The organism is Legionella birminghamensis (assembly GCF_900452515.1).
Lineage (GTDB): Bacteria > Pseudomonadota > Gammaproteobacteria > Legionellales > Legionellaceae > Legionella_C > Legionella_C birminghamensis.
In genome coordinates this window covers 1,903,155-1,960,825 of record NZ_UGNW01000001.1, presented here as the reverse complement: position 1 = coordinate 1,960,825, position 57,671 = coordinate 1,903,155, and the positions used below count along the sequence as shown (strand labels likewise).

Below are 57,671 nucleotides of genomic sequence, written 5' to 3'. Positions count from 1 at the left end.
GTTAAAGGCGACCAGGGTGTTCCCTATGGAAAAGTGGTGTCGGCAATGGGATTCCTGAAACAGGCGGGAGCTGAGAAAGTCGGGTTGATGACGGACTCTACTCAGGAAACGGAGATGCAGGGATGATGAATGATATGAGTTATCGCAAAGCGTTTATCGCAGCGCTCGTCATGCATTTCTGCCTGATGCTTTTCCTGTTGCAGGACTCCTCTAGCAATGAGCGGCCTGTATTGGTTGCTGATAACAAGGACGCGCCAGGGCCGATGATGCCTATGGAACAGACAGAACAGCCCAGGCAGGAAATTGTAAAAGCGGTGAGTGTGGACAGTCAGGAAGTGATGGAGACGATTAACCGGCTCAAACAGGAAAAAATACAGCAGCAGAGAGCTGAACAGGCTCGGCAGCAGGCTTTAGCGAAGCAAGCGGAAGATGCACGCAAGGAGCGCTTACGTGAGCAGCAGCGTTTGGCTAAATTGAAAGATGAGGCGGCAAAACTGGCGATTGCCCGTAAGAAGCAGATTGAAGAAGAACAAAAACACTTGAAACAATTGGCTTTGCAAAAAGAGCAGGAAGCCAAACGTTTAGAGGAGTTAAAACGTAAACAGCAACAGCTTGAGAAGCAGCAGCAGGAAGTAGCAAAGCAAGCGGAACTTAAAAAAAAACAGGATGAACAGAAAGCCAAAGAAGCTCAGCAGTTAGCAGAGAAGCAAGCCGCAGAAAAAGCTGCAGCCGATAAACTGGCCGCAGAAAAAGCGCTCGCAGAAAAGGCTGCTGCCGAAGCCAGGGCTGCACAGCAAAAATTGGCTGCCCAGCAGGCGGCCGCTGAGGCAGCTGCACAACAGGCCAGAATGGCTGGTGAAGTTGACAAATACAAGGCTATGATTGTGAATGCCATCGGCAGGCACTGGATCTTACCTGAAAATATTGACAATGGTTTATCCAGCCAGTTTCGGATTCGTTTAGCGCCAGATGGTGCCGTAATTGATGTTACCTTAACACGCAGCAGCGGCGACCCCATTCTGGATCGTTCTGCGCAAACAGCTATTTTTAAAGCATCGCCATTGCCGGTGCCAAGTGATCCCGAAACCTTCAATTTATTTCGGGATATCAGTTTAACAGTCCGACCTGAGAATGTTAGGGGGTAATTTATTGTGTTTATGAGGAAACTTTTCAGCAGTTTTTTGATGCTGGCATCGAGTCAGCTTTTTGCACTTGATCTGGAACTGACGCAGGGAATTAATTCCGCCTTGCCCATTGGAATTAATTCCTTTGGGGAAAATAGCAGCGCCCAGGAGCTCACTGCTGTTATTAATAATGATTTGCGCTTATCCGGCCAGTTCAAAATTATCAGTTTGTCGCCAATGGAAATGAATGGTGCAGGCGCGTGGAAACAGGCAGGCGCTGATAGTGTATTGACCGGTAGAGTCAATCCTATTGGTTCAAATCGCTATGACATCAGCTTTGAATTACTGGACACAGTCAGCCAGAACAAGCTGTTGCTGTCTAAAAGCTTTCAGGTGAGTGCAAATGATATTCGCCCTCTGGCGCATCATATCAGCGATATGGTTTATGAAAAACTGACGGGCGAACGAGGCATATTCTCCACTCGAATTGCCTATATTCTTGTCCAAAGGGCAGGAGGACGTGCCCGTTATTCTTTAGAGGTGGCTGACGCTGACGGCTTTAATCCACAAAGTTTGCTGGTTTCACCTGAGCCAATTATGTCGCCTTCCTGGTCGCCAGACGGTAGAAAAATCGCCTATGTGTCGTTCGAGAAACGAAAAGCACAGATTTTTATTGTTTCGGTAGATTCTGGTAAACGCCAATTGGTTACTGATTTTACTGGAATTAATGGTGCACCTACCTGGTCGCCAGACGGTCGTCAATTGGCTGTTGTTTTATCCAAGAGTGGAAGCCCCAAAATTTATGCGATTGATCTTGCTTCCGGAGGCATGAAGCAGCTCACTTTCGGAGATTCTATCGATACAGAGCCACGCTATTCACCTGATGGCCGTTCCTTATTATTCACTTCTGGACGAGGCGGTTCACCGCAGGTGTATAAATTGTCGTTGGCCGATGGCAGTATTAGCCGTATGACCTATGACGGTAATTATAATGCGCGTGCAACCTACACGCCCGACCAGAAGCATTTAGTAATGCTGCACCGGGAGAGCAGTAAATTCAATATTGGTGTCCAGGATACCAATAACGGTCAATTGAATTTGTTAACCTTTGCACCACTCGATGAATCGCCTTCGGTATCGCCTAACGGCCGATTGGTGCTTTACGCAACCCGCTATCAGGATAAAGGGGTTTTAGGGGTGGTTTCAATTGACGGGCGGATCAGGTTACGCCTGCCTGCACGGCAAGGGGATGTACAGGAGCCTGCGTGGTCACCTTATTTAGGATAAATGACAAATGCTAAATCAGGTAAGGACACTTGTCTGTTTATGTCTTCTGTTGTTCATGGGGGAAGCCTGCAGCTGGAATGCTGCAGGACATCGCCTGATAGCGCAGATTGCCTATGATCAACTAACTGATGAGGCACGTAAGGCTGTTAATCATTATAATCACCAACTGGATAGAGTGTATAAACCGATGTCCTTTGTCGATGCAGCTCCCTGGATGGACACGCTGCGATTTCGCGAGAATTTATGGCTAGAGCATTATCATTATATCGATAATCCTTTTACTCGTGACGGCACTCCGCTATCTCCGCCCGATAAGGTCAATGCTGTAACTGCCTTGAATAAAGCCATTGCCGTTCTTAAAAATAGTCAATCTTATCCCTATGATAAAGGATTTAGTTTACGAATTTTATTGCATGTTACAGGCGATATTCATCAGCCCATGCATGCAGTCAGCGAGTTTAGCCGACGTTTTCCAGAAGGGGATGCCGGGGGAAACTTTCTGGTTCTGGGGCAAAATACAATCGCTAAAAATCTGCATTCCTACTGGGATAATGGCGGCGGCCTGTTAAAAATACGCTACTCCAAGGCTGCACAGCTTAAGCGAAAAGCAAAATATGTCGAAAAAAAATGGCCCTGTGATAGTGCTTCCCAAATTTTAAATCCCGAAGTCTGGGCTGAAGAATCCTATGACATGGCTGTCAATTTAGCCTATCAGATTCATTACGGCGAAAAGCCTACTGAAGCCTATCAAAAACAGGTTAGAGCTGCTGCGGAAAAACGAATCGCTCTCGCAGGCTGCCGCCTTGCGGTTGTGCTTAATGATATATTTGGCCATGGTTAAATGATTACTGTTCAACCACCCCCAGAATTTCCGCGGCTTAGACCATAGCTATCAACACAAATGCAGTCGAATCCCCGCGGCTGCGACCGCGGGGCCCATGTCTGAGTGATCCTCAGCTTATCTCAATCCGTTCGGCCTGAGATGCCGCTTTAGCGGTGTCTCGAAGGCTTCGCTAGGTGCCAAGCCTTCGAGACGGAGCTTTGCTCCTCCTCAGGCCGGACGGTGTTAATACAATTTGGGTTAGACTGACTGATACCCTGAATAGGCATCACGTGGACCCCGCGGTCGTTTGCCGCGGGGATTCGTAGGTCTATGCCGCGGGGAATCCTAAGGTATCCATGGGTACTCTTATAAACCTTTCAGAGTGTATTTAAACTTCAATTTAATACTTACTTAATCTTTCTGTTATATGATTAATCCACTTTATCCAAGAAGTAGATATCATGAGCGGATTTACCACAATAGCAGAAAGTCCATTAGGCCGTCTTATTGCCGAGTTCAGGGAACGTCGGCAGGCGATATTGACTAAGAATAGGAACGATGAGATAAGCCTGGTGGATTCGTCTTTGAAAAAAGAGTTTTCAGAAGCGCAGGTGAAGCTTATTAACCAGGCTTTTGACTGGATGACAGAAACTGTATTGCCTGCTTTCGACAATGGTGTAGATCCAGGGGGGTTCAAACTCTACTCTTTTAAAAATCAATGCGAGAAATTATTAGAAAATACTGAGTATCTTATTTCTGATCCAGATCAACTTTTGGTACACGGGATCAGTGAAAATCTGGCCTCGTGGCTAACATCGCAAAAATTTAATGACAAGAATATTGATAATATAAAAATATTCCTGAAGGAAAAAATCAAGAATTCTGCTGGGGATTTGGTTCCCGGTTGGGAAAAAATACCCGAGTTTAGCCTGAATGATTCACTGGTTAAAATTGATGCGGCAATTGATAATTTTGATTTCAGGGCCTATTTGGTTGAAGGCCAATTTGATGCGGAAGCCTTGATTACAAATGGTAATTTTCTATGGCATTTAAAAGAAAAAATCGAAGTCAAAAATACTTATCAGCTTAGAATTTATGATCCTGTGGTCTATGATTTATTCGTAGTTTTTCAGGATTTACTTAACGGTCTACCCAATTTGATGGATGATCTGGTTCCCTTTCTCAATCCAAAGGCATTTCAATTTACTATCTTAGGCATTGGATCTACTCTGATTAGCGAGCCAGTCCGAAAAGATGTCGGAAAATTTAATTATAAAATTACAGGAATCAATGAGCCTGTTTATGCGAGTACAATTTACCTAAGGGTTCTCAACAATATCAGGTTCCTGCTGTCTAACGCAATCAAAAGTTATGAGCAAGCGCATGCACAGAAAGTGCATCAACGCGAGACGATTAATAATGCAAATCAGCAGTTCCAGCTCATTAATGATGCTATCAATACGCTTCAATCTTATAAAATTCCACAAATTGAGCCTTCGAAAAGTTCGGCGGAAGTTGTTGCTATTTATGAAGAAGAACTTTTACGGGTTGACGAGCATCAGGAAAAAGTTCAGGAGTTACATCGCTTACTGGAAGAAGTTAAAGAAACTTTGGATGAGAATATTGTTTACTCTGCTGTGCGCGAAAATGCTCGAGCATTAGGTAACAAGCTTGGCGAGGTTCAGAAAGCCTTAATACAAAGAAAACCTCAATTGTCAGAGCTTCTGGAAAAAGCCAAACTTAAAAAGCTGGCCGATGATCGCCTCGCACAAGCGAATGTTGATGATCTCTATAAATTACTCGAAGATAATTTTAAAAAAATTGAAGAAGTATCTACTGCCAAGGCAGAGACTGAGCACCTCATACAAGAAATAGATGAGGGTGCAGAAAAGTTATCAGAGCAATTTTTTAAACTGCGGAGTCAATTTATTGAGTATTTGCCAAAAATCATCGCAAACAGTACCCAACCCCCAAAACATCCGGTAAAGATACAACACCAGGATCTGAATCAGCTCATCCAGGTATTTGCTGAATGGAAAACCATTCTTGCCACCGAAAAAGTTCAGACAGAGCATGCTATTGAGCTTAGGATCCCTCTTTTGGATGCTGTAGAAAAGTGTCTAAATGAAAGTGAAAAGGACAGTTTCCCGCTTAAAGCAATTAACAAACTAGAGGTTTTACAAGGTAAATCAAAATCCGGTCTTGATTATTTTCTGACGGCAATTGGCGATGCAAGTTTTGATATTATTCGTATTGCATTTATCTCTAGCGATTATCAGATAGACAAAAAAGCAGAGTTGTACGCCCTTATTGACAAAAAAAGGAAAGAATATGCCGCTGTAATGGAGAAACAGGGTGGTATTGACGCGTTGCTAAGTGAAGCGGAGGATATCTTATGCCAGATTACGGAAATTGAAGATAATCGTACTTTCCATGAGGAACAATACGGGAAACAAAAGGCCAGTTTGGTCGAACACCAACAACAGTTAGATGACTTGCAAATAGAACAAAACAGGTTACAAGCTGTCATAAGCTTCTTTGATAGTGCAAAAAACCTACCGGATAAGGTGAATGAGCTAGATGCTGTTGAAGGTTTCCAAGAAGAAGGCGTTAAAGAATATTATAAGCAATCTGCTTTCCTAATTGAGAAAATGAATGGCTTTAAAACCAAAATTGAAATACATTCGCCATATCATGCCAATCTGAAATCCATTTTAAGCCTGAAGGAAGCAGCTGACCAGCAAATGGATACTTATTTAAAGCACGAGTTAAAGAGACAGGGCGCTACTCAGGATTTAATCTCAACCCAATTAGAAGAGATGAATCAATGCCTCAGCGCTAATCTTCATCTCGATGCATTCAATGGGCATTTGGAGCAGTTTTGCAGGCTTCGCAATCAGTTAAATGATTGCAGGAAAACAATTGAATTTATTGCAAAACTAAACCCGGCAGTAGCAGAAGAATCGGTTCAATCCCTGGCATCGGCCACTGCAGAATTTGAGAAAACCGCCAGAAAACTGGAACAAAGAGCAAATCATGTAATCGATTCTATGAGAATGAGATTTACTCCACGTGCGATGGGCGAATTAAAAAACTTAAGTTTTAACGCCGATGATGAAGGAGTTCAGAATTTTGTCATTAAACAAAATAGTTTAGATCGTGCCTATACTCAAATCGATGAGTTCTCTGTGGAAGGCATTCAATGCTTACAATCGCTTTTGAAGCAATTTGAGCCTGAAACTGCAGGAATTCATGAGAGACTCGCTGCATGTCTGGAGTATCAGCAAGAGTTTGCAGCAATCTACTCAGAGAAGGCTGCAGTTTCAGAAAATATTCAGGATAGAATAAAACGTCGCAACCAAATTCTTATAAGCTTTTCGAATGATTTAGAAATATACTTTCAGAAGCGAGCCGTCAGGCATCATCACAAGGACTTTTTCAGTAGCGCCGATAAAGATCACCGCCGCGGGTTTATTGAATCCCTGGAACTTAAATTGGCAAAGTTTAAAGCAACAGGTCAGACCAACGAGATTCTCGATTTAGTCGAGAATGAAGGAAAAGAATATCGCGGTGTTTATTTACAACCCTTATTAAATCGTTTGACACTTGCAATTAAGAACTATAACAAACAAGTACCCTCTACTTATGAAGCGCCTTTTCATTATGAAGAAAAGCATTTTTCTGAACAGCAACGCGAAGAACTGCTTAAAAAAATTCAGGTCAAGAATGTTGAAACGGCAGAAAGGATGTATTCTCTGTATAAGTCAATTCAAGCGATGAAAGTTTACGGTGAAACACTTAAAGTCGAACATGAGAAAGAAGGTACTACGGCTGTTCAATTATCTGAACAACTGTCTCGGCGGGTAGATGCGTTTTTAATGGAAAATGAGGTTTCGCTCTCCGAAAACGGCACCGTAAGTGAGGAAAAATTCCAGGATTTTGATACTGATTTTCGTGTCCACCTGCACAGCCAGGATGACGTGATGAGTAAGCAACGTAAAACCTGGCTGCCTATAGTTGGGAATATTCTTATTAGTTTATGTTCTGCTGGTTTAGCGCTGGTTGCCAAGCTGGCATACACAAAGCTCAAAGAAGGCCATGCAAGTGGGTTTTTTACCAAGACAGCCAGGATGGGATTGGTAGACGACATCGAAGAGAGTATGAAGAAATTCGCTGTGGCAAGCTGCGCTTAATTAATACCCAACATTGTTCTGGGTTGCTTGGCTTCACTTTTTCGCGAAACAAGCGTCCGTCATTGCGAGCCTTGGCGAAGCAATCCAGATCGGCTCTCCATCCGCGCATAGATCTGGTATGTGCGCAATGGTGGTTATCAGAATGCAGTGCTAGTATCTGAAATTGCTCTAACTGTTCAAATATTGAATTATCGTAACCTCTCATATACACTTAAGCTAGCAAACGGAAAAAAACAATGGAGTCCAACATGAAAGGAATATTACTATTGCCTGTCGCCTTCAGTTTAACCGCCTGCGGCTATATTCCCAGCTCAGATTATGTAAATACCGTCTACACACCCTCTTCCTGTTGTAACGCTGTAGTCGTTAAACCAGCTCCTGTTGTACGTACCAGTTGCTGTAAACAAGTCGTTCGACCAGTTGTCGTTCGACGCCCGGTAGTCACCAATACTTGCTGCACCCCTGTGCAAACCACTAATTATGAAGAAGTGACTGTTATTAATGAGCAACCCGTTGAAGTGACTCCCACTGTGTATGAAATGTATTGATAAACAAGTTAGCCCGGTGTTTTTGCTATCGAATCCACAAGTGCATGAGAATTAAAAGCTATTGAATCCCCGCGGCTGCGACCGCGGGGCCCAGACGAAGCCAATTTAATTAAGTCCACTTGTTTATGACTACCCGTTAAATCTTATTTTGGCAACATTGAAAACTTGTTTGAGTACCATGCTACTCCAACAGGCATGGGCCCCGCGGTCGGTGCCGCGGGGTTTCGGTGGTCGGTGTCACGGGGATACGGCGGTCGGTGCCGTGGGGACTCGGTGGTCGGCGCCGCGGGGATTCGGCGGTCGGTGCCGCGGGGTTTCGGTGGTCGGTGTCACGGGGATTCGGCGGTCGGTGCCGCGGGGTTTCGGTGGTCGGTGCCGCAGGGTTTCGGTGGTCGGTGTCACGGGGATACGGCGGTCGGTGCCGTGGGGATTCGGTGGTCGGCGCCGCGGGGATTCGGACGGGGAAAACATTTGTGTAGAGACTTGGGTTTTCAGCCGGGTTATCGTTGCCGGCTGAATAGTTGAAAGCTGTCATACACGATCTTGTCAATGATCTCCGTATCAAAAAAATTAGTCAGCACAACAATAATTAGTTTCTCTCTTGGAAAGTAATAATACTCGCCCTGAAATCCCGAGGTTGCTCCATTGTGCGTCCATGCCCACTCATCGCCAATTTGCTCACGGTAAATGCCAAGGCCATAATCATCCTTGGTACTGAGCATTTCTTTCAAGGAGGCAGATGACAGCAGCGTTTTTTCCTGCAAAAGGGCAGCCACAAACCGGTGTAAATCAGTTACAGTACTGATCATGCCGCTATCTCCCAAGCCAAAACCGTCATTAAGGTAGGTTACATCGATAAGCTGTTTTTCTGCGAGTGTATACCCTCGGGTTGATAAACCCAGTGTATCGGCATCATTCTGCTCTACATAGGTACCCTTCATTTCCAAGGGTATAAGGATTCGTTCTTTGATCACATCGGCATAAGAATGTCCAGTTAATTTTTCAACAATCAGTTGGAGTAATAGATAGTTAGTATTGCTGTATTCGTAAGAGCTGTCTGGGGGAAATTTCGGTTTTTTGTCGTAGACAAGCTCAATTAGCATCTCGGGCTTCCATTGATGGCCGACCATGTTCTCAATTAATCGATAATAGCTCTCGTATTCTACATAATTGGGAATTCCGCTGCGCATCTGTAATAAATTTCTGACGGTTAGCTGTTGACCATTAGGAATGCGATTAATATCCACGGTATTCGGTAGAAGGGTAGATATTTTGCTGTCGAGACTTAATTTGTTTTCTTCAATTAATTTCAATACGACCACAGCAAGAAAGGTTTTGCTGATACTACCAATACGAAAATTATTATCGGTATGCATACTTTGCCGAGTTTGCTGATTGGATTGACCCGCTGCGACAATCATTAAGCCTGTTTCCGGGCTCGAAACCAGCAAAACCGCTCCTGGCGTTGAAGCATCAAGATCCTTGTTGAGAATGGCTTGAAGCTGAGATTCAATTGTTCCTCTGGAAAAAACAGTGAAAGCCAGAAAGAAGCTAAAGAAGAAAATAATCTGCTGTTTTTTTAGCATGTATTTCCCTGTTAAAAGTAAAAAATAATTGCAAATATTTTTTTGCTGCTATCATTATAACATTATCACATTATTTCAGAGCCTTGATATTTTTAAAGAAATCTATAAAAACTTAATAGATGTGATAATGCCGTGTTGATTTTTTAATAATACATGTTGGTTCATCATCGACCATGTAGTCATGACTAACTTTAAGGGTTTGTCACTATGAAACGACTAAAGAAAATCAATGTGCTGGTCAATTTTAATATCCGCGAGAAACTCCAATTATTAATAAAGCCAATCAGTGATTTAAGAGAGAAACGTCTCACCCATAAACCTGTCGAGAAATGGCTGCAGAATCTCGATGCTTTATCCCAACAGGATGAGAAGCAGTTTAATAAAGCATTCAGATACTTTTTTAGTACGACAAGAAAAAACAAGGCAGATAACTATAAATTAGAGCTCAAAATTTTCTTAAAGAAAATGTCGAGAAATAAACATCCCGAGATGTACTACCAGGATCTTTTGGAATTAAAAATAATACTGCAACGAATTATGCAGGAGCAGCATCTTAGCGTGTCCAGGGCAAAGTCAATTAGGAAATTGATCCTGGCGATTGATTGTAAAACAAAACAGTTAAAGGATAACCACCCTCCATATAAGGCTAACATCGAACCTGTAATGAATAACAAGAAGGAACCAGCAAAAAAGATTTTCTCGCAGGCTGTTACCATGGTGCAAGGTCTGAAAAAAAAGCTGTTGATGAATAAAGATACCCGACAGGAATCTATATCGAAAATAACTGGAGAAAGTCTCGAACAGGAATTCCAGCAGCTGCAATCAGAATGCCGCAGTCTTATTCATTCAATTCAGAAAGAGAGAGTGGGGGGCGATAAGGATAAGCTGATGACTCAGTTTATTGTTAAGCAGCAGCAATTGATCAATGAGGCAAAAGCAATCGCAGGTTTGCAAGAGTGTAAAAATCGGTTGGAATCTGTTTTAAAAAGCTTAAACTCTGCGGAATATAAAGCCATTTCGATGGCCATTTCTAATTTACGCAAAGGGGCAGGCAGCTGGTTTGCTATTGGAAAGAATGCCAAAGCGGAACGAATCGAAGAAGCGGTTCGTAATGTATCAGTTGAGCAAAGAGGGCAAATGTTTATCAATAATCTGGACGTAAGAAAAGCCTTGGCTTCGCATCGCCATTTGGGTAAACGGGGTAAAATTTACCTGGATAAAAACACTCAGGATGTTGATCTTAAAAGAGCTGCGCGAACCTTTATTGAAATCAATAATTATCTCAAAAGCGAGGAGTTGCCGCTTTATTGCAGTGTGGTCAAACAATAAGTCACCTAATTAAATTTTGAATTCTTCTATTTTATATTTTTGTCACGGGCTGTTTGTTTTTCAGCTGTTAAGTTAAGCTATGCAGCGGTAAATTCTTCACGGATATTTAAGGATAAATGCATGAATAAAAAGAAGCTGTGTAGTGCTGTTATCGGCATTGCTCCTTCCCAGTATGCGTTTGCAGCGATTCCCAAGTTTGGCTTTTCCCCTCTTACCCCAACGACCGTCCAGATTCCTGTTAACAGTTCTGCTTCAATCAGTTATTTGGTCAGAAATAACACCAGTGTTCCCCGGCTATTAACGATGCAGCCAATCAACGGTGTTCAGCAAGTGGTTAATGGGGGCACTTGCGGCACCCCATTTTTTTTGAATCCCGGACAGAGCTGTGTATTAAGTTTAATAGTTAATGGCAGCCAGGTTATTCCAGCAGGGGTGCATGACGGTCCAGTGGTCTGTAAAACCATGGGGCCAGGCAATAATACGCCAGATCCGTTTCTGTGCTCACGACCAAGTCAGCTTGACATGCTGAATGTGTCTGTTTCATCTGTGCCAGGGCAGGGCAATTTCCGCTGGACACAGAATGGCGTCGCCGTAAGCAGCCTGGAGTTTTATCCGGGAAATAGCGGGGCGATTACCTTACAGAATACCGGCAATGGTCCTATTTCTAATCTGCAAGTCACTATTCCAGCTCCTTATAGCAGCTATTTTATTAATGGTTGCGTGGGCTCCCTTGCTGCTGCCAGTAGTTGTAATGTGAGCTATTCGATTCCTGTATCACCCATAAGCGCATCTTTTAATATTGCAGCAAGCGGTACTAATGCTGTAAATAGCCCCTTGCCGCTTTCAATTGAAATCAGCCCTTCCGGACGTGTTCAATGCTGGGGATTAAATAGTTCCGGCCAGCTAGGGGATGGAAGCACCACCTCTTCTAATATGCCGAGTACCTTTGCCGTGGGTATAACCGATGCCGAGGAAATCAGCGGCGGCTCTTCCTATACTTGCGCTCTTTTAAGGACTGGCGCCATTCAATGCTGGGGTAGTAATTTCTCAGGTGACTTGGGTTGGGGACAGCCAGGCGGATCACTGGTACCTGTTTTTGTTTCAGGGATTTCCACCGCCACGACATTCAGTGCCGGCGAATCACATGCCTGTGCGGTTTTATCCAATGGGACCATTCAATGCTGGGGTGCAAATGGTGCGGGTCAGCTGGGAGATGGAACCACAACGAATCGTTTTACACCAGTGACGGTGCTGGGCATAACGAATGCTGTCGCTGTCAGCGCAGGTTTAGATCATACCTGTGCCGTTCTGGCAACCGGTCAAGTCGCTTGCTGGGGAAGCAATGCATTCGGGCAACTAGGGGATGGTACAACCAATCCTCATATAACGCCCGGATTGGTTCCCGGTATTACCACGGCTAGCCGGGTTTCTTTAGCGTCCCTAACGAGTTGTGTGCTTTTAACCAATGGAACCGTACAGTGTTGGGGAACCAATGGCAATGGCGAAGTGGGCAATGGTTCGATAGGAGGAAATGTTTTATCGCCCTCTACTGTTGTGAATTTGTCCAATGTCATTGAAATTTCCGCCCGCGGAGCGCATGTTTCCTCTTTGCTAAGCGATGGAACGGTTCATTGCTGGGGATTGAATAACGTGGGCCAGTTAGGTGATGGGAACTCACCAATTAGCAGTGGAACACCTACGCAGGTTCAGGGTCTGACTGCACCAGCTGTGGATATCAGTAGTGATTTGGCTCATGCCTGCGCTGTTCTTTCTACCGGCGAAATGATGTGCTGGGGGATTAATTCTGTAGGTCAGTTAGGAATTGGCGTTACACCAGTACCGCCTACCGTTCCGCCTCCGGCTGGCCTGAATCTGCCCTGGGCTTCACCCATAGCAGTTCCGGTTGTTAATATGACACAGGCGATGGCTTCTTTAAACCATGGCTCTGGCTCCATTAGTTGTGCTATTGTTCCATAGAGGATATGAAGTAAAGGCAGCGATGCCCTTTACTTCGACTCGCGAATGACCACTATTAACAAGGATATTTTATGGCGACAGGGAAAGAGGAAATCAGGGAAGTGAACGAAATAAGCCGAAGTTGGAGATGGCTTTTGGCTTTGGGTATTTTGTTTGTCCTGCTGGGTGCAATAGGCTGGGGCATGGTAATTGGGCTGACTTTAGCCAGCATGCTATTTCTGGGCATTATTTTAATCATTGCCGGCTGCTCCCAGATTGTCGATGTTTTCAAATCAAAGCATTGGCGGGCAGTGGTATGGCATGCCTTTATTGCTGTTCTCTATATTGTTGGCGGGAGCCTGGTAATCTATGATCCTCTCCTGGCTTCCAGCCTGATTACGCTGATGCTAGCCAGTGTATTAATTGTCATAGGGTTTAGCCGCTTCATCATGGCTTCAACTCTCAGGGGGGCTTCATTCTGGATCATGATTCTTGCTGGAATTATTGCTGTCGCCCTGGGAACGATGATTATTATGCAATGGCCAATCAGCGGTTTATGGGTCATTGGTCTTTTTATTTCGGTTGAGCTCATGGTCGATGGCTGGGCTTATATATTCATGGCCATGGCTATGCGAAAAAGCCGTAGCTAGCGCTATTACGCCTTGATGCGTTGCCCATTGTCCGGCAGCGTATCAAGGTGTTTATTAAACCAATTTATAGAGTTTAACGGGCGCTTCGCGGTGTTTAAGTGTCGCATTGCCAATAAATTCAGCCTGGATTGAACTGAGGTTTTTTAGAACATCTTCAGATATCAGCGCGGTGGTATTATATATTTTATTCAATTGTTCAATATGCGCTGCTGAGTTAACTACATCTCCCATAATAGTATATTCCAGGCGCCTTTCGGTACCAATTGTGCCTGTTACGGCATAGCCAAAATGCAAGCCTATTCCCAGTCTGAAATTTGGAATATTACCCTGTTCTATCTCTTCTGATGTTCGCTCAATTATTTGTCGTGCTGCCTGAATTGCATTGGCCGTATCGTTCCCGCTTGAAAGGGGGGCTCCAAATACAGCCATGAAACCATCACCTAAAAATTTATTAATGATACCCTTATTATCATGGATAATTTCAACCATGTATTTAAAGAGCTGATTTAAATAACCTACCACAACAGCGGGCTCGTGCTGCTCCGTGAAATGGGTAAAATTCCTGATATCCAGAAACATGACGCAAACAGGAATATATTCACTGGCGTTGGCATTTTTGGACAGCAGCTTTGCCACCACTTCAGGGGAGACATGCTGGCCAAAAATACTTTCAATTCTCTCGCGCTCTTGCTGCGCTTCAAATGCTCTGCCTAATTGTTTCCTGATTTGAGACGTAATAAAGCCGGTAGCTATTCCACTGATAAATAAAAGAGCTCCCCGCGCGACGAAGGTATACCAGCTGGTAAGAAGCGGATCGATATGTTCAAGATTAGTGGAAAACAGTGTGTATTGGGAAAGGGCTACGTATTCAATCGCCGCAACGAGTCCGGCAAACCGGCATATCCATTCATTTAATGTTAATGAAGAAAGAATGATGAATATGAAATAGACCAGAACAGGGGGCATTAAGAGTATATAAACCGGAGTTTGGAAATGGGACATGATTAACATTGCGACAGTAGGAATACTGACTTCAAAAAAAGCGGTAAAGTAGCGGAATACAGGGGACAAGGGTTTTTGTTGTCTGATATGACCGGAAATAATTTGTCGGATAAAAATAAAATAGCAGGCGACTATGGCTAAAGCACCCGGTAGTGAAATTGCCGGGAGTTTAAACATAATTCTGTCATATTCCTGGGGATAAAAAATAATAAATATGGCCCACATTAAGGAGAGGCTGGCAAAAACCGCTATCAAGATGGTGGTTCTCAACTTGTCACTTTTTAATATTTCCAGTTCCAACAAAGCTTGCTTCATTTTATTTGCTTTTATGATTTCCCTCTTAAAGTTTAGACTGAATATTTACGGGAATAGGAACAGTCATTCATCGCAGCCACTGTATCATTCAATTTGTGTGATTGAACAAAAAATCCGCATAAATTATAATGTTCATTCTTTGTGAATTATGGATGGCTGCAATGCTAAAAAAAGTACAGATCAGTGACACTGAATTAATAACAATGGAGAAACAATTAAAGGCATTGGCTAGTAGTAATTTCCCTTTGCATCTGACTGTACAAAAAATAATGAATGATCTTGATTTGAGTCAGCTCCAGGAATTCATCAAACAGGAAAAGCCATTTCCTTTTGCAAAATTATCTCTGCAAATCAATCCGCAAATGCTTGATAACCCTCATTTTCTGGATTGTCTTAGCCGGTTAAATGATGTCCAATCTTTTAGTCTGGAACTCGTGTTTCCAGAAAGGATTGCTGATGCAGCTGCGGTGACACGGCAATTGAACCAGCAGATAGCTCCTGCTGTAAAGTATCCCATTCACATTAGCCCTGCAGACACATTCTCTCTGATAACTTTTCAGTCTATCATTATTGCCAATATCCAGGAAAAAAATCGTCATTTTGTTGCGCCTCTTCCACGGAATCCAGGCAGCCGAAGAAGCCTGGATGCCGATGATCCTATCGCCAGGGAAATTAAACTTAAGCAATTAATCAGACAAAATAAGCTGCAAGCAGAAAATCGCTCCCGATATATCCATGCTGAAATCCAGCATGTAGAAACGACAGAGCAACAAACTGTTTATGAAGAAGTCGCTGAAGCACAAATAGATGCCCAGGAGATACAGGCTTATTCAGGAAGATTAATTGGATTTGATGAGTTCAAAGAGCCCCAGTATTCCAATATTGTAAGGGAAGTAACTGGCAGTGCCCAGATAAGCAATCATCTTTATAACTTATTACGCACCGAATTATTTGCCAATCTGCCTCATGCAATCAAATTTGTGAGCCCGCTTGCAGCTGAGCAACTGGCTGAAAATCTACCTGCTTTGGCGAGTTTAAATAAAGAAAATTTACCCCATGGTTTTTTATTAAAAAAAACTCAATTTGGTGAATTGGTTCTGGATTTTGATCCTTTGCTTGAAAAGGAAGAGGTCAATAGCTGGACCCCTCCTGGTACAAGCGCTGAGTTAAGTATAAAAGCTGTTTATGATCTGCAATTGAATGAAGAAGACGTCAGGGCATGGATTAATGATCCTGAGATTTCTGAAATGCTTTGCCCCCAGGGAAAACCTTATTCAACACCTGGGCATTTGATTAATTTATGGATTTATCATGGCGAAACGGGGGTAAGTTCTTTTTTTAACGATCTAAGGGGAAGTACTTCCAAATCCCCGGGCTTGCTGAAATTTATTATTCAGAATTATTTAACTCATTTCCCGCAATGGGAGCATTTATATAATAAAAAGTGCTTCTTTCAAAGTCTTGAGAAAATGAGTCATTATGATAAAACGAAATTGAATTGTTTTAAAAAATTCCTCGAAAATACCGGCTCATCCCGACATGATTTGAGTGAAACGCTGACTGCCTTTGAAATGTTCTGGAGTTCCTTACAAATTCTTTGCCTGGAGAAAAAAGTAAGTATTGAAGGCATTAATGCTGACTGGAGTACTCCCAACGGGGGGCATCCACGTGTTTATATGGAGAGATTATTGTTCATTCTCAAGAATGCCCGTGATTTGGACGATCAGTTCAAAGGTTTGGAGGGACTTTGTTTAACAAATTATGAGGCCTATTACGCTGCCCGATATGAGGGCTTTAAATCAGTCCACCGCGCTATGCGTTTTCATTATGATCCAGAACAGCGCGATGCCAGGCCTTTCAATCCTAATTTTTCGTTCTATCCAGTTGATTTTAAATCACTGCTAGATAAGTACATTCTTAGCAAGGAATATGATATTGGGTTTTACCCGAAATCCTCCAAAAATTTGTGGCTGATTAATTGTGAAAATGAGTTGCCCCAACCGCTTGATTTAAACGCTCTAAGGGCCAGTGGTCTTGCCATCCCTTACTGCGGAAATGATTTCATTCCTCCTTATAAGCTCTATCATGCAGAAGGCGAGCACCTAAATCTTGTCTGTGAGGAAAAACCCGTCCGCTTCTCAAAAGAACAGATTTATGCTTTGGCACTTCGCTGGATAGGAATGCAGTCATCAGGGATTACCGTTCATTCATTGAAAGCGCAATTTGATGACTTCTCCAGTAATTATTGGGAGGAAATCAGTTTATCATCCGAACTGTTAACGACATTATTTCTGGTTTCCCATGAAAGGTTTAAGGGAGATACTCCATTAAAAAAACTATTGACGACCCTAAATCGTGCGGTCATACATCCTGAAGTGATTATCCAGGGAATGAAGTTGTTAAATGAGCTTTATCATTTGGACGTTAAGCTTAATGAAGCAGAAGGGGCGATGCTTTTTGAGTCTATATCAGGAATGAATTCCGCAGAATTTGAAGGCCTGAGAATAAGTAAAACGGAGTGTATTACCAAGCTGCTTCATCAGTTAAAACTAAATAAATTTGCTGTTTTCAAGCTTTTTGAATATCGCATGAAGCATACTAACCCTAAATGGCCATTTCTTTACGCGCTGGATACAGCAGAACTTCTTGCAGAGGATCCATTGGTTGCTGCAGTTTATCGTGATGATCTGCTGTTATTTTCAGGATTGGTTAATAGCAGCACACAATCTCATTATTTCCATGCCAGGAAAGATAGGAACGCGAAAGAAAAAGTTGAGAAAGTCAGGGAATATTTTCATAAAGCAGCCGAACAACCACAGCCCAATAATTTTGAGTACGCAATAAAAATGATTTTACAGGCGCGCTCATGGTTTAGCTACGATAAGTTTCTTTCTGCCTTTGCTGAAATCGATAAGCTCCAATCTTTTGATAATCAGCAGGTCAAATCCATTTTACAGAAATATGAATTTTCATTGGGTGTAGAGCTCCCCGCCGTACTCACTAAGGATAATGCTGATCTTAAAGCAATAATGATTGATCTTATCCTGGCATTACAGCAGGTGAAAAATGCTGCACCGGCTCTTCGAGATCCTGAATATTACAGTGCGCGTTCGATATCCGAATTGCAGCAGATTTTAAATCCTTTATGGAGTGAAGTCGGTGTTTTGCTTGCAGTAGCGGGAAAAGTCCTGTTCCAAAAAGTGCTTAAAGACACTGTAGAACTAATCATCAAAAATGCATTTGCCAGTTCTGACGAAGAACGGTTGCTAAACACAATTGGACAGAAAATAAGTCAAACGCCTGATTTCAGTGAGTACTCTAATTTTGAAAAAGTAAATAAAATTGATAACGAAGCGAACAGGCTCGCTGGGCTCTTCCGCCAAATAGCTAAAAATCCCTTTGTAAACGAGTGCCAACAGGAATTTGCAGCATTATTTGAAAAGATTGATTATTCAAAAATTGATTATGAAACCTGGTTTGTATTGTTAAATCTGCTGATAACAATGCCGCAGAGAAATTTTTTATCTTTGCTTGAGCTTTTGTTTATCGATAATCAGTTGCTGGGGAATAAAGCAAAGACCTTGGCGCTACTTAATCATTTAGGGGTGCTCAATCGGCATTGTGTACCTTCTCAGTACCTTGATGCATTTACCCGATTATTCATCGCCAATCCTGATATCAATTTTGATCAATTGCTTACCAGCCTTACCGGCGCCTATGAAAAAAATAACCGGGATCCCGTTCTGGAGCTTGTTTTAAGCCAATCAATACCTTATCAATCGATCATTGAAATCCTTCAGTTCAGCGAAAACATTATAGAGCCGCGTGAGAAATTAAGCCTGTTGCTGAAAGAATTAATCAGTGTAAACAAACTGGATGGTTTACTAGAGGAGTTAAGGGCCATTGAACCTGAAACTCGAACCCGGGTGTTGGCCCTTATCAGTTGGGGACATGCGCTTTGCCGTTTGCCGGCTAGTGGTCAGAAAAGAGTAGATTACAGCCGACTGGTCACAATACTCGCCCAGTTACCGGCAGAACACGTGCAGAGCCTTCATCGCCTTTACCAGTCGTCTCCCGTGTCCGCAGATTGTTTGCTCAATGCCCTCGAAGTTTACGATAAAAGCCAGCCTTTTGAGCAATTCCTTCTGGCGTTTGAACGGGCACCTTTCGGGAAGCGCGATTTGTCAGCGCAATTTTCAATCTCAGAGGTAGAGCGGGTTATTAATAAATCCAAAGATCTAGGGAATGGCAGTTTATATCGTTACCAATACCGCAAGCAGTTAATGGAGTCCTTCCTGTTTGTTAACGCAATTGGTAAGGAGCTGCCGGTTTATAATAACAAGGCGGCGAAAGAATTAAGTAATAAAGAATTGCAGCATTGTTTTCTTGATTTAAAGCGAGGCGCTATTGCTTCGGTTAGTCCCTTCCAGAAGCGCTTATTGGCCTTGGGATTAATGCGTGAAGCCATGTACCGTGCAACAGGGGAGTTCCCTTATTCGACGCAGATTATCGCCCTAATCGATGCGATGATGCATGAGGGGGATTTTATCTCCAATATTGATACCGGACAAGGAAAAAGCCTTTCCGACTCAATGAAGGCCGCTCTGTTATGGCTAGATTCTGACCGGGTTGATGTTACAACTTCTTCGTTGGTGGATGCCCAACGAGATATTGTGAATTATGGTCCATTCTTTCAACTGCTCGGCATTCCCTGTTCGGAAACTGCAATTAGTTCTATATCTTCGACCACTTCATTTCAAACTGCCGGAGTGAACTTCAGCACCGTTGCCCAACTTTCATTATTCTTTGCAAAGTGCAAGGTGCAGGGGCTTGAAATCGAGTCAGAAGATACGCGTGTTTCACTGGTAGTGAATGAATCGGATGATTCCATACTAAATAACCGCGTAATTAATCGTCTTGCTACCCCAGATGGGAGCGGCATAAGTTATGGACAGGAATGGATTTACTATGCCATTAATGAATTTGTAACCCAAAGCGGTTTTCTGGACAACTCAAAAACTACTGCCGCAGAAGATATTGATAACCTCAAAGTGTATCTGAAAGCGAAAGGCATGGAGTTAAAGAAACCAGTCAGGTTTGTGGATAAATTAAATGATTATCAATATTTGTCCTGGCTGGAATCAGCGCTTAGCGTTAATTTTTTATTAAAAGAAAATTTTGACTATGTGATCCCGGAAGGATATGAGAAGAAACTGATTAATGGGGTTGAGTTTCGCTCCCGGGTTACTAAAATTCTGATGAAGGATGGTAAAACCAGTCCAGACTCCGTTTTTGGTAATGGAATGCAGCAACTTTTGTACGCGCGCCTAAATAAGGAGCGTAACAGCGAAGAGTTCGTCATCGAACCGCTTCATAAAACCATTATCTCGTCCAATAATAAGAATTTTATCGATAGGTATCGGCGCAAGAAGGGGTATATCTGGGGGTCTTCAGGAACAGTGGGATCAACAACTGAAGTGGAAGAGCAAACCTCAAAGTATGGCTTCGAATTTGGAAAAGCAGTTCCTCATCAAAAACAGCAACTGAGCTGGTTTTCTCCCCGGTTTTACGAAAATGAGCAAACACAATTTGCTCAGTTAATGCAGGATTTAACTGCCAGGGACTTGAATGAAAATACAGCCCCTAGCCTTGTTTTCTTTAAAGATATTGAAACCGCTACAAGGTTTTTCAATGCCTTGCAGGCAAAAAATCCTAAAGCGTTTCCCCTTCAGTTATATACCGGTATTGGAAGGGAGGAAGATTTTATTAAAAATGCCGGGCTTCCTGGAATGATTACCATTTCAACTTCTGCCCTGGGTAGGAACACTGATATTCACTACAACAAAAACATTGGTCTGAATGTCTGGCATACCTACGTCGACTCAGTTCGGGGGATGGGACAAAAGAGCGGACGAACAGGGCGGCAGGGCTCAGCTGGCGAAGTGCATTTTTATTTCAATAGAAGCGAGTTAGGCGGAAAATCTATTGAAGCGATTCAGGCTGAGCTTGATGCAACTGCTGCTGTGGAAAGAAATGTTAATGAAGAGCTATATGATATTATTGGTTATTTTTTTAGCAGGATTGAAGCGCTTTCTGATAAGCAATTTACGCATGGGAAGACTCGCTTCTATAGAGAGGCATGGGCTGATTTCAGCTCGATGACCGAGTTTCGTTTCAGAGAAATTAGGCACACTTCCTCCTACAATAAAGAGGTATTTCTGAATGAGGTTTTAGTTGCGTTTCAGCAAATGATGGGAAGAGAGGTAATAGAATCAGTACCGGTAGTTACGATTGATGGGTTAAAAACACATTTGGATAGTCGTTATCCTATCAGGGAAAGTTATTATGTTTATGAGAAACCCCTTGAACTGAAAGAGTGTACACCTCCGGTTGATATTGCCTATCAAATGCTTCAATTCACTTCAGAAAATGAAAATCCTGAGGAAACCAGGGCGCAAGTGAAGAAAAAGCTCGCTTTACTTTTTTCTAATTTACAAAAAAATAATTATTTTGAACTTACCCAGGAGTATGCGAAGTATCTGGTAACTTGCAAACTTACAAAGGAAGTCATTGTAGAGGCTCATAAAGAATTCATCAGTGAGTTTTTACAAAATCACACGAAAGAGACCAGCTTTGCACAACGCTGGTTTGGCTTTGAAAGCCAATTAAGCAAAATCGCGTGCAATGAGGGGTATTTATTAACATTTCATGCGCTTGCCAACATTTCTTGTCAGCAGGAAACCGAGCAGGTGAGGGCAGCTACTCTGAGTCTTTTAAATGAGTATCTTGAATGCAGCTGGTTTATTAATGCTAGCCGGAAATCCTGGGTAAAAACCATTAAAGAGGAGATTAATAGAGCTGAAAATACAGATGCCATTGTTAAGTGTTTATCTGAAATCCAGATTGAAATTGCCGAGCAGGATGTTGCAACTAACCGACAGGCTTTCAAACCATTACACTTTTTTGGCAATAGCCGCTTGCAGAATACAATCAGCAAGTCGATTCAATTAGCTACTGCGGTTTCAGGCAAGCCAACTGCAGACGAGCTAATCGAAGGCTTAAGTCCTGTAATGGCCAAGACAGTGGATATGGCAAAAGACGATTTGACCATTGATCAATTGAAGAAAATTTCCTCATCTAAAAAGAAGGACAAAGCGAATGCTTCTGTTTTGAATACTTGCCTTGAATCGGCATTGGCGATAAAAAATCGGCAAAGCCCTGGTGGAATGACGGGGCGCTGTGCTTTTTTTGATGCAAGGCGTGGGTCAGATAATCCCCGCGGTGCATCCCATCCCGAATCTCCGCGGCGAATACCGCGGGTTCCATAGATATCTACACAAATGTTCCCCGCTCCGAATCCCCGCGGCTGCGACCGCGGGGCCCACACCAAGCTTATTTAGAATATCAGTCTTGCATATTAAGGATAATGTTTACAAACTTGTTTGTGATCTGAGGAGAGTGTTCGGCCACCAGATATGGGCCCCGCGGTCGCAGCCGCGGGGATTCGGGAGAGTTTGCCGCGGGGGTTCGGAGGCTATCAACGCTTCCCTATCCTAATGCGGCATGCTAAGTTGAACAGGTTAATTTGATAAGGAACATCTATGGACATTTTTATATCTCTGAAAAGATCGGCGCTTTGTTTAACTTCCCTTGCATTAACTTTTCCCCTTTATGCGGGCAACCCTTTAGCGACTGAGGATCAGAGACTGCTGGATGAGAAAGCTATCAGCATCTACCAGAATCATTCTTTTGGCTTGCTCCGTATAAAAGCCAAAGCCGTATACACTCTTGCCTATGGCTTATTTGTCAGCGCTGAGGCCACACCCCTTTTGAAGTCAATGATTGATGAGCTGGTATTCAGTTCCATACAAAAAGCGGTAAACAGCGATCCCTATTTTCCGAAAGTCTATTGGGTGGATACCGGGCCGCGGCAATGGTTCGGCATGAATGTTCCAGGCGGCAGATACAGTTATGATAACCCTGACGTTATTTACCGTATTATACCAATTGATGGTTCTCTGCATTATAAAATTCACGGACACCGAGCGCCGGAGGGGTTGGCCGATGCCACCTTTTCTTTAATCAGCAATCCAAACTCCCAGGGGACAGTTGCCCTGCTTAAGAATAGCGAGTTGCAGATTGATGCGGATGGAGAGTATGAAATCACCGTTGACAGTGATCCGGCGAATGGCCGTATTAACCACATTCAATCCAGTAATGACGCGGTTCAACTTTTTGTGCGCAATACCCTGGGTGATTGGCAAGTTCAGAAGCCGGACAGCTTATCTGTTGAAGTCCTTGATGATATCTCGGGTAAAGCACCCCAGTCGGATACCAAAATATATTTGTCAGCGATCAAAAATTTAGGCGAGTCCATTTTTTTCTATGGAGTGGGCGCCTTGGGGATTAAAACCAAATTAAACGCAGTGAATACCTTTAAGCAACCTGAACAGTCAGATGATCTGGGGACATTGGTTAGCCAGGCGAGTTCATTCGGGCATTTTAAAATTGAAGACGATGAAGCGCTGCTGTTAACTGTGGATATGGGGGGAGCAGATTATTTTATTGCGCCTGCAACAGGACCATGGACAATCACCATTGATCCACAAAATAACCTCTGCAGCCTTGACAATCACCAAGCAATGGCTGACACCGATGGCCGGTACCGTTTCGTGGTTTCATTGCAGGATCCCGGCGTATATAACTGGATAAGTACTACCGGCTTGCATGAAGGTACAATGATGCTGCGTTGGCAAAATCTGCCTGGAAACCAGGAAGGGCAAGGTCCTGCAATTTCAACCGAACTGGTAAAAATAGCCGATCTGCCCTCCATGCTGCCGCCTGAAACACATTGGGTGAGTGTGACTGAGCGCCAAGGCCAAATGGTCGCCCGTCAAGAAGGATATCAGTTCCGAAGTGAGGTGCATTGAGATCACGCGTTTGCCTTCACAGAATTATACATTCCTCTTATAAGGGCCTACGTACCGCGCTTTATGCGCGGTAACCAAAATAGGATGGTGATTGTATTACTTTTATTCATCAGAAAAATTGCTCTGTCTCAAGGGGACATTTGGCTGCCAGTTTCGTCCATTTTACATGCCGGAGTCAGCAAATGCCGGGTTTTTTCAAGCGTTTCAATAAAACACTTCATAAAAATACCGGTTGAAGACAGTTCTTCACTGGTATCAATCTGACCGGGAATGTTATTTACCAGCAGATTGCATGCTGGCTCCATAGTGGCTGCAAGCTTTGAATCCCTGCCTGGCTTGTGTAATAACATATTGTTAAACCCTGCCGTTAAAACTACTTCCAGATTAATAGCCGTATTTAATTGAATCCACTCCAGTGTTTTAAGGCTCTGAAGATAGGTGTAAGGCTTTTCATCAGTTAATCCCTTATAAATAAAAGGCAGTAATCTTTCAATTTGCTGAGGGCTGAGAATCGTCAACAGATGATTAAAATAATTGGCTGCCTGAAAACGTTCGCATGGGTTCTTACTCTCTGTTTTGGCAATAATTATTCGCATTACATTGTCCGCTTCCTCTTGCCGCAGTAGGGGATAAATTAATTTTAAACAAAGCGGTGATTTTAAACCCGTGTAAGCATTTAATTCATGCGCTGTATTCATGAGTCCAAGTAATAATTTCAAACTATCAGGACTACTTAATTGTTGAGCTAAAGCGAAAAAAACAGAAGCAGTTTCCTGGCTTGAGTGGGTATGGGATTCACGCAATAGAATCTCTCCCAGCCTGTTAGCCTGGGGAACAGTCAGAAGAGGCGCAACATTGCTAATAAACTGTAATATGGACTGGCGGATGGGAAACACATATTCCAGTTCCTCTGCATTAGTTGACCACCGATGGCTTAAACTGCCTGCCCATTGGTTGATAACCCGATTGAGGGTATCTGTATCCATTTTATCTTTTAAAATAGTCAAAAAATTAATAATACTGACGACAACATGCAGTTGGCGTTCATCTTCAGTCATTTCGATGGCTTCTCTTGTTAGCGAGATAATTTCGTCTCTTGATAAAACAGAATGGCAGGCACCCAGACAGTCCAGAATTTGTGGCCTGCATCTTCGCGCGTAAAAATCATCTGAATGCCAAAGTTCTAATAGCCGCTGCTTAACTTCCGGGGCTATGTGAGTTGAAAACTTATAAGCGCATAATTTCAGACCATCAAGTATTATTGGATACGCATTTGAATGAAGCATTTGGAATAACTTCTGCATCAGCATATCATTATTTTGATCATGGAGTCTGGGTAACAGGGAAGCAAGTACTTTGAGAGCAGGCCGGCACAATTGATTTTCCGGACTGAGTTTGCAGATTAATTTACTGCAGATATCATTCATCTCTTCGTCTTCCAGCAAGGGCGCGAGCTGTCCTGCACAATGAATTGCGTCAAGAATGCTGGATTGATTGCTATTCAATATATTACCCAGCCGAACCGCTTGCCTGTTGAGTATTTTTTTCTTAAGCCCCGGCGCCAGTCTGACTAATAAGGTTTGAGCCAATTGACGGCATAATACGGAGTTATCCATCAATTTATTGGTAATGAATGGAATGACACGTGAGACAAATGGACTGGATAGGTGTTTTAACGAATCAATTTCCTGAAGTGTATGGATACGACGATTTTCATCACCACATTTTAAATTGGCAAGTAAAACCATAAATAATTGATCTTGCTCCGCTTTGGTGAAGCTGGAAGTAAACATCACATTGCACTGGATTAGATGCTGGCGATTGGCAGTTTGATGTGTTCTCATTTCCTGCAATATTTGGGGAATGATTACACGGCGAACCGATGGTGATAATAAGGATTCGAAACTTCCCAGGCATTGATAAATGCTGGAAGGTGAAATCATTGAACCCTGTAAATTGCTTAACAGTCTACTGCATAGGGCCAGTTGGTGTTTAGTAGTTAATTTTGAAACAAAAGCTTTTAAGCATTCGATGACAAATGTGCGGGTTCTTTCAGAGGAGGTTGCTAAGCCGTCAACCAGAAATGGCAGAAACGATAATAGGGAGTCTTGCGGAAGTTTGGGTGCCAGGGCGGTAAGGTGGAATAGTGCCGTATCATAATCATAATGCTTTTCATTTTCCAATATGTCTCTTATAGAAACGCTTATGGATTTTATCTGATTGGAGCTTAAATAGTTAAATACCATATGCAGTGGTTTTAATGTTTGCTGCTGAAATATGCCGGCAAATAATCGGCTACTGAGCTGCTTAAATAATTCATCATCAATCTCAAGATGAATGTTATGGAAAGCTGCCAGTACAATCATGCCGAGAAAACGATACCGTAAACTCACCGTTTTGTAGTGTATATGCCGTCTCAAATAAGATATGAGGCTTGTGTTAATCCTTGTTCTTAAAACTTCCGGAGTTAGCGCAGCCCATTGTTCAAGAAAAATTTCCTGCAGGCGAATGGATTCGGCACCATCTCTTGAAAATAAAACAAGATCTGCTGCCTGGCAGGTATTGTGATTAATTGGGCGGTAGGCTACGAGTTCATTGAAAGGCTTGTGCCAAAGATATAGTCTGGCCAGGATATGGGGTGATTGCTCTAAAAGGGTCATTTAAATATGGATACTAATATTAGTGGCTGAATAGTAACATAAATGGATAAAAAGTCATCAGTGCTTGAGGTTGTAATCTAGGAAACGTTTAAAGTTTCTGGTCATCCCACAGGCTATTGTGTAATATCCAAAAAAAAAATCCAGGAGACACACTTGTTTGATTTACGACAGAAAATTGCTCAAATGCTTATTATGGGATTTTCCGGCTGTAAGTTGAACGAAAATCATCCCGTTTATCCCTGGCTGGCTCAAGAGGGTTTGGGTGGCGTTTTATTGTTTGATTATGATTTGATGCAGAAGAAAGCAGGCAAGAATCTGGTGAATCAAGAGCAGATCAGGCAGCTTACCCAGAAGTTAAAAAGTTATTCAAGTCAGTCCATAGCAGGGCAGCAAGGGATGGATCTGATTATTGCCGTAGATTATGAAGGGGGTGCTGTCGACAGGTTTAAGTCCATTTCTGGAGCTGCTTATACCGTCAGTCCAGAGCACCTGGCTCAGTTAGACAGCAAAGAACGCAGAAGCATCTTGAGTAATATGGCGAAAATGCTTCAAAACCTTGGATTTAATTTAAATTTTGCCCCGGTAGTCGATTTAAATATTAATCCCCATGAAGGAATCATTGGCCCGCTTGGCCGCTGCTTTTCCGGGAATCCCGATAAAGTGAATCAATTTGCCCTGGAGTTTATTGAGATATTTTCTGAATATGGCATCCATTGCTGCTACAAACATTTTCCCGGGCATGGAAGTGCCGCCGCTGATACGCATAAGGGATTCGTTGACGTATCGGAAAGCTTTACAACCGAAGAGCTTAGACCTTACCAGTTATTGAAGCAGTCTGAGTTTTCTCCGGCAATGGTTATGACGGCGCATGTGATAAACCGTCAATTGGATCCCTCCGGTTTACCGGCAACTCTTTCCAGGCCTATATTAAGCCATTTATTACGTGAGCAATTTGGTTATCAGGGAATTATTATCAGTGATGATTTACAGATGCATGCGATTAGTCAACATTTTAGTATGGATGAAGCACTGGCATTAACTATCAATGCAGGGGCAGATATGCTTATTGTGGCTAATCAACTGGGAACAATAACGGCTCAGGAAGTGATTGATAAAATAGAACGCCAGGTAAGCAATGGTGCGATCCCTATAAGCCGTATTGAGCAAGCCTTTCAACGCATCGTCGATTTAAAGCAAAAACAGGTTTGCGCAGCCTAATCGTCATTGAGGTAGAGCAATGCTTCGGGAATAGATCTGGATTCTTCACTGGGCTTAAAAAGACGATTAAGATTCTAACCAAAGGGGCTTGTTTTTGGTGTGGCTTGTGTTAAAATATGCTCTCAATGTATAAAAAATAAACAACGGTGGGTATGAACGATTTAAACATAATCAGAAATTTTCAGTTTTCAGCCAGTAAAAATAATTATTGCTGTCGCTGTTGTTGCTGCTGAATTCTGTAATTTCTTTTCATGATTAATCGTTATCTATCAGAGGTCCGAACATGCCTTTTATCCAGCCGTCAACCCGCAAATTTTTATTAAGTACCCCATTTCTCTATACTTTAATGATCGTTCTTGGGATATTCAGTGGGCTTTCCGATATCCCGGGGTTAAAGCCGCTAGGTTTATTTATTGCAGATGTATTCATCCGTATATTCAAATGCATTAGCTTGCCCATTATCGCACTTTCAATAATTGTTACCTTGACAAGCTATCGTGCAGATGGGGCAATGAAGAGGGTATGGCAAAGGGCTATGACCTATACTTTGGTGACTACTGTAATTGCTGCTGCAATTAGTTGCCTCCTCTATCTCCTTATTCAACCGAGCATGATTAACGCCCCCGCGGCAAAAATGACTGGTCTCATACCGAACCAGTCTTCTTATTTTGACCATATAAGCAGTTTGATTCCCTCAACCATTTTTGCACCATTTCTGGATCATCAGGTTATGGGTGTTTTGCTGCTGGGAATCGTAACCGGTATTGCCATTCGCTATATCCCTGAACAGGAACCTCGCCAGACGATTACTGCGTTTTTTCGTGGGGCTCATGGCCTGTTCATGGTGATAACTGGCTGGGTGATTAAAATAATCCCTCTCGGTTTGTATGGTTTTATAACCAGCACAGTGGTTCAATTACGGGAAGGGCAATCCATTCGCGGTCTCGGCGGTTATTTATTAATTATCGTATTAGCCAATTTAATCCAGGGGCTGGTTGTTCTGCCTTTGTGGCTAAAAAGCCAGGGAATTAAACCTTTCGCAGCCCTTCGCGGAATGTTACCGGCATTGTCAGTGGCTTTTTTCTCCAAGTCGTCGGTTGGTACCTTACCGGTAACTATGGAAACCGCTGAAAAAAATCTGAATGTGAAACCGCAAGTCAGCCGTTTTGTGCTGCCGCTTTGCACCAGCCTGAACATGAACGGATGCGCTGCTTTTATTTTTACGACAGTTATTTATCTGATGCAGAATCATGGAATGGAAATTACATTGCCAATGATGGCTTTATGGATTGTGATTTCAACAGTTGCTGCCATTGGAAATGCCGGTGTGCCCATGGGCTGCTTTTTTCTTAGCGCCAGTCTTCTCGCCAGCATGAATGTACCCATTACGCTGATGTGGCTTATATTACCTTTTTATAGCCTGATAGACATGCTGGAAACATCCTTAAACGTCTGGTCGGATTCCTGTGTGGCTAAGGTGGTGAATGAGAAGATTGAAGCGACCGTCAATGATTTAGTGCCAGAAAATTCATTGCTGTCCTAGCCTGTAGAGGCCTTGATGAGCGCAGCGCATCATCAAGGCTACATTAATAGCTGTTCGCAAATTCCATAATAAATCTCCGCAAGCTTCTCTAGGTCCGAGAGGCTTACACATTCATTGACCTGGTGAATAGTAGCGTTTACCGGCCCTAGTTCGATCACTTCCACTCCATAAGGCGCAATGAAACGGCCATCTGAAGTACCTCCACTGGTCGAGAGTTCAGGTACATGATGGGTAACTTTTTCAATTGCATGCACTGTTGCATCCAGGAGTTTTCCCTGATTGGTCAGAAACGGTTCCCCATTGATCCGCCATTCAAGTTCGGGGCTTAAGGCATGCTTTTGAAAGATGTTCATCACCTGCCGCTGCAAGCCCTGCGCTGTCTGTTCAGTTGAATATCGAAAGTTAAACTGCATCGACAGGTCGCCAGGGATAATATTGGAGGCAATCCCGCCGGATTGCAGGGCGGTAATTTGAAAAGAAGTCGGAGGAAAATGCTCGTTGCCGCAATCCCACTCCGTCAACGCCAGTTCAGCCAGGGCAGGGCTTATTTGATGGATAGGATTCCTGGCAAGATGAGGATAGGCCACGTGCCCCTGTTTTCCGCGCAGAATCAGGTTTCCAGTGAGGGAACCGCGGCGGCCGATTTTGATGACATCGGCAATTCGTTCGGTACTGGATGGTTCACCTACAATACAATAGTCAATCTTGACATCGCTTTTGCTTAGCTCCTCCATCACATAGGGAGTTCCCAACTGAAACAAATCACCCTCCTCGCCGCTGGTAATCAGAAAGCCAAGACTCCCCGGAAAAGAAGGAAATTTATCGATAAAACGCTTCGCAGCCAGCATCATTGCCGCCAGACTCCCTTTCATATCGGCTGTACCGCGCCCATGAAGTTTGTCCCCAATGAGCGTTAATTCAAAGGGAGGGGTCTGCCATTGGGCGCCATTCCCAATGGGGACTACATCGGTGTGTCCCGCAAACACAAGAAGGGGGGGGCTAATTCCGTATCTGGCGAAAAAATTATTTACCGGGCCATTATTAAAGGGATGGCAGGTAAATCCCAGGTGGCTCAAATAGTTGAGCATGGACTCCTGACAGCCCGCGTCAAAGGGAGTTATTGATTCGCGCTCAATTAAGTCACTGAGAATTTCATAGATTGAGCTCATTTTCAGAGATCCCGAAGTAATTCATTAACGCTGACCTTCGAACGGGTTTTCTCATCGACCTGTTTTACAATAACCGCACAGTAAAGGCTATGGCTGCCATCTTCGCTAGGTAGATTCCCGGAAACAACCACAGAACCGGCGGGAATGCGCCCATAGCTGATGTTTCCTGTCATCCGATTATAAATTCTTGTGCTCTGCCCAAGGTAGACACCCATGGATATGACAGAACCGCGCTCAACAATAACGCCCTCCACAACCTCAGAGCGTGCACCGATGAAACAGTCGTCTTCAATAATCGTGGGATTGGCTTGCAAGGGTTCAAGCACACCCCCGATACCAGCCCCACCTGACAAATGCACATTCTTACCGATTTGTGCACAGGAGCCTACAGTAGCCCAGGTGTCAATCATTGTTCCTTCATCGATATAAGCGCCAACATTTACATAAGAGGGCATTAATATAGTATTTTTACCGATAAATGCGCCCTGACGAACCATGGCATGGGGAACGACGCGCACTCCTGTATTTTTAAAGTCCTGATCGCTGTAATGGGTAAATTTCAATGGGAGCTTATCGTAAAATTGACAGAATCCTGCTTCAATGGTTTGATTTTCATATAATTTGAAGGATAGTAAAACCGCTTTCTTAATCCATTGATGGACAATCCATTCGGAACCGGATTTTTCAGCAACGCGCAATTGTCCGGTATCCAGACCATTAAACACCTCCTGAACCGCTTCAACGACTTCTCGTGGTGCTGTTTGCGAGGTTAAAGTATGGCGTTGTTCAAAAGCATCCTCAATAATGCCCTGCAAAGAATTCATGTTATTAATCTCTATAAAATAATCTTCATGTAGAGTATCCATTGTAGGCTGGGCTGTAAAGCCCAGCGAACCCGCTGCGAAGCTGCATTTTAACTTTTGATATTGTTTCTGGCTTAGAGGTATACTGTCAGCTTTTCACAAATGGATTAAATGTGCGTATTCTAATAACTGGGGCTGCCGGGTTTATCGGATTTCATTTGGCAAAATACCGCCTTGAAAAAGGCGATACTGTTATTGGCATTGATAATCTGAATGATTATTATGATGTCCGGCTGAAGCTGGCCAGGCTTGAGCTTTTGCAGCAATACCCCAACTTTTCATTTTATCAGCTTGATATATGTGATATGGAAGCTTTAAATCAGGTTTTTAAAACGGAGGAGCCGCAGCGGGTTGTTAATCTGGCTGCTCAGGCTGGCGTTCGTTATTCCCTGGTTAATCCACAGTTGTATGCGCAATCGAATATGCTTGGCTTTACCAATATTGTGGAGGCCTGCCGACAGCAGAAAGTGGAGCATCTGGTGTATGCCTCCACCAGTTCGGTCTATGGGGCAAATCTTTCCCAGCCTTATAAAGAAGGGGATGCTGCCAATCATCCACTCACTATCTATGCTGCCAGTAAAAAAGCCAATGAGCTTATTGCACATTCTTACTCGAATCTGTTTAATTTGCCAACGACTGGCCTTCGGTTCTTTACCGTGTATGGCCCCTGGGGAAGACCCGACATGGCTTTTTTTTCATTCACACGCGATATTCTGGCTGGCGTTGCCATTGATATTTACAATAATGGAGAAATGCAGCGAGATTTTACTTATATTGATGATATTGTGGAGGGTGTTTCCAGGGCAGTCGATCAGATTGCAGAGTCGAATCCTGACTGGTCCGGCTATTCGCCCGATCCGGCAAGCAGTGCTGCTCCCTATCGGGTTTATAATATCGGCTGTGGTAATCCAGTTAACCTTTTGGACTATGTGGAAGCTTTAGAGTCCGCTTTGGATAAAAAAGCCATAAAAAACTTTCTGCCCATGCAGAAGGGTGATGTGGTTTCTACGAATGCGGATACCAGCCGTCTACAGTCAGAGCTTGCCTATCAACCCTCCATCAATTATCAGGAGGGGATACGCCGATTCGTTGACTGGTACCTGAGCTTTTACCAGGGGTTGGCCTGATTGCCTGGACATGGGCAGCCTGGGATTCCTCTGCTGCCCATTGATTTTTTATGTTTTCAATAAGCTGATCTTTAATCTGCCATTGCTGATTAAGCCAGGTTTTAAACTCGTCCTGTAAATCATTCTCGGTTAATTTATCGCTAATAAACTGCTCAGGAATTTCAATTTCTCGCAGATGTACGCGGATCCTGCTGACTCTGCCACACAAGAAATCCCATAAAGAATGCTTTTTTTCAGCATAGACAATGCTGAGATCCAGAAGTTTATGAATTTGTGATCCCATTGATCCAATCACGAAACTAATGCCGCCTGCTTTAGGGCGAAGCAAGTGACGGTATTCAGAACCTTGAAGTGCTTTTTTGGCGGGGGTGAAGCGGGTGCCCTCCACAAAATTGGCAATGGTTACGGGTTGCCCCTGGAAGGAATGAATGGCTTTTTTAGTCGCTTCCAGATCTTTGCCCTTTTTATGAGGGTTTTTCTCCAGGTACGCCTTGCTATAGCGTTTCATAAAAGGACAGCCCATTGCCCACCAGGCAAAACCCAGCAAGGGAACCCATTTAAGCTGGTCTTTAATAAAAAACTTGATTACGGGAATTTTGCGGTTAAACAGGCGGTGCATTAAAACAATATCGAGCCAGCTTTGATGGTTTGCAACAAGGAGATAAGCCTGTTGAATATCGAATTGATTAAAGCCGGTCACCTCCCATTTATGGGGAACTATATGATTGATGTAAGCATTATTGAGATCACACCAGCACATCACCATCGCATCGATCCAGCGGCCACAGAAAAGCCGCCAATTGTGGTGGGGTATTAACTTCAATAGTCCGAGAAAAAATATTGGGATAAAGCAAATACTCGTTGAAACTATCAAGACAATAAGGGCGAAGATAGCCCTCAATTGATTTAGTTTTGAATCTTTTTTCATAATCAATTCCATTAATCCAATGCAAAAGCAAGATCAGCAATCAAATCATCGATATACTCAATTCCTACTGAGAGGCGAACAAAGCCATCGACTATACCCAATTGCTGACGGGTTTCATAGGGCACGGAGGCGTGTGTCATAATAGCGGGGTGTTCGATCAGACTCTCAACACCGCCCAGACTTTCAGCCAATGTAAAAAGCTCACAGCGAGACAAAAAACGCGTGGCAAAATTAAGATCGCCATGCAAGACAATCGATATCATCCCCCCAAAGTCTTCCATCTGCTCTTTTGCAAGCGCATGCTGTGGATGGCTTTCAAGGCCAGGATAAATCACTTTATCTACTTTAGGGTGTTTTTCCAGCCATTGAGCCAGATATTTTGCATTCTCGCAATGCCGCTGCATGCGCAGCGGTAAGGTTTTAAGGCTTCTTAACACCATAAAACTGTCAAAGGGGCTGGCAATACCCCCACAGGAATTTTGAAGAAAAGCCATTTTTTCAATCAGCTCGGGATTATCACCTACAACCACTACGCCGCTGACAATATCGGAATGCCCATTTAGATATTTGGTTGCTGAATGAATAACAATATCAAAGCCATATTCCAGAGGCCGTTGGATCCAGGGGGTAGCAAAGGTATTATCCGCTACTGCAATAAGTCCGTGCTTTTTGGCAAGGGCTGCTATTTTCCGCAAATTTGCCAGCATTAGCATGGGGTTTGAAGGGGTTTCCAGCCAAATCATGCGTGTTTCCGGTCTGATGGCTGCTTCAACTGCTTCAAGACTAGTCATGTCCACGAAGGAAAAACTTAAATTTGAAGTTCGTGTTTTAACCTTGTCAAAAAGTCTAAAAGTGCCGCCGTAGAGATCATTCATTGCAATTACATGATCGCCAGCATCGAGTATATCCACGATTGTATTGATAGCAGCCATCCCGGAAGCAAAGGCAAAGCCCCTCTGGCCGGATTCCAGACTGGCGACACAGCCCTCATAAGCGAAACGGGTGGGGTTGTGAGTCCTTGAATATTCATAGCCCTGATGAATTCCCGGCGCAGATTGTTTATAGGTTGATGTAGTATAAATAGGTGTCATCACAGCGCCCGTTGATGGATCGGGATGTTGGCCTGCATGAATTGCCCGGGTATTAAAATGTCTGGATCCCATAATGAATTCCTTATTGATCTGTTTGGTTATGCAAAATCTGGCAACCGCGTATATAATTTAGTTAAATATGAATAGGCTGCCTTTCTTAGTCTCCAAGAAAGACACTAATTGAAAAGAGTCATTCTAGTGAGGGATCCATGCGCAGGCAAGAAATAGATTATCACAAAGTTGCCTTAGCAGCAGAAAAAGTTAAGAAAAAGGGACGCGAACCATCTCTGACCAATGTTTGCGAAGAATTGGGAATACCGAGCTTAACGCCTAATCTGTCTTCACTTCTGGAGCGATGGTACCATAATCAACCCGAGTTTCAACGCTCGATTCAGGCGCCATTATCCGACAATATTAAAATCAACACCCCCAATGACATTCTTGAAAAGAATGTGGAGCTTGAAAAATCACTTTCGCTATTACGCGCCACACTGGAATCGACGGCTGACGGCATTATGATGGTAAACGGTAAGGGGCAGGTGGTTGACTGGAATCAGAAATTTGTCGAGATGTGGCGGATCCCTTCACATATGCTTGAATCCGGTACTGAAAGTATCGGCTTTGAGTACATTCTGCAACAGCTGAGTAATCCGGCATCGGTCATCGCGGATGTGCAGTATCTATATGAAAATCCTGATTGGGAGGGCGAATTGCCTGTTCTTCATTTTAAGGATGGGCGAATTTTCGAACGCTATACTCAGCCGCAACGGATTGGATCAGAGATAGTTGGCCGGGTCTACAGTTTTCGCGATGTCACTCAAAAGCGGATGGCCGATGAAGAACTGCGCATTCGTGAACGAGCAATCGAAGCCAGTACGCATGGTGTGGCAATCATTGATATTACCAAACCCAATCAGCCTATTATTTATGTCAATAAGGCATTTGAACGGATTACAGGTTATTCCGAAAAGCAGACCTTAGGCCAAAATCTGGCACATCTGCAAGGGACTAAAACGGATCACGTCAATCAAAAGCGCATTGAACTGGCTATACGGGAATTAAGGGAAGAAACGGTCGAACTCGAAAGTTACAGGCGGGGAGGCGAATTATTCTGGTGTGAGCTGAGTGTGGCGCCAGTCAGCGACTCTTTTGGCAAGATTCGTCATTATGTTTGTATTGTGAACGACATTACGCAGCGCCGTGAAATGGAAAGACAGCTCGTGCGCCAGGCAACGCATGATTCACTGACTGAACTGCCTAACCGTGTGTTACTTATGGACAGGGTTGAGCAGGCAATCCTTCAGGCCAGAAAAAAAGGAAATATCCTCGCTTTTTTATTTTTGGATTTAGATCGTTTCAAAATGACCAATGATACCCTGGGCCACAGTGTCGGCGATAAATTATTGCAGGCTGTATCCAATCGACTGCTGATTGCAACCAATGATTTTGATACAGTCGCACGCCTTGGAGGGGATGAGTTTGTCATTCTCTTGCAGGATATAGCCAATGAAACTCAGGCACAGCAAATGGCTCAGGAGCTTTTGCATATGATTGAGAAACCATTTCAGGTGGATCAGCACAGCCTGAAAATAACCGGCAGTATCGGAATCAGTTTTTATCCAAAAGACGGGCTTGATTATGAATCCCTCATGAAAAATGCCGATTTATCGATGTATCATGCTAAAGACAGCGGCCGCAATAGCTATCGTGTATTTGAGCCTGAAATGAATCGACGGGTAATTAACCGTATGCAATTGGATAATGCGCTGCGTGATGCATTGAAAAGAGGTGAATTCAATTTGATGTATCAGCCGCTGATTGATCTAAGGCATCAGTCTATCGTTGGGGTGGAGGCATTGATTCGCTGGAATAGTCATTTACTGGGCGCAGTTTCTCCTATTGATTTCATTGGCATGGCTGAAGAAAACGGCCTCATTATTGATATTGGCAAATGGGTATTGGAAGAGGCCTGTGTGCAGATAAAAAAATGGCACAGCCAGGGTTATAAGGACATCAGCGTTGCTGTCAATATTTCAGGCCGACAGTTTCGCCAGACCCGATTACCGGATACAGTGGCAGAGATTCTTGTCAAAACAGGCCTTTCAGCAAAATACCTTGAGCTTGAGTTAACTGAAAGTTTATTGGTAGATGATGTCGACCATGCAGTTGAGACAATGTATCAGCTTAAAGATATGGGTGCGAAACTGGTTATTGATGATTTTGGAACCGGGTATTCCAGTTTGTCCTATCTGAAACAATTCCCGGTAGACAAGCTGAAGATTGATCGCTCATTTATCAGCGAATTGGTGAATGATCAAAATGATGCAGCCATTGCCAGAGCGATTATTAATCTGGGGCACAGTTTAAATCTTGAAGTCCTGGCTGAAGGAGTTGAAACCGAATTACAGAAAAATTTCATTATCAAACACGGTTGTGATTATGCCCAGGGCTACCTGTTCAAACCCCCTCAAAAACCGGAAGACCTGAAAGATTTCTTCGATACTTTTTAGGTCTGGGACTTCCTCACAAATGAAATCCGTTACATCTCAGTTATCCCCAATATCTGGTATAGCTTTTGCACATTCAAATTTAATCGTCAGGAATTTGTCCTGCGTATTGTATTTATATGAGGCCGTAATGATTAATTAAGACGTAGATGATGCCTTTAAGCTTTTAATATGTATTCCATGCTATTTGCTTGAGGCATTGAAATATTAATGTTTCCTGGATGTAGCAGTATGTACGATTATCATTGGTGGTATTCAGGAGATTGCGCATGAGAAAAATAACTCTAATTGGTTCTGGGCTAGTTGGTACGTTGTTATCCCTTTATCTTGCAAGAAGGGGATATGAAGTAGATATATACGAAGCCCGGCCCGATCCGCGGATTTCCCTGACTGATAAAGGGCGCTCGATTAATTTGGCCATGTCTTGCCGGGGGCTGACCAGTCTTACCGAAATAGGTTTATTTGAAACAGTTAAAAAACTGTTAGTGCCTATGCGTGCTCGGGCTATCCATGAACAAAACGGTGAAATAAAATACCAGTCTTTTGGCCGGCATCCAGAAGAATACATCAATGCGGTGCAGCGAAACGAACTCAATAATCTTTTATTGGATGAGGCCGCCAAAAATCCACGTATTCACCAGCATTTTGAAATGAAGACAATCGATTTGGATTTGGATAAAAAAATCATTTATTTTCAGCAGCATGGAAAACCGATGATTATCCATTATGAACTACTGATTGGCGCAGATGGTGCTTCATCTTTCGTTCGTCGAACCATGTCGCAGCAGGACAAAATAAAAGCCACGCGAAACTTTTTACCTTATGGCTACAAGGAGTTATCAATAAGCAATCAAACAGATCAGCATTTCGTGGCCGAGCATTTACATCTTTGGCCAAGAGATTCCTATCTGCTTCTGGGGAATCCTAATACAGATGATTCCATAACCGGCTCATTATTTTTGCCCCAGCACGGTAAAAACAGTTTTTCAGAACTCGATAGTGAATTGAAAATTAATCAGTTTTTTAAGGAGTCATTTCCTGATGCATTCGAGGCAATGCCTGATCTGCTTGGCGAGTTCCTGGGACATCCTACCGGCAATATGAGTACTATTCGCTGTGAGCCCTGGCATTATCAGGATCACTGCCTTTTGATTGGTGATGCAGCCCATGGGATTGTTCCATTTTTTGGTCAGGGAATGAATTGCGGCTTTGAAGATTGCAGGGTATTGGATCAGCTGTTGAATCAATACCGGGATAATTGGGAAAAAGTAATGCCTGCTTTTTATAACTTACGAAAACCGAATACCGATGCGGTATCTATGATGTCGATGGATAATTATCATGAAATCCAGACTGATATTCGAGATGAGCATTTTAATTTGAAGAAGAGACTTGAACAGGAGCTCATGCACCATTATCCCGATGTTTATGTCTCCAAACATGTATTGGTTATGTTCACCAATACGCCTTATGCTCAGGCGCAAGCCATAGGCGTGTTGCAGAGAGAGTTACTTGAAACTATATGCGCAAGCACCAGGGAGATTAGCAATATAGATTGGAATGAAACCGATAAACTGATGGATCAGTATGACAAAAAATTGGCGAACCTGAGCCTTTTTTAAAAAAAACATGAAAAAAGAAAGGGTGTCAGGTCAAAAAAATGTCATTTTCAAGTGAATCGAGGACAATTTTTTGTCGCTTCTCGAGGTTTATGCTTGCCTTTTAAAAATGGAAGGAACAATTCCTGTAAGTCCAGTTCCCCTAGACATATCATCATTTTTACCAATAACCAATTGATTCAACTACATAAATACAACTTCGCCATGATTTGATCAAAAAAAAGCCAGGCAGACAAAAATCTGGCATGCCGGCTGCAATGTGATAACTGTCCAACAAAATTTTAATGCCTCGGAGGCAGCCATGAAAACTATACAAGCTTACATTGATTCTAAACAACAAGAATTTATGAATCATCCATTTTTTGAAGTACTGGAAAAATTAGAAAGTTTAGAGGAAATCAGCTATTTCGTGCCTGAACTGACTTTCTGGGCTATGACTTTCCAGGACATTCTGAGACTTAACGAAGAAAGGGTTAAAGACCCTTACCTGAAAAAAGTTGCACGTCACCATAGGCTCGAAGATGCAGGCCATGAAAAATGGTTTCTTCATGACAAGAAGTATATGGGCAGTATCAGCCATGACAAGTATTGCAATAAAGACGATGTTGCCTGGCTATATAGTAAAGAAACCCAGTTAACCCGTGACGCAGCCTACTCGATTATGTCAGAGATATACAAGGCGAATGATGAGATATTAAACATTGCCTTGTTGCTTACCCTCGAATCATCAGGGCATGTATTTTTCGAAAAGGTTGTAAAACAGGTTAAAAAAGCAGGTGAAGACCAGAATCTTAAATACTTCTCCAGCTCTCATCTTGAGGTAGAAATGGCACATGCACTGTTTGAAGAAGAGATGGAAAAGAAACTGTTTGCGATTCAAATACCAATTAACGTAAGACGTGAAGCACTGAAAATGATTGATCGTTGCTACACCGCATTCAATAAAATGTTCGATGGACTGATTGTCGCTTGCAACAAACGATTGGAACTTGCAAGGGAAAGAAATCAGGGGCATGCAGCAAATGCAGTCGAATACGTAAGCGATCAGGCAGTGTAACACGGAAGGAGGTTTGGACAAGGGGGGGCCCAGCGATGGGCGCCTCCTTGTCTTTTTGGGCGATCTATACTGAATGCAGTATTGATTAAAATATAAACAATCTGTTAAAATGTATCACCTTCGCTTATTACGAAAAAATTTTAATGAAAAATATCGATAAACTTGTTAATTCACTGAATGCGCCAATCCGGAGAATGCCGCTAGCTTATTTTGAGCAGCGAAACGCAGAGGAATTCGAAGACAGTTTCATTGACTTTTTTATTGAATTTGAAAAAGGTTTAACGCTGGCCATCGAACAGGCACGAGCCAGGAATAAACCCTTGCTGGTTCTGATTGGAGAGGATCATTATTCCTATAACTCTGCGTTCCTGGAGATTGGAATTCTTCAGTTATTAAATCAAAAATTTCCTTCTCTTAAACTGTACAGGGAAGCAGTATCCAAACAAAGGGAAGTTGACGTAATGGATAGCGTATCAATTTATCTTGGCGAGTTCTGTGATTATGAAAAGATACCCTCTTCTTTTATGGATTTCAGGGTCTGTACTTATTATGAAAAAAATGAAATCCCTGACGACTGTAAAAATTATTTAACTACAAACGGCCTCAATCAAAATCCTGGTAAAAATCCGGAGTACTTTGAATCCGAAGAAGGGATGCATGAACGAAATACAATCATGGCCAGGGAAATGGCAGGCTCCACAACCGATGCCGCTGGTGTTGTAGGTTCAGCTCATCTTCATGGTCTGATTGAAAAAACAAATTTAGCCGATGTGTATGAAATATTTCCCGTAAACGTGGATGGTTATTCTATTGAGCATTTCCAGTCACGCAATAAAGCGGTCTCTGAAGCGAATCTGTATTCGCATTCAAATTCCATATTTCAGTGGCAACTTCCCGGCCTATATAAAAAACTATTTCAATTTAGCGATCATTATTTACCCAATATTCATTCAAGGATCGTTTATGAAGTGTATTTGTCTTATCTTCTGAAAACAGATTTTGAAACATTCAAAGCAGTAGCAGAAAAAAATCTGAAATTAGATACTGAACGCTGGAACGGTTCAACACTACTGCACACTGCGGCGAGACAGGGGAATTATCGCGCAATCCACTGGCTAATCAACAAAGGGATGAAAGTAAATAAGCGTGATAAATTGGGCTATACCCCGCTGCATAAAGCGATTCTCAATAATCAGATTGATGCCATAAAAGCTCTGATTAAACAGAAAGCCAATGTCCATCTGGCTGCATCAGATGGAAAAACCGCTGCACATCTGGCTGTTTTAAGCGGCAACCTCAATACCATTAAATTCTTAATCGCAAAGGGCTGTCATTTTGATATTGAGGACAACCATGGAATGACTGCTTTACAGCTGGCTGTAGATAATGGCGCTTTGGAAGCCTGCAAGCTGCTGCTGGATAATCGCACTGATGTCGAGGCTAAAAACAATGACGGTGAGTCTTTATTGCAGGTTGCTTTCAATAATGGTCATCTTGAGTTAGCGGAATATCTAATTAGCAAAGGGGCAAATGCTAATGTAATTAATCAGTCAGGGGATTCGTTGATACATTCTTGCCTTGATGAAGATTATGCAATCGATGCTATCCGTTTATTAGCGAAGGCTAATGCTGATTTTAACCGGGTTAATGAGAGAGGATTTACCCCCCTCCATGAAGCGATTTCTGCAGGGGCCAGTCTGAAAATAATTAAATTACTCATTGAAAAAGGCGCAAAAGTGAGTCAGCGCGTATCAAAGGCTCATCCAGATTTAGCGGGTGAGCCTCCCTTATTTCTGGCCTTGCGACGGGGTAATATTCAATTAATTAAACTATTGATCGGCCATGGGGCTAATGTAAATCAACAAAATCGCAGTGGATTGACAGCGCTTGAGTGGGTTACCACGTCTAAATACAGCTCTATCAGCAAAGAACGCAAACAGCAGATCATTAGCTATTTAATTAATCACCCTGATGTAAGCAATCAGGCCTATGTGCAAAAACTTTTAAAACAACAGCCTGAACTTGAAAAGCTTATAAACACACAAAGCCAGCCTAAAGCTAAGCTAAAACCAGTCCAGCAAAATGCCCATAGCTGGTGGAACCGGCTTTCAAACGCTGCTGACAGGGTGGCAAATCAATGCGAGCAGACCTTATTGAACTATTGCGGAGAGGTGGCGCAGGAATGTCCCAGCTATTTCCCGAAAAAAACACCCACCTACTGGCGGAATGTTTTAAACACCCCCAGCAGTTTTTTCAATCAAAATAATGACGTATGCCCCAATGTTCTATGTCCTGCTTCCCAATTACCGCCGCCGGCAAGCGTCAGCAGCATTGGTTCAGGCCAGTGAAAATGATGTGATGATGCAGTAATTAATCGATGGATTGATTATTGCATGTAATACAGAATTAGAGTGGAATTACTAAGGACGTTAATTATGCAGCCCATGGAATGGAATACAGCAAAAATTAAAGAGTGTGAGCAAGCCGGTGGACAAGGACTCCTTCGTGATGAGCGCTCACTTACTTTCTTTGGCGAAGATTTTGGCCGCTTGACGCAGCAAATCCCTACTGTGGTCGCGGTACCTTCCAATACAGAAAAACTTCAGCAAATTGTTCGCTATGCTAACCAGAAAAAATTGCCCCTGACAATTCGTGGCAATGGTTTAAGCCAGGGCGGCCAGGCCCTTTGTATTCCTGGTGGTATGGTTCTGCAATTACAGGAATTGAATCGCGTTCTAGAAAAAAATGAAAATTCCATTTGGGCTGAAGCAAATGCAACCTGGTCAGATGTGATTAAAAAGTCGCTTAAAAGTGCTCAGGTTCCTTATGTTGTACCTTATAATGCGCACTTATCCATTGGCGGCGTTTTATCAGCCGGTGGAGTGGGGGCTTCCTCTTTTCGGTTTGGCAGTGCTACTGCCCATGTAAATGCCTTGGAGATTGTGACAGCTAACGGTGAAATACAGATTGTTGATAAGGACTCCCCCTTGTTTCAAGCCTGTCTTGGTGGGCAGGGACGTTTTGGCATTATTACCAAAGCTGAAATCAGTTTGCGGCTTTGTAAAAAACAGGTTAGAACTTTTTTCTTACTCTATCTGGACAAAGATCATTGGCTGAAGGATATGCAGGCCCTTCAGGAGTCAATTGATTATCTTGAATTTTTCTGTACGCCAGCCATTCAGGGAGCACGACTGACTGCGAAAGGGCGCTTACCCTTTGCAGAGTGGTTATTTGGGCTACATATCGCGGTCGAATATGATAATGAGCCTCCGACTCTGGAAAGTCTAGGAGTACGTATATCTCCCTGGAAAGTAACTCATATACAGGAAGAAGACATTGCCTCATTCCTGCACCGACATGATTCCCGCTTCCAATCAATGAAACTGTCTGGTCAGTGGAGTTTGCAGCATCCCTGGTTTGAATGCTTTGTCCCCGCCGATGTGCTTTTCTCCGAACTGGAGGACTTATTAGCTTCTCTGCCGGTCTATTATGCAACCGTTTTACAAATAGTACCCATCCGCAAGTTGGATCCCTCTGGTTTTTTTATGCTGCCGGAAAGCAGTGAGGCGATTTATGCCGTCATGATTCTAAACCCTGGGCTACCCGCGTTCCTGATTCCTGGCTGCCTGGAAGCTATCCAAATGCTGGACCGCCGATTCTTGCCCAGCGGCGGCAAGCGCTATTTATCGGGTTATCTGGGTGAGAATCTTCCAGCCTGCTATTGGCAGCAACATTTCGGGGAAAAATATCAGGACTGGATAAAATTAAAGGAAGAACTGGATCCAAATAAAATCTTTTGCTCGCACCTTCATAAATAGTCGTCATTGCGAACAACGTGAAGCAATCCAGGCGAATGCCAAAATAAAACTCCGTTCTGGATTGCTTCGCCATAGGCTCGCAAAGACGGATGGTACTGATGGATTTGGATTGATTATTCGGTGAGACTATATTTGATTTAAACAGACCGCCGACTGGCATTTGGCGGAGAGACAGGGATTCGAACCCTGGGAAGGTTTCCCTTCAACGGTTTTCAAGACCGCCGCTTTCGACCGCTCAGCCACCTCTCCGGGGAAGAATACTATTACAACTGCCATCTCAATGCAAACACTTTTTTAAAAATTTACTAACTACCTGTGCGGCAATGTCCGCAGCATCCAGCTGTGGCGGTTGACGCTCGCAATCCCCTAAAATTTTTATCTTAAAAAAACATAAAGTTCGCAAATTAATTCAGGATGGGTATAATGACCTGCATTTAAAACGGCTGCGGTAAATGTTCCGCATTGAATTGTTAACAGGTGTATTCATGAAAAGATTTCAATGTTGTATTCTCTTCACTCTGGTAATAAGCCTGACGGCCTGTAATAGCTGGTGGAGTAAGGACGATGATGACAGCAATAATCCTTTTAAAGGGATGACGGCTGAGCAGCTGTACAGCAGCGCAAACTCTGCAATGGCCAAAGAAGAATATGCTACAGCCGCCAAGCGTCTGGAAGCCCTTGAATCAATGTATCCATTTAGCGATTATGCAGAGCAAGCGCAAATGAAGCTGATCTATGCCTATTATCAGAAGGGGGATTATCCTTCTGCTGCTGCAACTTCAGAGCGTTTTATTCATTTATATCCACGTGCCCGCCATGTTGATTATGCTTATTACATGAAAGGCTTGGCTAATTTCCAGCAAAACCGCGGTACGTTTGCCAATCATCTCCCTCTGGATGAATCCTGGCGGGATCCCGGCACACAGTTGCAGTCCTATTCGGATTTTGCGACATTAGTTGAACGCTTCCCCGATAGCCGTTACAAAGCCAATGCTTTACAAAGAATGATTTATCTGAGAAATATGTTTGCCCAGCATGAACTCAATGTCGCTCAATTTTATTATGAAAGAAAAATGTACGTAGCGGCTGCAGAACGCGCGGGTTATTTGGTGAAAAATTATCCTCAAGCCCCTAGTGCAAAAGAAGCGCTTGCTGTGCTGTATCGCGCGAATAGCCAGATGGGCCTGAAAAAAGCAGCTGATGACGCACTAGCGGTTTATCAGGCAACGTATCATAGCCAACCGAATATGGATGCCTAATGGCAAAGGCAGCCTTAATTAATCCAAGGCTGCCTTTATGCGGCAGAGAGGCACGAAATGGGAATAAAATTGAACAATGACATCTGTCGTTTTATCTTTCAAACCAGCCTTTGCTTCCTGCTCTTCTCCCAGCAATTATTTGCGATAACTTTCGAAGAGGCGAGGCTTGTCAAAAAAGATTTTCAGCTGTATCAGGCATGGAGCCTGGCTCGAAACTATCTTTTTGGAACAACCCTTAAGTCCGATCGCGTTCAGGCGCTCGCCTGGGAAAAAGTATATCTGGACTTACTTCCTGCAGCTTACCCGAAGAAAACTGATTTACTGGCTCGCTTTCAAGCAGGTTTGAATCCTGAACAAATGCAGCAGGCTGATAATCTTGCCAGGCAATTTGTAGAACAATATAATTTGGGAAGTACGCCTTTAACAGAGGCTGAATTAAGCAAGGCATATGTATTGCGTGACGAACCGATTGCCTGGAAAACAGTCACTGAACCCATAGCGCCTCGGGCTGTCGCGGGTAATTTTCACAAATGGATGCAATGGCTCGATGAGCAGGGCTTAAGAGCTACTGTTTTGGATCTCGATCAGCGTGCCTATCAGCTTTTTCAAGACAAAGCTTATCCTATAGTTTATGGCCAGGTTATTGTCAGGGGAATTGAATCACCCGAGATGGTTAGCAGCGAGGTGTCTATTTTGCCTGGAGGCTATTTCGTTGCACAGGCCAAGGGCGGCACTATTTCATTTTCTTTACCGGGATACAAAACAATTGTAATCCCCATTGCGCCAGAGCAACAGGTTCAGTCGTTTTATCCCATTGTTCTCGACAGCTTGCCTCAAAGCCCGCGCACCGGTGTTATTGGACGCGTATTGCCCTGGGAGGGTGCTGATAAAAGTAATATTATCCTTCGTTCTGTGGCGGATAATGAGCACATGGACAGCAGCCAGGCCTGGAAATACCCTGCACTTCCCTTAACGGTGACGAATCATGGAGAGTTTTATACCACCGGCCTTAGCCAGGGACATTATCAATTAATTATTAATACTGCTGGCGTTAGCTCGGTCATCAAGTTCTTTGTTAAAGAGCAGGAAGTGAGAGGGCTCTCATTAATTGATTTAAGGAAACAGGCAGCAGCTAAATCACAGGGTTGATTTTCTACTTTACCCGAATTACCGCGGACGACCGCGGTACCCATCCATTTAAGCCCTGACAGCGATGTCCAGTTCTGATTCTTCAGCTAACTCAATTTTCTCATCCCGTTTGCAAAGCGGGCTGTGAATGATTCTGTGCTTTTGAGTGAAGTTAAAATCTGGCGGAATTAAACTAACGGCCTGATCTATCATTTCGATCGCCTGATTAAATCGATGGATAAAGGGTTTTGATAATCCCGCATCCTTGTATAGATTAACAATTTCAACCATGGATTTCTTGAAATGACTAAAATCAGCATCACATAGGCCAAAAGAATTTTTTATTGCATTCAGACAGCTAATGTCTGCTTCATTTTTAACTAACAACTGGCTCAGCTGTAAATGACGAAGAATCTGTTGAGCTAGCAGCTTGGGGCAAAGCTGAGACAATATGCTTTTTATCCAATCCATGATACAAACATCAACCCAACCTGGGTTTCTCGATTTTTTCATCATGGACAACAATTGCTGTGTGAAAAATGTTTCCAGCTGTTCATCCGTAAAAGAACCACTCTTCAGCCAGGTTTCAAACTGCTGCTGAATTGTCAAGGAGGAGGCGGAAGAGAAGGGGAAATAACCACAAAATGATTTCTCAGCCTTCTCTACCCTGCAAATAAAACGCTCGAGCTTACGTTTTAAGCCCTGCAGCCATTCACGTCGGGAAATAGATTCCATAGATCCACTTACCAGGGTGTTTCTGTTTCCGCTATCTCTTCGCTTAGCGGAGTTTCTTCTTCCTGACTGGCGTTACTCATGTTGCTACCCAGACCTTTCATAAGATCATCAATCAGATTTCTCAATTCGCCGCAAAGCAAAGTAAGCGCCGCATCCCGTTGTTGATATTCCTCTTCCAGATCTTTGATTTCATTGAATTCGTCAACCAGATAATCGAGACTTTTTAAGCGTTTAAAACAGAGATCCTGAGTGAGTGTGAATTGGATACGTTCATTCCATATCAAGGAAATTTCAGCCGGAGCCAATCCCTGTGAAAGCAAAGTGATAATTTCCTCTGCGGGTAATTCATAGCCTTTACAATTCACTTTCTTTTTCTCATCGTCTGGCGCAAAAAGAAGGCAGTCAGAGGCTAATTGGAAGGAAGCTGGTAAAGTAGCTGGATCATTAATCCACTCAGCAAAGCGTACTGCCAGATTCTCAGGGTGAAAAAGAGGTTCAAACTGGATTCCGGGAATAGATTTTCGAAGAAGACTCAAGAGCTGGGCTGCCTGATTATCACTGGAGGTATTGATAATTAATCGCTTACTCATCGTGTCAAAAAAGGCGGGCAGGCGTTTTTGAACGCAAAAAGATTTGGGAAGCAACTCAAACTCCAGATCCTCGGCAATTTGTGCTTTCTCGCTGCGCTTGACCACTCGCCCTTGCTGTGCTTCCAGAGCCTGAATACGTTCAGCCAGCATGCGATTGATAACGCCCCGAGGTAAAATGCGCTCTTCTTTTCCAAGACAAATAGAAGTGCTGCCCGCGACTTCATGCACTAACTCATCGATGCTGACCGGCAGCCAGCCATAAACGAATCGGGCATGGGGAGGGCAGGGTTTTAAGCTGTCTTCAGCCAGTAAGCTCGCAAAATCAACTTCTTCTTTTAATTCGTATTGATAAACAAGTGCATTGTTAAACCACATAAGAGCATCCTTCGGAAAAAAAGGTGATGCTATCATGTTGGAGCCGTTTAATCGACTATTTCAGTGCAGAGCTTATCCGACGGGATTGGGATTGTCTCTGGAATTGGGTTGCTGTGATAATTCTGCCCAGTGTTTTTCCTGTTTTTGCTTGGTTTCAATGATTCTGCTGATAAGATTGTGCTCAGGAATACAGCGTTGCTTTTCCTGGTTAATTTTGATTATTTCCTGTTGTAGCTGGACAAGACGGGCAGTATTTGCAGGCGTTAATTGGCTAGAGCCCTTTCTAATCCTCCTGATTTCTTCTTCAGCAGAGTCCAGCCTGTTTTCCAGATTCAGGAAGTGACTGCCCAGAGTAATGTTGAGTTTGATTAAATTATTTAATTCCCAGCCGGACAGTACAACTCCAATTTCATGAAGCGTTCCCCATGTAAAAATCGGCATAATCCTTCTCTTTAAAGCATATAACAAAGTGTACAACAGTTTGTCAGTTAGCTTTGAAAATGTCGCCATAAGAAATGAAAAAAAAGAGTAAAATTGAGATCACAGACCTGGTTCGGCCTCTGAGCTGCTGACGTTCGAATTCCCTGGGCATCAACTACACAAATGCATGCGAATTAAAAGCTATCGAATCCCCACGTACAATTGACCGTCCGATCCCCGCGTACAGTTGACCGTCCGATCCCCGCGGTCAGTTGACCGTCCGAATCCCCGCGTACAGTTGACCGTCCGAATCCGCGGTCAGTTGACCGTTCGAATCCCCGCGGCTGCGACCGCGGGGCCCACACGAAGCCAATTTAATGTTAGGAACTCTTATATATAACTACCTGTTAAATCTTATTTTTTGGCAACATTGAAACTTGTCTGGCGACCATGCTACTCCAACAGGCATGGGCCCCGCGGTCAGTGCCGCGGGGATTCGGTGGTCGCTGCCGCGGGGATTCGGTGGTCAGTTCCGCGGGGATTCGGTGGTTTGCGCTGCGGATGGCGGGCAGTCATTGCAGGGATTCAGAAGAGTATAAATCACCAATAAGCATTCAGCGCAACCACTACTGAGTGAAACTGAGACGTATCGCGGCCAGTGAGAGTGTACCAATAGCCGCCGATAACCCCTACATTGGAATTGAAATTATATTCAATGGCAGGTGCCAGTGTTATGCTATCGACAGTACCATGCCCTACGCTTACCAGCTGGCCTTTGCTATCTGTGCCGGGAAAGCCTTTAAATACAGCTGGTGTGCGATTGGCAATAAAACCTTCCATTACGGCTACCCAATTTTGGGTTACATTAAACTCACCAGCCAGGTCAGCGCTGATTTGGTTTCCTGGATCAACTTCGCCAAAGGTATTGGCAGCTCCGCCATAACTGTTAATTCCATGCACCTGGACATCTCCGCTATACACATAGCTGAGACTGAGGCGGGTACGCAACCAATGGTTTTCAAAGACCGGCAGCAAGTGTTGGAAATTTAGTGCTAAAGCAGTCTGATAGCTTCCGCTACCCGTTGCATCTACACCATTATTTACCGGATCAAGATCCTCAAAATTGCCTGTCGGGATAATTTCGCCCACTGTAACCCTCAAATCGGGAATCCATCTGGAATCTTTTTGCTCAAGTAACTGGTATCCCAGAGTAACCCCTGTATCTGAAATTTTACGGGACGATTTTCCCTGATTGCGGTTATAGGCATAGGGTACGCTGAACTGAATATCCAGGGAATCAGTCAAGCCATGGCTAAATATAGGGTTGAAAACGGTGCTCCGGTTAGCAGGCGTATGGACAAATTTCCAGTGTTGATCAAATGTGCCATCATTTTCAGTAAAAAAACCATACAATTCAAGATTTGTATGACCGCGAGGAATTGTGTGGCCAGCGGGGGCAAGTAATGGGCCAGTCCACCAGGGACCTGCATTGGCTGAACCGCTTAATAACAAAAATGCACAAGCGCCTAGAGCACTCGAAAAGACTGGTCGCATAATTCATACCTCAAATATTCTTGCAGCATTCAGATAGTCTGGTGTAGATTAGCTCACTTTGAAATTCAGGGGAATAGTTTATGAGACCCTCAGTGCATTTAATTGAATCTAAACAGGCCAGTGTGCTCAGGGGGCATCCATGGATTTTCCCCAAGGCGATTGCGAAAACTAAGGGTAGGCTAATTACTGGTGAATTAGTCGATGTAGTTTCACATGAGGGTGAAACAATCTGTACTGGGGTATTTAATGAGCACTCCTTATACCGGGTCAGGGTTTTGGCATACCGCGGAGAATTTGATGATGAAAAGCTTTGCTTTGCCGATATTATCAAACGCCGTTTACAGCAGGCCTGGCAGGTCAGAAATGCGCTTAATTTGCCTAATGCAAGCACAAATGCTTTCCGTTTATGTAATAGTGAGGGGGATGGGCTGTCAGGTTTAACCATTGATTATTTCAATGCTGTTTGTGTGGTATCCAGTTCTGCTTACTGGGTAGAAAAAAACAGGGAATTGATTACAGAATGCATCGAAGAGTTTACTCAGTGCCAGTCTCTCATCTGGCTGTCTCAGGCCAAACCTTTGGCACAGGATGGCTGGCAGGAAATTGAAAGCAGCAATATAGCTTTACAGACAGAAGTCCTTGAGGCAGGGGTACAATTCGCAGTTGATTTTACGCAAACGCAAAAAACCGGATTATTCCTCGACCAGCGTGAAAATCATCAACGCGTTGCTGCCTTGGCGAAGGGTAAGCGGGTACTTGATCTCTATACCTACACCGGAGGTTTCGCCCTGCATGCAGCCAAAGCTGGCGCGAGCCATGTAACAGCAATCGATAGTTCAAAAGCGGCTATTCAACAGGCTTCAGCCAATGCCAGACTGAACCAGCTGGATATAATCGAATTCATTGAGGATGATGCCAGGAACTACCTCACTAACGCGGGTGACTATGATATTGTCGTCCTGGATCCGCCCAAATTGATTCCATCCAGACAAAATTTACAACGTGCAAAAAATTATTACCGGTTCTTGCATCGAGAGGTTTTTAAGGCTATGCGATCAGGCAGTTTACTGATGACTTGTAATTGCTCTTCAGCGATTTCAGCCCAGGAATTTGCCGCCTTAGTGGCCGCTCAGGCTTCTGCAGTCGGTAAGCAGGCAAGGGTGCTGGGTGTTTATGGACCCGCGTCCTGCCATCCGGTTCTGCCTGCCTTTCCTGAAGGAAATTATTTAACGGCTATATTGCTGGCGGTTCTTTAGTCGAAGGGCTATAGAGCTTTTATCTCAATCCGTTCGGCCTGAGGCGCTGCTTTAGCGGCGTCTCGAGGCCTCGCTCGGTGCCAAGCCTTCGAAACGGAGCTTTGCTCTTCCTCAGGTCGAACGGTGCTAACCAGGTTTACTCAGGAACGCAGGAAGGGTTGCAGTTGTTAGGGTTAATGCTTGCTGCGTCACAGGCATTTTTGGCCAGGGACTCTGCCTGAGCCTGCGTAGGTGCAAAATAAGACCAGTGCTGGCCGCGTAAGTTGCTGACGACACAATGCCAGCGACCTGCAGGCACACCGTTGTCATAGCAGCTTGGCTGGCAGTTAGCAGGATTAATACTGTTGGCATCACAGACCGACTGAGCCATACTCTGGGCCGCTATTTGAGTGGGGCCAGAAAATGTCCAGTGTTCACCGCGTTTGTTTGCAACATTGCAAACCCAATTGGCATTGGCGCTTAGGCTGGTCAGGGAAAGGGCGATAACGCCGGCAATCAGTTTAACTTTCATTGTTTCTTCCTTTTTTTATACTTTTTCAAGAACGATTCGTTTTGCTTTTTTATCCGAGATCTGGATTAGACAGAAACCGATAATCCCCAAGCACAAGGTAAATGGAATTACGGTAATACCGTATAAAAATGCCTGGGGAACCTTGGTACCGCCAAAGGCATTAATAACTAACCCAATCGTTGTATGGAAAGCATAACCAAAACTCATGATAATCATATTGGCTACAGCAGTTGTCAAGCCTGCTACTTGATCCGGAACATAGGTTGATGCTTTATAAATGGCAAGAATCTGATACGCGCAGCATATTCCTACCACAACAAACACAATTGCCATACTGTCAATGCTTAGCATTCTGCTGACTAAGGCAATAAAGCTCAAAGCCATTACAATACCTGCGCTGATAATCACCGTCAGGTATTTGCCTTTTCGCTCAGCAATAAAGCTTAAAGTAGGGCCGCCGAAACACATGCCAACAAATATCATGGATGGTAAATAGCTGGCGGCGACTGTGTTAAAGCCATAAACCTCCCTGAGAAAACCGGAGCCCCAAACATCCGTAAAGCCTTCCAGTGGTCCTACCATTAAGCCAGCCGACAAGCACAGAAGCAGTACCTTGCGGTTTGTAAAAACACTCTTCACGTCGTCGGCAATACTGCCAAAATGTGAGGTTTCCATCTCGGGAACAATTAAATACGTTAAAAGAGCGAGCAGCAAACCAAAGTAGATGAAAATTTGTACTACTGCCTGGTAACCCAGAGTAGATGATAGATAGCTTAATGGTCCTCCGCCATAAATGGCTCCCAATAGGCCGATGGTTACTGAAAAACTCAGCATTCTGGTGAAGCGCTGTTCGCTAAAGCTCATTCGGATAATCTTGAAGGTGCCGAGAATGGCCGCTGAGGAACCCATACCGATTAGTGCTCGCCCCAGGATGGGATATACCCAATATTTAGCGAAAAGAATAGGAAGTAAGCCAACCACTGTCATTAAAATACAGCCAGTCATCACCTTACGAGGGCCGAAACGATCCAGCATAATACCGATAGGCAAGTGCATTAGTGAATAACCAATGTAATAAACACCTGAGAACTGGCCAAAAACCGCAGCATCGATATGGAATTGTTGGATAATATCATTGAGCATGACGTTTGGCATGACTCTTAAGATGTATTGATAGGCATAAAAAATTGAACTGATAATCCAGATTGTCCAGGCTATAACACGCGAAGCAGGCATATAAATCTCACTAATTAATTCTATTCTGACGGCTATTTTTTTGTATAAAGATGCTTAGTTTATCCGCCTCAGCGGAGAATGGCAGTGCCGGAAATGAGGAATCGAAGACTGAAATAAGCTTGAACTGACATATCAGGATCTCTATTGGCTAAGCTAAAAATCACAACTCACTATAATGTCTTTATTTAAAGAAATCAATTAGAAAAATTGCTACACCAGGGTTCTTAGCAAGGCAATCATATCGGGTAACCAAAAGCTGACCAGGATCCCTGCAATCAGACCAAACAAATGGCCCTCCCAGGACACTCCTTTTTTGCCCGGAAAAACACCCAGAAATATACCCGCAAAGTAATACAGGCTAATTACGCCGAGAATAATGGCAGTCAATCCCCCTTGTTCCGCTATATTGCTTACCAGAAGACTCCAGTATCCGGTAATGACTGCACTGGCACCGATGTGCAGTCCAGGTTTAGCGAAACACCAGATCAAAAAACCGCTGATAAGCGTTATTGCCATGCTTACGATTAGAAAATAGTCCAGGCCATTGATTAACAGGAAACTACTTAAGACAACTAAAGGAATCGAATTGAAAAAAAGATGATTAAAATTTGCATGTAAAAAGGGAGCGCATACTATGCCAGGAAGCCCGATAATTTTCCGAGGAAAAATTCCCAGATAAAACAAGCGCTTTCCCAGTAAGATATTGACAAGAAAAACTGACCATAAAATAGCCAATATCACAAGGAGTATATTCAGATTCGCCTGTGTCTGGCTAATAATAAGTACAAGACTCTGAGTTAATTTATCAAGCATTTTGACTTCCCGGGAACTTAAATCGTTTAGTCTGAATGATGCTTATTTACAATGCGGCAATCCAGTTCGCCCTCATTTAAACGGATATTAACCGTATCACCAATATTGACTTGCTGACTATTATAAATAATCTCACTATTACTTGTGGCAATCGAATAGCCGCGTCTTAAAGTAGCCAAAGGACTAATCATATCCAATTTGGTAATTTTGGCAATAAATCCCTGCCTTGCATTTTCAAGGGCATGCTTGATTTTTTCATTCAGCTGCAGTTCAAGTGCCATTAATTTTCCACTTGATTGGCTAACCTGCATAATCGGATTAACCAATTTCAGGTTATTTTCTAACATATCAAGACGATGTATTTTTTTACCCAGATAATATGCAAATGAATTGGAAAGTTGTTTTTCTGTAAAATCAAGTGCCTGCCAATGGCTTAGAATGAGCCGTTTGGGTGATGCCAGCGTCGAAATCTGATGAGACAGCCGTAAAGTCTTTTGTTCCAGAAGTTTTCGCATGGATTGATTAAGATGGCGATGTAGCATTTGTAAAGAAGAGAGCAATTCATTTCGATCAGGCGTCACCGCTTCGGCAGCGGCAGTAGGTGTTGCGGCTCGCAAATCAGCGACGAAGTCAGCGATTGTAAAATCTGTTTCGTGCCCCACCCCTGAAACGACGGGTATGGAACTGGATCGGATCGTATGGGCTAATTCCTCATCATTGAATGCCCACAAGTCCTCAATACTGCCGCCCCCTCTGGCTAGAATAAGTACATCGGCTCTTTTTTGGAGATTTGCCTGTTGGATTGCATTCACAATTTGTCTGGCCGCTGTTTTTCCCTGTACCTCTGTGGGATAAATCAAAACAGATGCAGAGGGATACCTTCGGGAAAGAGTGCTTAATATATCACGTAATGCTGCCCCCGTTGGCGAGGTTACTACACCAATGACTTGGGGATATCGAGGAAGGATTCGCTTTAAGCTGCTTTCGAAGAGCCCAAGCGCCGCCAATTTGGACTTCAACCGCTCGAATTGCTGATAAAGCTCACCAATACCTGCATCGCTCAGATCCTGGACGATAAGCTGGTAGTCACCCCTGGCCTCATAAAGGCTTAACCGCCCATAGGCAATTACCTGTTGCCCGTCTTTAAACTGATTAGTGTATCGATTATGGGCGTTTCGGAAATACACGCAGCGAACCTGGGCTGTCTCATCTTTAAGTGTAAAATAAAGATGGCCTGAGGAGGGTTTGGAGAGATTCGACAGTTCACCCATGACCCTAACGTCCGCAAGATCCTGTTCCATCCAGAGACGCACCTGCTTGTTCAATTGAGAAACGCTAATCGTTGTAACTTCATTTCTCATATTGCCTGATTTAAGTTCAATTTCTAATAGGTTCATGCATTTTCCGGAAAATTGTTAAGAAAATCAATTGATGTTGCCTGCGCTTTGATTTACCTTATTTTGTTTGAGACACGCCCATTGGATGGTAGGGATATGAGATTATACCTTGCATTAGCCGCATTCTGTATCACAATACCCGTAAGAGCAGACACACTCAATGATGCTGTACAGCATGGAATGATTTCAAACCCCGATGTTTTATATAATACCGCAAAAAGCTTGTCTGCGCGCCAGGGAATCGATAAGGCGAAGGGGGCTTATTACCCAACAGTAGACTTAAATGCCGGTTTTGGCAGGGAGTGGAGTGAAAATCCCACCACGCAGGCAATTGACGGGCCGGGTGCGCGAACCCTAAACCGTACCGAATCCTATATCGAGATGAAGCAGAACCTTTTTGCCGGCGGGGGCATTGTCAATGAAGTAAAACGTAATGAGAATTTATTCCAGGCTCAGAAGCTTAAGACTCAAGGGGTTGCTGAAGATTTAGCCCTTGATGTGGTTAATCGCTACCTCCAGGTGTTGCTCCACGAAAAGCTGTTAGGATATGCGCGAACCAATCTGAGGGCGCATCGTTCAGTCTTTGGGATGATCAAGGAGCGAAGTGACGCAGGGCTCTCGCGCGAAGCAGAGCTGGATCAAGCCGCAGCGAGGCTTGCTCTGGCAGAGGCAAATGTCATTAGCGCAGAAGCGAATCTCCGCGAAGTCAAGATTAACTATGCGAAAGTGGTAGGAAAATGGCCTGAAAACCTGCTTTATCCCAGAGTACCAAAAAATAGCGACTTGCCGCCGACCCTTGCGAAAGCCATTGAGCAGGGACTCGAAAACCATCCCACTGTCCGTTCAAGTTATGCGGATGTGAAAGAAGCTAAATCCCAGTATGAAGTAGCGCGCGCTGCTTATTATCCACGGGTTGACTTTGTATTGAGCGCTTCTAAAAACCGCAATCTTGACGGGTTGATTGGCCCTAATAATGATCGCGTGGCTGCAATACGAATGAATTATAATCTTTTTCGTGGTGGATCTGATGAAGCCAATGTACGCCTGACTGCCTATGAAATTCAGGAAGCTTATGAGATAAAGAACAAGGCCTTGATTGATTTAAGGGAGTCGGTGCGATTGTCCTGGAATGCCTGGCTGGCTTCAGGTCTTCGTCTTAATCCCCTCCGAAAGCATGTGGTTGCTTCCCGCCGTACGCGCAGTGCGTATCAGGAGCAGTTCAAGGTCGGTAAAAGAACCTTGCTTGATTTGCTGGATTCGCAGAATGAATTTTATGAAGCGGAAATCGAGTATGCGCGGGGACAGAATGAAGAAGCCTATTCCCGCTACCGCATCCTCAATGGAATGGGGCTGCTGCTTTGCTATCTGAAAATGCGATTACCGCAGAATGTTATCAATAATGATGTCTTTAGTTCCGCCCAAACGCATATCCTGCTGGATCAGTCAATGGATGGGGTTCCTTATCCTGATACCAGTGAAAAAGCATTAGCGCTGGCTCAGCCAGTTAAAAATATGGAAACTACTCCATTAACTCCGGCGATTGCCCATAAAAATACGGCGAAACCTACACCTGCTAAAAGACCCATATGGTATGTATCAGCCGGCAAATTTACGAGTCAGGCGAATGCTGTGGCTCTACATAACAGGCTCAAAAGCCAGGGATTTAATGTTTTTATCATGCCGACTCCCACTGGACATTGTGTTCTCGTCGGCCCCTTCGAGTTTAAAGAGAATGCCGGTAATGCTATGGAAAGGCTGAAGGAAATCGCACATGTGCAGTGCAGGTTGGTCACGTTTAAGCAAGAACCTAAAGTCGGTTAGATTTCTAGCCGGCTTTTTTATGTTGTTTAGTCCAATCTGCGGGTGGGATGCCTCTCCTGTTGATAATAAGGGCCTGGTATCGGTTACGAGCATTGAAGAGCAGCTAAAAAAAACCAGCGGAATGGCTAAAAAACGATTTTTGGCTTGGGAAAAACTAATTGTCCAATACAGGAAATCTTCCACGCCCGAAAAACTGACTGTTACAAACGATTTTTTTAATCAGTTTACTTATATCAATGACGATTCGTTTAAGGGGGCGACGGATTATTGGAAAACCCCCCAGGAGTTTGTTAACGATGGGGGCGGTGACTGTGAAGACTTTTCAATTGCTAAATATTTTACACTTCTGGCAATGGATGTTCCAATTGAGGCTTTGCGTATCACCTATGTAAAATCTATTCCCCTTAACCAGGCGCATATGGTTTTAACCTATTATCCCAGCCCTGAAGCCGAACCACTGGTTCTTGACAATTTAAACGCGAAAATTCTTCCTGCCTCTACAAGAAAAGACTTAATTCCCGTGTACAGTTTTAATGGTGAAGGATTATGGCTCGCCAAGCAGCGAGGCCATGACAATCCGGTGGGCGATTCCAGCAGGCTTGGCAAATGGCGCTCCGTTTTGCAACGAATGATAAAAGGTAACCAGCAATGACCCTGACAAAAAAAGTGGTTTCTGGCGTATTGGCGCTTTTAATTGTAGTTTTCATCGTGACTTATCTCATAACAATCAATAACAGCAGGCAGTTTTTTATTGAGCAGATGAACAGTAATGCTCAAGACACAGCGACTTCCCTGGGTTTGTCTTTAAGTAATGCCTTGCTTGAGAAAGATAAGGCGTTAATGCTGCCAATGGTGGAAGCTGTTTTTGATCGCGGGTACTTTTCAATGATTGAGGTGCGCGACATGCGCGGAAAATTATTGATATCCCGTTATGCTCCCAAGCGGAAAAGCATTGCACCTGAATGGTTTATTGAGTACACGCAATGGCCCTCCTCAGTCCAATCTTCATTAGTCATGAACGCTTGGAACCAGGTGGGCGAAGTGCTGGTTACCAGTGACAGCACTTATGCCTCGGATGCCTTGTGGAGTAATGCACTTGGATTGGTTTATTTGTATTTGTTGTTTGCCGTCATTGCGCTTCTGGTGACTATTTTTTTCCTAAGATGGCTCATGCGGCCTTTAAAGCGTGTTACCAGACAGGCAGAGGCAATTTGCCAGAGAGAGTTTCCTGTG

40 protein-coding genes and 1 tRNA gene (2 of these 41 cut by a window edge) are annotated in these 57,671 nt (G+C 43.6%); 25 read left to right on the top strand and 16 right to left on the bottom strand.

All coding sequences use genetic code 11. From position 1 onward, the window contains the following. The 6 genes from tolR to DYH42_RS08295 form a co-directional block, all read left to right on the top strand. Nucleotides 1-126, top strand: the 3' portion of a protein-coding gene (gene tolR, locus DYH42_RS08320; RefSeq protein ID WP_058522418.1) for a protein TolR. 336 nt of this gene lie to the left of the window's left edge; only the last 126 of its 462 coding nucleotides appear in the window; its start codon lies off the left edge, out of view; it ends in the stop codon at nt 124-126. Beyond that, nucleotides 123-1,145 carry a cell envelope integrity protein TolA gene (gene tolA, locus DYH42_RS08315; RefSeq protein WP_058522417.1) on the top strand — a complete coding sequence of 341 codons (1,023 nt, stop codon included), beginning with the start codon at nt 123-125 and terminating at the stop codon, nt 1,143-1,145. The genes tolR and tolA overlap by 4 nt, the downstream gene beginning before the upstream one ends. 12 nt (nt 1,146-1,157) lie before the next feature. Continuing rightward, nucleotides 1,158-2,411: a Tol-Pal system beta propeller repeat protein TolB gene (gene tolB / locus DYH42_RS08310; RefSeq protein WP_058522416.1), complete on the top strand. Its 1,254-nt coding sequence runs from the start codon at nt 1,158-1,160 to the stop codon at nt 2,409-2,411. 7 nt (nt 2,412-2,418) lie between these two features. Continuing rightward, the gene (locus DYH42_RS08305) at nt 2,419-3,252 is read left to right on the top strand and encodes a S1/P1 nuclease (RefSeq protein WP_065232776.1); all 834 of its coding nucleotides are present in this window, start codon (nt 2,419-2,421) and stop codon (nt 3,250-3,252) included. Between the two features lie 443 nt (nt 3,253-3,695). Continuing rightward, nucleotides 3,696-7,427, top strand: a complete 3,732-nt coding sequence (locus DYH42_RS08300) for a coiled-coil domain-containing protein (protein ID WP_058522414.1) — start codon at nt 3,696-3,698, stop codon at nt 7,425-7,427. Nucleotides 7,428-7,675: 248 nt separating this feature from the next. Continuing rightward, the gene (locus DYH42_RS08295; protein ID WP_058522413.1) at nt 7,676-7,975 is read left to right on the top strand and encodes a hypothetical protein; all 300 of its coding nucleotides are present in this window, start codon (nt 7,676-7,678) and stop codon (nt 7,973-7,975) included. Nucleotides 7,976-8,475: 500 nt separating this feature from the next. On the opposite strand, the gene DYH42_RS08290 is transcribed toward DYH42_RS08295, so the two are convergent. Beyond that, nucleotides 8,476-9,561, bottom strand: coding sequence for a serine hydrolase domain-containing protein (locus DYH42_RS08290; RefSeq protein ID WP_058522646.1), 1,086 nt, complete (start codon nt 9,559-9,561; stop codon nt 8,476-8,478). A gap of 207 nt (nt 9,562-9,768) precedes the next feature. Here DYH42_RS08290 and DYH42_RS08285 point away from each other — a divergent pair, with 207 nt between their 5' ends. From DYH42_RS08285 to DYH42_RS08275, 3 genes are all read left to right on the top strand, one after another. Continuing rightward, nucleotides 9,769-10,890, top strand: a complete 1,122-nt coding sequence (locus tag DYH42_RS08285) for a hypothetical protein (RefSeq protein ID WP_058522647.1) — start codon at nt 9,769-9,771, stop codon at nt 10,888-10,890. A 120-nt stretch (nt 10,891-11,010) separates the two neighbouring features. Next, nucleotides 11,011-12,867, top strand: a complete 1,857-nt coding sequence (locus DYH42_RS08280; protein WP_058522648.1) for an RCC1 domain-containing protein — start codon at nt 11,011-11,013, stop codon at nt 12,865-12,867. A 71-nt stretch (nt 12,868-12,938) separates the two neighbouring features. After that, nucleotides 12,939-13,496 carry an HdeD family acid-resistance protein gene (locus DYH42_RS08275; RefSeq protein ID WP_058522649.1) on the top strand — a complete coding sequence of 186 codons (558 nt, stop codon included), beginning with the start codon at nt 12,939-12,941 and terminating at the stop codon, nt 13,494-13,496. 54 nt (nt 13,497-13,550) lie between these two features. Here DYH42_RS08275 and DYH42_RS08270 read toward each other — a convergent pair whose 3' ends face one another. After that, nucleotides 13,551-14,813, bottom strand: a complete 1,263-nt coding sequence (locus tag DYH42_RS08270; protein ID WP_058522650.1) for an adenylate/guanylate cyclase domain-containing protein — start codon at nt 14,811-14,813, stop codon at nt 13,551-13,553. 161 nt (nt 14,814-14,974) lie between these two features. Here DYH42_RS08270 and DYH42_RS08265 point away from each other — a divergent pair, with 161 nt between their 5' ends. Continuing rightward, entirely contained in the window at nt 14,975-22,141 is a 7,167-nt protein-coding gene (locus DYH42_RS08265) for a hypothetical protein (protein WP_058522651.1), read from the top strand. Between the two features lie 273 nt (nt 22,142-22,414). Next, nucleotides 22,415-23,743 (top strand): hypothetical protein, encoded by a 1,329-nt coding sequence (locus DYH42_RS08260; RefSeq protein ID WP_058522652.1) that lies wholly within the window; start codon nt 22,415-22,417, stop codon nt 23,741-23,743. A gap of 128 nt (nt 23,744-23,871) precedes the next feature. Here the strand turns inward: DYH42_RS08260 and DYH42_RS08255 are convergent, their stop codons facing one another. Then, nucleotides 23,872-26,403 carry a hypothetical protein gene (locus DYH42_RS08255; RefSeq protein WP_058522653.1) on the bottom strand — a complete coding sequence of 844 codons (2,532 nt, stop codon included), beginning with the start codon at nt 26,401-26,403 and terminating at the stop codon, nt 23,872-23,874. 153 nt (nt 26,404-26,556) lie between these two features. Between DYH42_RS08255 and DYH42_RS08245 the strand changes: the two genes are divergently transcribed. Both DYH42_RS08245 and DYH42_RS08240 read left to right on the top strand, forming a co-directional pair. Beyond that, nucleotides 26,557-27,621, top strand: a complete 1,065-nt coding sequence (locus DYH42_RS08245; RefSeq protein WP_115317018.1) for a glycoside hydrolase family 3 N-terminal domain-containing protein — start codon at nt 26,557-26,559, stop codon at nt 27,619-27,621. A gap of 283 nt (nt 27,622-27,904) precedes the next feature. Further along, on the top strand, nt 27,905-29,164 hold the full coding sequence (locus DYH42_RS08240) for a dicarboxylate/amino acid:cation symporter (RefSeq protein ID WP_058522654.1): 1,260 nt from the start codon (nt 27,905-27,907) through the stop codon (nt 29,162-29,164). Between the two features lie 38 nt (nt 29,165-29,202). Here the strand turns inward: DYH42_RS08240 and dapE are convergent, their stop codons facing one another. Together dapE and dapD are read right to left on the bottom strand one after the other, a co-directional pair. Beyond that, nucleotides 29,203-30,333: a succinyl-diaminopimelate desuccinylase gene (dapE, locus tag DYH42_RS08235; RefSeq protein ID WP_058522655.1), complete on the bottom strand. Its 1,131-nt coding sequence runs from the start codon at nt 30,331-30,333 to the stop codon at nt 29,203-29,205. Nucleotides 30,334-30,335: 2 nt separating this feature from the next. Beyond that, entirely contained in the window at nt 30,336-31,157 is an 822-nt protein-coding gene (gene dapD / locus DYH42_RS08230; RefSeq protein WP_058522656.1) for a 2,3,4,5-tetrahydropyridine-2,6-dicarboxylate N-succinyltransferase, read from the bottom strand. Nucleotides 31,158-31,309: 152 nt separating this feature from the next. Here dapD and DYH42_RS08225 point away from each other — a divergent pair, with 152 nt between their 5' ends. Then, complete coding sequence (locus tag DYH42_RS08225; RefSeq protein WP_058522657.1) at nt 31,310-32,323, top strand: NAD-dependent epimerase; 1,014 nt, start codon at nt 31,310-31,312, stop codon at nt 32,321-32,323. On the opposite strand, the gene DYH42_RS08220 is transcribed toward DYH42_RS08225, so the two are convergent. Then, the gene (locus DYH42_RS08220; RefSeq protein ID WP_083503060.1) at nt 32,256-33,251 is read right to left on the bottom strand and encodes an acyltransferase; all 996 of its coding nucleotides are present in this window, start codon (nt 33,249-33,251) and stop codon (nt 32,256-32,258) included. The two genes, DYH42_RS08225 and DYH42_RS08220, sit on opposite strands and share 68 nt — an antisense overlap. A gap of 11 nt (nt 33,252-33,262) precedes the next feature. Next, entirely contained in the window at nt 33,263-34,414 is a 1,152-nt protein-coding gene (locus DYH42_RS08215; RefSeq protein ID WP_058522658.1) for a trans-sulfuration enzyme family protein, read from the bottom strand. 137 nt (nt 34,415-34,551) lie between these two features. Here DYH42_RS08215 and DYH42_RS08210 point away from each other — a divergent pair, with 137 nt between their 5' ends. The 5 genes from DYH42_RS08210 to DYH42_RS08190 all read left to right on the top strand — a co-directional run bounded on the left by DYH42_RS08210 (nt 34,552) and on the right by DYH42_RS08190 (nt 43,343). Next, a complete protein-coding gene (locus DYH42_RS08210) occupies nt 34,552-36,852 on the top strand; it encodes a bifunctional diguanylate cyclase/phosphodiesterase (RefSeq protein ID WP_058522659.1) in 2,301 nt (766 codons plus the stop codon). 266 nt (nt 36,853-37,118) lie between these two features. Further along, nucleotides 37,119-38,471 (top strand): FAD-dependent oxidoreductase, encoded by a 1,353-nt coding sequence (locus DYH42_RS08205; RefSeq protein WP_058522660.1) that lies wholly within the window; start codon nt 37,119-37,121, stop codon nt 38,469-38,471. 298 nt (nt 38,472-38,769) lie between these two features. After that, the gene (locus DYH42_RS08200; protein WP_058522735.1) at nt 38,770-39,525 is read left to right on the top strand and encodes a hypothetical protein; all 756 of its coding nucleotides are present in this window, start codon (nt 38,770-38,772) and stop codon (nt 39,523-39,525) included. Nucleotides 39,526-39,668: 143 nt separating this feature from the next. Then, the gene (locus DYH42_RS08195) at nt 39,669-41,873 is read left to right on the top strand and encodes an ankyrin repeat domain-containing protein (RefSeq protein WP_058522661.1); all 2,205 of its coding nucleotides are present in this window, start codon (nt 39,669-39,671) and stop codon (nt 41,871-41,873) included. Between the two features lie 87 nt (nt 41,874-41,960). Further along, entirely contained in the window at nt 41,961-43,343 is a 1,383-nt protein-coding gene (locus DYH42_RS08190; RefSeq protein WP_058522662.1) for an FAD-binding protein, read from the top strand. 161 nt (nt 43,344-43,504) lie between these two features. Here DYH42_RS08190 and DYH42_RS08185 read toward each other — a convergent pair. Beyond that, a tRNA-Ser gene (locus tag DYH42_RS08185) sits at nt 43,505-43,592 on the bottom strand. Between the two features lie 236 nt (nt 43,593-43,828). On the opposite strand from DYH42_RS08185, the gene DYH42_RS08180 reads away from it, so the two are divergent. Beyond that, entirely contained in the window at nt 43,829-44,602 is a 774-nt protein-coding gene (locus DYH42_RS08180; RefSeq protein ID WP_058522663.1) for an outer membrane protein assembly factor BamD, read from the top strand. Between the two features lie 57 nt (nt 44,603-44,659). Then, complete coding sequence (locus DYH42_RS08175) at nt 44,660-45,751, top strand: hypothetical protein (RefSeq protein ID WP_058522664.1); 1,092 nt, start codon at nt 44,660-44,662, stop codon at nt 45,749-45,751. Nucleotides 45,752-45,799: 48 nt separating this feature from the next. Here the strand turns inward: DYH42_RS08175 and DYH42_RS08170 are convergent, their stop codons facing one another. The 4 genes from DYH42_RS08170 to DYH42_RS08155 form a co-directional block, all read right to left on the bottom strand. After that, nucleotides 45,800-46,465, bottom strand: a complete 666-nt coding sequence (locus DYH42_RS08170) for a hypothetical protein (protein ID WP_058522665.1) — start codon at nt 46,463-46,465, stop codon at nt 45,800-45,802. Nucleotides 46,466-46,473: 8 nt separating this feature from the next. Continuing rightward, nucleotides 46,474-47,430, bottom strand: coding sequence for a recombination-associated protein RdgC (locus DYH42_RS08165; protein ID WP_058522666.1), 957 nt, complete (start codon nt 47,428-47,430; stop codon nt 46,474-46,476). Nucleotides 47,431-47,502: 72 nt separating this feature from the next. Further along, nucleotides 47,503-47,871, bottom strand: coding sequence for a hypothetical protein (locus DYH42_RS08160; RefSeq protein ID WP_058522667.1), 369 nt, complete (start codon nt 47,869-47,871; stop codon nt 47,503-47,505). 579 nt (nt 47,872-48,450) lie between these two features. Beyond that, nucleotides 48,451-49,404, bottom strand: a complete 954-nt coding sequence (locus DYH42_RS08155; protein WP_058522668.1) for a hypothetical protein — start codon at nt 49,402-49,404, stop codon at nt 48,451-48,453. 80 nt (nt 49,405-49,484) lie between these two features. On the opposite strand from DYH42_RS08155, the gene DYH42_RS08150 reads away from it, so the two are divergent. Next, nucleotides 49,485-50,660: a class I SAM-dependent rRNA methyltransferase gene (locus DYH42_RS08150; RefSeq protein ID WP_058522669.1), complete on the top strand. Its 1,176-nt coding sequence runs from the start codon at nt 49,485-49,487 to the stop codon at nt 50,658-50,660. A 136-nt stretch (nt 50,661-50,796) separates the two neighbouring features. Here the strand turns inward: DYH42_RS08150 and DYH42_RS08145 are convergent, their stop codons facing one another. From DYH42_RS08145 to xseA, 4 genes are all read right to left on the bottom strand, one after another. Next, nucleotides 50,797-51,171, bottom strand: coding sequence for a hypothetical protein (locus tag DYH42_RS08145; RefSeq protein WP_058522670.1), 375 nt, complete (start codon nt 51,169-51,171; stop codon nt 50,797-50,799). 15 nt (nt 51,172-51,186) lie between these two features. Further along, nucleotides 51,187-52,407: an MFS transporter gene (locus DYH42_RS08140; RefSeq protein WP_058522671.1), complete on the bottom strand. Its 1,221-nt coding sequence runs from the start codon at nt 52,405-52,407 to the stop codon at nt 51,187-51,189. 210 nt (nt 52,408-52,617) lie between these two features. Then, on the bottom strand, nt 52,618-53,220 hold the full coding sequence (locus tag DYH42_RS08135) for a rhomboid family intramembrane serine protease (RefSeq protein ID WP_058522672.1): 603 nt from the start codon (nt 53,218-53,220) through the stop codon (nt 52,618-52,620). A 26-nt stretch (nt 53,221-53,246) separates the two neighbouring features. Further along, nucleotides 53,247-54,581, bottom strand: coding sequence for an exodeoxyribonuclease VII large subunit (gene xseA, locus DYH42_RS08130; protein ID WP_058522736.1), 1,335 nt, complete (start codon nt 54,579-54,581; stop codon nt 53,247-53,249). Nucleotides 54,582-54,713: 132 nt separating this feature from the next. Between xseA and DYH42_RS08125 the strand changes: the two genes are divergently transcribed. The 3 genes in view from DYH42_RS08125 to DYH42_RS08115 are tightly spaced (each overlapping or abutting the next) and all read left to right on the top strand, a layout consistent with a single transcriptional unit that may run on beyond the window. Beyond that, nucleotides 54,714-56,438 (top strand): TolC family outer membrane protein, encoded by a 1,725-nt coding sequence (locus DYH42_RS08125; RefSeq protein WP_058522673.1) that lies wholly within the window; start codon nt 54,714-54,716, stop codon nt 56,436-56,438. Next, on the top strand, nt 56,389-57,090 hold the full coding sequence (locus DYH42_RS08120; protein ID WP_202814579.1) for a transglutaminase-like cysteine peptidase: 702 nt from the start codon (nt 56,389-56,391) through the stop codon (nt 57,088-57,090). The genes DYH42_RS08125 and DYH42_RS08120 overlap by 50 nt, the downstream gene beginning before the upstream one ends. After that, nucleotides 57,087-57,671, top strand: partial view of an EAL domain-containing protein gene (locus DYH42_RS08115; RefSeq protein ID WP_058522675.1) — the beginning only. It continues 1,329 nt past the right edge of the window; only the first 585 of its 1,914 coding nucleotides appear in the window; the start codon lies at nt 57,087-57,089; the stop codon falls past the right edge of the window. Before DYH42_RS08120 ends, DYH42_RS08115 begins: the two co-directional genes overlap by 4 nt.

Bases quoted from the DNA above. Each gene is read 5' to 3' on its own strand.
- tolA (WP_058522417.1), top strand. From the start codon at position 123: ATGATGAATGATATGAGTTATCGCAAAGCGTTTATCGCAGCGCTCGTC.
- tolB (WP_058522416.1), top strand. From the start codon at position 1,158: ATGAGGAAACTTTTCAGCAGTTTTTTGATGCTGGCATCGAGTCAGCTT.
- DYH42_RS08305 (WP_065232776.1), top strand. From the start codon at position 2,419: ATGCTAAATCAGGTAAGGACACTTGTCTGTTTATGTCTTCTGTTGTTC.
- DYH42_RS08300 (WP_058522414.1), top strand. From the start codon at position 3,696: ATGAGCGGATTTACCACAATAGCAGAAAGTCCATTAGGCCGTCTTATT.
- DYH42_RS08295 (WP_058522413.1), top strand. From the start codon at position 7,676: ATGAAAGGAATATTACTATTGCCTGTCGCCTTCAGTTTAACCGCCTGC.
- DYH42_RS08290 (WP_058522646.1), bottom strand. From the start codon at position 9,561: ATGCTAAAAAAACAGCAGATTATTTTCTTCTTTAGCTTCTTTCTGGCT.
- DYH42_RS08285 (WP_058522647.1), top strand. From the start codon at position 9,769: ATGAAACGACTAAAGAAAATCAATGTGCTGGTCAATTTTAATATCCGC.
- DYH42_RS08280 (WP_058522648.1), top strand. From the start codon at position 11,011: ATGAATAAAAAGAAGCTGTGTAGTGCTGTTATCGGCATTGCTCCTTCC.
- DYH42_RS08275 (WP_058522649.1), top strand. From the start codon at position 12,939: ATGGCGACAGGGAAAGAGGAAATCAGGGAAGTGAACGAAATAAGCCGA.
- DYH42_RS08270 (WP_058522650.1), bottom strand. From the start codon at position 14,813: ATGAAGCAAGCTTTGTTGGAACTGGAAATATTAAAAAGTGACAAGTTG.
- DYH42_RS08265 (WP_058522651.1), top strand. From the start codon at position 14,975: ATGCTAAAAAAAGTACAGATCAGTGACACTGAATTAATAACAATGGAG.
- DYH42_RS08260 (WP_058522652.1), top strand. From the start codon at position 22,415: ATGGACATTTTTATATCTCTGAAAAGATCGGCGCTTTGTTTAACTTCC.
- DYH42_RS08255 (WP_058522653.1), bottom strand. From the start codon at position 26,403: ATGACCCTTTTAGAGCAATCACCCCATATCCTGGCCAGACTATATCTT.
- DYH42_RS08240 (WP_058522654.1), top strand. From the start codon at position 27,905: ATGCCTTTTATCCAGCCGTCAACCCGCAAATTTTTATTAAGTACCCCA.
- dapE (WP_058522655.1), bottom strand. From the start codon at position 30,333: ATGAGCTCAATCTATGAAATTCTCAGTGACTTAATTGAGCGCGAATCA.
- dapD (WP_058522656.1), bottom strand. From the start codon at position 31,157: ATGAATTCTTTGCAGGGCATTATTGAGGATGCTTTTGAACAACGCCAT.
- DYH42_RS08220 (WP_083503060.1), bottom strand. From the start codon at position 33,251: ATGAAAAAAGATTCAAAACTAAATCAATTGAGGGCTATCTTCGCCCTT.
- DYH42_RS08215 (WP_058522658.1), bottom strand. From the start codon at position 34,414: ATGGGATCCAGACATTTTAATACCCGGGCAATTCATGCAGGCCAACAT.
- DYH42_RS08210 (WP_058522659.1), top strand. From the start codon at position 34,552: ATGCGCAGGCAAGAAATAGATTATCACAAAGTTGCCTTAGCAGCAGAA.
- DYH42_RS08205 (WP_058522660.1), top strand. From the start codon at position 37,119: ATGAGAAAAATAACTCTAATTGGTTCTGGGCTAGTTGGTACGTTGTTA.
- DYH42_RS08200 (WP_058522735.1), top strand. From the start codon at position 38,770: ATGAAAACTATACAAGCTTACATTGATTCTAAACAACAAGAATTTATG.
- DYH42_RS08195 (WP_058522661.1), top strand. From the start codon at position 39,669: ATGAAAAATATCGATAAACTTGTTAATTCACTGAATGCGCCAATCCGG.
- DYH42_RS08190 (WP_058522662.1), top strand. From the start codon at position 41,961: ATGCAGCCCATGGAATGGAATACAGCAAAAATTAAAGAGTGTGAGCAA.
- DYH42_RS08180 (WP_058522663.1), top strand. From the start codon at position 43,829: ATGAAAAGATTTCAATGTTGTATTCTCTTCACTCTGGTAATAAGCCTG.
- DYH42_RS08175 (WP_058522664.1), top strand. From the start codon at position 44,660: ATGGGAATAAAATTGAACAATGACATCTGTCGTTTTATCTTTCAAACC.
- DYH42_RS08170 (WP_058522665.1), bottom strand. From the start codon at position 46,465: ATGGAATCTATTTCCCGACGTGAATGGCTGCAGGGCTTAAAACGTAAG.
- DYH42_RS08165 (WP_058522666.1), bottom strand. From the start codon at position 47,430: ATGTGGTTTAACAATGCACTTGTTTATCAATACGAATTAAAAGAAGAA.
- DYH42_RS08160 (WP_058522667.1), bottom strand. From the start codon at position 47,871: ATGCCGATTTTTACATGGGGAACGCTTCATGAAATTGGAGTTGTACTG.
- DYH42_RS08155 (WP_058522668.1), bottom strand. From the start codon at position 49,404: ATGCGACCAGTCTTTTCGAGTGCTCTAGGCGCTTGTGCATTTTTGTTA.
- DYH42_RS08150 (WP_058522669.1), top strand. From the start codon at position 49,485: ATGAGACCCTCAGTGCATTTAATTGAATCTAAACAGGCCAGTGTGCTC.
- DYH42_RS08145 (WP_058522670.1), bottom strand. From the start codon at position 51,171: ATGAAAGTTAAACTGATTGCCGGCGTTATCGCCCTTTCCCTGACCAGC.
- DYH42_RS08140 (WP_058522671.1), bottom strand. From the start codon at position 52,407: ATGCCTGCTTCGCGTGTTATAGCCTGGACAATCTGGATTATCAGTTCA.
- DYH42_RS08135 (WP_058522672.1), bottom strand. From the start codon at position 53,220: ATGCTTGATAAATTAACTCAGAGTCTTGTACTTATTATTAGCCAGACA.
- xseA (WP_058522736.1), bottom strand. From the start codon at position 54,581: ATGAGAAATGAAGTTACAACGATTAGCGTTTCTCAATTGAACAAGCAG.
- DYH42_RS08125 (WP_058522673.1), top strand. From the start codon at position 54,714: ATGAGATTATACCTTGCATTAGCCGCATTCTGTATCACAATACCCGTA.
- DYH42_RS08120 (WP_202814579.1), top strand. From the start codon at position 56,389: ATGTGCAGTGCAGGTTGGTCACGTTTAAGCAAGAACCTAAAGTCGGTT.